Source organism: Streptomyces sp. NPDC001851, assembly GCF_040297165.1.
Taxonomy (GTDB): Bacteria; Actinomycetota; Actinomycetes; order Streptomycetales; family Streptomycetaceae; genus Streptomyces.
Window position 1 is genome coordinate 1 of record NZ_JBEOYR010000014.1, and the last position, 55202, is coordinate 55202.

General features: G+C 71.3%; 56 protein-coding genes and 2 pseudogenes (1 of these 58 running past the window's edge). 32 read left to right on the forward strand and 26 right to left on the reverse strand.

Features of this window, described 5'->3' with window-relative positions:
• Positions 1-106 precede the first annotated feature (106 nt).
• From ABT171_RS21300 to ABT171_RS21340, 9 genes are all read left to right on the forward strand, one after another.
• A complete protein-coding gene (locus ABT171_RS21300; protein ID WP_351246027.1) occupies positions 107-751 on the forward strand; it encodes an HAD family hydrolase in 645 nt (214 codons plus the stop codon).
• A 92-nt stretch (positions 752-843) separates the two neighbouring features.
• Entirely contained in the window at positions 844-1572 is a 729-nt protein-coding gene (locus ABT171_RS21305) for a VC0807 family protein (RefSeq protein ID WP_351246029.1), read from the forward strand.
• 81 nt (positions 1573-1653) lie between these two features.
• A complete protein-coding gene (locus ABT171_RS21310; protein ID WP_351246031.1) occupies positions 1654-2883 on the forward strand; it encodes an MFS transporter in 1230 nt (409 codons plus the stop codon).
• Positions 2834-4006, forward strand: a complete 1173-nt coding sequence (locus ABT171_RS21315) for an acetoin utilization protein AcuC (RefSeq protein WP_351246033.1) — start codon at positions 2834-2836, stop codon at positions 4004-4006. The genes ABT171_RS21310 and ABT171_RS21315 overlap by 50 nt, the downstream gene beginning before the upstream one ends.
• Positions 4007-4138: 132 nt before the next feature.
• Positions 4139-4954: a phosphatase gene (locus ABT171_RS21320; protein WP_351246035.1), complete on the forward strand. Its 816-nt coding sequence runs from the start codon at positions 4139-4141 to the stop codon at positions 4952-4954.
• Between the two features lie 129 nt (positions 4955-5083).
• The gene (locus tag ABT171_RS21325; protein WP_121791081.1) at positions 5084-5296 is read left to right on the forward strand and encodes a helix-turn-helix domain-containing protein; all 213 of its coding nucleotides are present in this window, start codon (positions 5084-5086) and stop codon (positions 5294-5296) included.
• A gap of 113 nt (positions 5297-5409) precedes the next feature.
• Positions 5410-5508, forward strand: coding sequence for a 30S ribosomal protein bS22 (locus ABT171_RS21330; protein WP_003948845.1), 99 nt, complete (start codon positions 5410-5412; stop codon positions 5506-5508).
• 192 nt (positions 5509-5700) lie between these two features.
• The gene (locus ABT171_RS21335; protein WP_351246037.1) at positions 5701-6762 is read left to right on the forward strand and encodes an NAD-dependent epimerase/dehydratase family protein; all 1062 of its coding nucleotides are present in this window, start codon (positions 5701-5703) and stop codon (positions 6760-6762) included.
• A 12-nt stretch (positions 6763-6774) separates the two neighbouring features.
• Positions 6775-7845, forward strand: coding sequence for a lysophospholipid acyltransferase family protein (locus tag ABT171_RS21340; protein WP_351246039.1), 1071 nt, complete (start codon positions 6775-6777; stop codon positions 7843-7845).
• A gap of 104 nt (positions 7846-7949) precedes the next feature.
• Here the strand turns inward: ABT171_RS21340 and ABT171_RS21345 are convergent, their stop codons facing one another.
• The 3 genes from ABT171_RS21345 to ABT171_RS21355 all read right to left on the reverse strand — a co-directional run bounded on the left by ABT171_RS21345 (position 7950) and on the right by ABT171_RS21355 (position 11447).
• A complete protein-coding gene (locus ABT171_RS21345; RefSeq protein WP_351246041.1) occupies positions 7950-9170 on the reverse strand; it encodes a DUF5667 domain-containing protein in 1221 nt (406 codons plus the stop codon).
• A gap of 250 nt (positions 9171-9420) precedes the next feature.
• Complete coding sequence (locus ABT171_RS21350) at positions 9421-10206, reverse strand: ECF subfamily RNA polymerase sigma factor, BldN family (protein WP_351246043.1); 786 nt, start codon at positions 10204-10206, stop codon at positions 9421-9423.
• Positions 10207-10517: 311 nt separating this feature from the next.
• A complete protein-coding gene (locus ABT171_RS21355; protein ID WP_351246045.1) occupies positions 10518-11447 on the reverse strand; it encodes an HAD family hydrolase in 930 nt (309 codons plus the stop codon).
• 97 nt (positions 11448-11544) lie between these two features.
• Here ABT171_RS21355 and ABT171_RS21360 point away from each other — a divergent pair, with 97 nt between their 5' ends.
• From ABT171_RS21360 to ABT171_RS21380, 5 genes are all read left to right on the forward strand, one after another.
• On the forward strand, positions 11545-11826 hold the full coding sequence (locus ABT171_RS21360) for a glutaredoxin family protein (protein ID WP_351246047.1): 282 nt from the start codon (positions 11545-11547) through the stop codon (positions 11824-11826).
• Positions 11827-12107: 281 nt separating this feature from the next.
• Positions 12108-12884, forward strand: coding sequence for a redox-sensing transcriptional repressor Rex (locus tag ABT171_RS21365; protein ID WP_351246049.1), 777 nt, complete (start codon positions 12108-12110; stop codon positions 12882-12884).
• Complete coding sequence (locus ABT171_RS21370) at positions 12881-14572, forward strand: glutamyl-tRNA reductase (protein WP_351246051.1); 1692 nt, start codon at positions 12881-12883, stop codon at positions 14570-14572. The genes ABT171_RS21365 and ABT171_RS21370 overlap by 4 nt, the downstream gene beginning before the upstream one ends.
• Positions 14569-15528, forward strand: coding sequence for a hydroxymethylbilane synthase (gene hemC, locus ABT171_RS21375; RefSeq protein WP_351246053.1), 960 nt, complete (start codon positions 14569-14571; stop codon positions 15526-15528). The genes ABT171_RS21370 and hemC overlap by 4 nt, the downstream gene beginning before the upstream one ends.
• Complete coding sequence (locus ABT171_RS21380; protein WP_351246055.1) at positions 15525-17231, forward strand: bifunctional uroporphyrinogen-III C-methyltransferase/uroporphyrinogen-III synthase; 1707 nt, start codon at positions 15525-15527, stop codon at positions 17229-17231. Before hemC ends, ABT171_RS21380 begins: the two co-directional genes overlap by 4 nt.
• A gap of 36 nt (positions 17232-17267) precedes the next feature.
• Here the strand turns inward: ABT171_RS21380 and ABT171_RS21385 are convergent, their stop codons facing one another.
• On the reverse strand, positions 17268-17447 hold the full coding sequence (locus tag ABT171_RS21385; protein ID WP_351246057.1) for a DUF397 domain-containing protein: 180 nt from the start codon (positions 17445-17447) through the stop codon (positions 17268-17270).
• Positions 17444-18277 (reverse strand): helix-turn-helix domain-containing protein, encoded by an 834-nt coding sequence (locus ABT171_RS21390; RefSeq protein ID WP_351246460.1) that lies wholly within the window; start codon positions 18275-18277, stop codon positions 17444-17446. Before ABT171_RS21390 ends, ABT171_RS21385 begins: the two co-directional genes overlap by 4 nt.
• A 109-nt stretch (positions 18278-18386) precedes the next feature.
• On the opposite strand from ABT171_RS21390, the gene ABT171_RS21395 reads away from it, so the two are divergent.
• From ABT171_RS21395 to ABT171_RS21405, 3 genes are all read left to right on the forward strand, one after another.
• Complete coding sequence (locus tag ABT171_RS21395) at positions 18387-18863, forward strand: ATP-binding protein (RefSeq protein WP_351246059.1); 477 nt, start codon at positions 18387-18389, stop codon at positions 18861-18863.
• Positions 18864-19128: 265 nt separating this feature from the next.
• On the forward strand, positions 19129-20067 hold the full coding sequence (locus tag ABT171_RS21400) for a helix-turn-helix domain-containing protein (RefSeq protein ID WP_351246061.1): 939 nt from the start codon (positions 19129-19131) through the stop codon (positions 20065-20067).
• A 222-nt stretch (positions 20068-20289) separates the two neighbouring features.
• Positions 20290-20955, forward strand: coding sequence for a hypothetical protein (locus tag ABT171_RS21405; protein ID WP_351246063.1), 666 nt, complete (start codon positions 20290-20292; stop codon positions 20953-20955).
• A 19-nt stretch (positions 20956-20974) separates the two neighbouring features.
• On the opposite strand, the gene ABT171_RS21410 is transcribed toward ABT171_RS21405, so the two are convergent.
• Positions 20975-21967 carry a phospholipase D-like domain-containing protein gene (locus ABT171_RS21410; protein WP_351246065.1) on the reverse strand — a complete coding sequence of 331 codons (993 nt, stop codon included), beginning with the start codon at positions 21965-21967 and terminating at the stop codon, positions 20975-20977.
• A gap of 248 nt (positions 21968-22215) precedes the next feature.
• On the opposite strand from ABT171_RS21410, the gene hemB reads away from it, so the two are divergent.
• Positions 22216-23208: a porphobilinogen synthase gene (hemB, locus tag ABT171_RS21415; protein ID WP_351246067.1), complete on the forward strand. Its 993-nt coding sequence runs from the start codon at positions 22216-22218 to the stop codon at positions 23206-23208.
• Between the two features lie 59 nt (positions 23209-23267).
• On the opposite strand, the gene ABT171_RS21420 is transcribed toward hemB, so the two are convergent.
• Positions 23268-24086 carry a DUF4253 domain-containing protein gene (locus ABT171_RS21420; RefSeq protein WP_351246069.1) on the reverse strand — a complete coding sequence of 273 codons (819 nt, stop codon included), beginning with the start codon at positions 24084-24086 and terminating at the stop codon, positions 23268-23270.
• A gap of 154 nt (positions 24087-24240) precedes the next feature.
• Between ABT171_RS21420 and ABT171_RS21425 the strand changes: the two genes are divergently transcribed.
• Complete coding sequence (locus ABT171_RS21425; RefSeq protein WP_351246071.1) at positions 24241-25395, forward strand: hypothetical protein; 1155 nt, start codon at positions 24241-24243, stop codon at positions 25393-25395.
• Between the two features lie 16 nt (positions 25396-25411).
• On the opposite strand, the gene ABT171_RS21430 is transcribed toward ABT171_RS21425, so the two are convergent.
• On the reverse strand, positions 25412-25798 hold the full coding sequence (locus tag ABT171_RS21430) for a VOC family protein (RefSeq protein WP_351246073.1): 387 nt from the start codon (positions 25796-25798) through the stop codon (positions 25412-25414).
• 71 nt (positions 25799-25869) lie between these two features.
• Here ABT171_RS21430 and ABT171_RS21435 point away from each other — a divergent pair, with 71 nt between their 5' ends.
• Entirely contained in the window at positions 25870-26832 is a 963-nt protein-coding gene (locus ABT171_RS21435; RefSeq protein WP_351246075.1) for a helix-turn-helix transcriptional regulator, read from the forward strand.
• A 115-nt stretch (positions 26833-26947) separates the two neighbouring features.
• On the opposite strand, the gene argS is transcribed toward ABT171_RS21435, so the two are convergent.
• Positions 26948-28714: an arginine--tRNA ligase gene (gene argS / locus ABT171_RS21440; RefSeq protein ID WP_351246077.1), complete on the reverse strand. Its 1767-nt coding sequence runs from the start codon at positions 28712-28714 to the stop codon at positions 26948-26950.
• A gap of 149 nt (positions 28715-28863) precedes the next feature.
• On the opposite strand from argS, the gene lysS reads away from it, so the two are divergent.
• Entirely contained in the window at positions 28864-30603 is a 1740-nt protein-coding gene (gene lysS / locus ABT171_RS21445; RefSeq protein ID WP_351246079.1) for a lysine--tRNA ligase, read from the forward strand.
• A 53-nt stretch (positions 30604-30656) separates the two neighbouring features.
• Here the strand turns inward: lysS and ABT171_RS21450 are convergent, their stop codons facing one another.
• From ABT171_RS21450 to ABT171_RS21460, 3 genes are all read right to left on the reverse strand, one after another.
• Positions 30657-31910 (reverse strand): DUF2637 domain-containing protein, encoded by a 1254-nt coding sequence (locus tag ABT171_RS21450; RefSeq protein ID WP_351246081.1) that lies wholly within the window; start codon positions 31908-31910, stop codon positions 30657-30659.
• A 92-nt stretch (positions 31911-32002) separates the two neighbouring features.
• Positions 32003-32923: a DUF3558 family protein gene (locus ABT171_RS21455; protein ID WP_351246083.1), complete on the reverse strand. Its 921-nt coding sequence runs from the start codon at positions 32921-32923 to the stop codon at positions 32003-32005.
• A gap of 111 nt (positions 32924-33034) precedes the next feature.
• On the reverse strand, positions 33035-33922 hold the full coding sequence (locus tag ABT171_RS21460; RefSeq protein WP_351246085.1) for a DUF3558 domain-containing protein: 888 nt from the start codon (positions 33920-33922) through the stop codon (positions 33035-33037).
• 223 nt (positions 33923-34145) lie between these two features.
• Between ABT171_RS21460 and ABT171_RS21465 the strand changes: the two genes are divergently transcribed.
• On the forward strand, positions 34146-35339 hold the full coding sequence (locus ABT171_RS21465) for an RtcB family protein (RefSeq protein WP_351246087.1): 1194 nt from the start codon (positions 34146-34148) through the stop codon (positions 35337-35339).
• 84 nt (positions 35340-35423) lie between these two features.
• Here the strand turns inward: ABT171_RS21465 and ABT171_RS21470 are convergent, their stop codons facing one another.
• The 5 genes from ABT171_RS21470 to ABT171_RS21490 all read right to left on the reverse strand — a co-directional run bounded on the left by ABT171_RS21470 (position 35424) and on the right by ABT171_RS21490 (position 38468).
• The gene (locus tag ABT171_RS21470) at positions 35424-36560 is read right to left on the reverse strand and encodes an FAD-dependent oxidoreductase (protein ID WP_351246089.1); all 1137 of its coding nucleotides are present in this window, start codon (positions 36558-36560) and stop codon (positions 35424-35426) included.
• A 152-nt stretch (positions 36561-36712) separates the two neighbouring features.
• Positions 36713-36871, reverse strand: a complete 159-nt coding sequence (locus ABT171_RS21475; RefSeq protein WP_351246091.1) for a hypothetical protein — start codon at positions 36869-36871, stop codon at positions 36713-36715.
• A complete protein-coding gene (locus tag ABT171_RS21480; protein WP_351246093.1) occupies positions 36871-37632 on the reverse strand; it encodes an SDR family NAD(P)-dependent oxidoreductase in 762 nt (253 codons plus the stop codon). The genes ABT171_RS21475 and ABT171_RS21480 overlap by 1 nt, the downstream gene beginning before the upstream one ends.
• 59 nt (positions 37633-37691) lie before the next feature.
• Positions 37692-38030: a YnfA family protein gene (locus tag ABT171_RS21485; RefSeq protein ID WP_351246095.1), complete on the reverse strand. Its 339-nt coding sequence runs from the start codon at positions 38028-38030 to the stop codon at positions 37692-37694.
• Positions 38031-38063: 33 nt separating this feature from the next.
• Complete coding sequence (locus ABT171_RS21490) at positions 38064-38468, reverse strand: winged helix-turn-helix transcriptional regulator (protein ID WP_351246097.1); 405 nt, start codon at positions 38466-38468, stop codon at positions 38064-38066.
• Between the two features lie 135 nt (positions 38469-38603).
• Between ABT171_RS21490 and ABT171_RS21495 the strand changes: the two genes are divergently transcribed.
• The 5 genes from ABT171_RS21495 to ABT171_RS21515 all read left to right on the forward strand — a co-directional run bounded on the left by ABT171_RS21495 (position 38604) and on the right by ABT171_RS21515 (position 43510).
• Entirely contained in the window at positions 38604-39494 is an 891-nt protein-coding gene (locus ABT171_RS21495; protein ID WP_351246099.1) for an NADP-dependent oxidoreductase, read from the forward strand.
• Between the two features lie 85 nt (positions 39495-39579).
• Positions 39580-40665, forward strand: coding sequence for an LLM class flavin-dependent oxidoreductase (locus tag ABT171_RS21500; RefSeq protein WP_351246101.1), 1086 nt, complete (start codon positions 39580-39582; stop codon positions 40663-40665).
• Positions 40662-41282 (forward strand): CE1759 family FMN reductase, encoded by a 621-nt coding sequence (locus ABT171_RS21505; RefSeq protein ID WP_351246102.1) that lies wholly within the window; start codon positions 40662-40664, stop codon positions 41280-41282. The genes ABT171_RS21500 and ABT171_RS21505 overlap by 4 nt, the downstream gene beginning before the upstream one ends.
• Positions 41283-41374: 92 nt before the next feature.
• Positions 41375-42100, forward strand: a complete 726-nt coding sequence (locus tag ABT171_RS21510) for a response regulator transcription factor (RefSeq protein WP_351246462.1) — start codon at positions 41375-41377, stop codon at positions 42098-42100.
• Positions 42101-43510: a sensor histidine kinase gene (locus ABT171_RS21515; protein WP_351246104.1), complete on the forward strand. Its 1410-nt coding sequence runs from the start codon at positions 42101-42103 to the stop codon at positions 43508-43510. It begins immediately after the preceding gene.
• 95 nt (positions 43511-43605) lie between these two features.
• Here ABT171_RS21515 and ABT171_RS21520 read toward each other — a convergent pair whose 3' ends face one another.
• Together ABT171_RS21520 and ABT171_RS21525 are read right to left on the reverse strand one after the other, a co-directional pair.
• Positions 43606-45432: a phosphatidylglycerol lysyltransferase domain-containing protein gene (locus tag ABT171_RS21520; RefSeq protein WP_503075993.1), complete on the reverse strand. Its 1827-nt coding sequence runs from the start codon at positions 45430-45432 to the stop codon at positions 43606-43608.
• A 158-nt stretch (positions 45433-45590) separates the two neighbouring features.
• On the reverse strand, positions 45591-45866 hold the full coding sequence (locus tag ABT171_RS21525) for a hypothetical protein (RefSeq protein ID WP_351246106.1): 276 nt from the start codon (positions 45864-45866) through the stop codon (positions 45591-45593).
• Positions 45867-45955: 89 nt separating this feature from the next.
• Here ABT171_RS21525 and ABT171_RS21530 point away from each other — a divergent pair.
• A pseudogene (locus tag ABT171_RS21530) lies at positions 45956-46788 on the forward strand (M55 family metallopeptidase).
• On the opposite strand, the gene ABT171_RS21535 reads toward ABT171_RS21530, so the two are convergent.
• Positions 46785-47453, reverse strand: coding sequence for a CGNR zinc finger domain-containing protein (locus tag ABT171_RS21535; protein WP_503075996.1), 669 nt, complete (start codon positions 47451-47453; stop codon positions 46785-46787). The pseudogene ABT171_RS21530 and the gene ABT171_RS21535 overlap by 4 nt on opposite strands.
• A 94-nt stretch (positions 47454-47547) precedes the next feature.
• On the opposite strand from ABT171_RS21535, the gene ABT171_RS21540 reads away from it, so the two are divergent.
• Positions 47548-48312, forward strand: coding sequence for an MBL fold metallo-hydrolase (locus tag ABT171_RS21540; protein ID WP_351246110.1), 765 nt, complete (start codon positions 47548-47550; stop codon positions 48310-48312).
• A 65-nt stretch (positions 48313-48377) separates the two neighbouring features.
• Here the strand turns inward: ABT171_RS21540 and ABT171_RS21545 are convergent, their stop codons facing one another.
• Positions 48378-49277 carry a LysR family transcriptional regulator gene (locus tag ABT171_RS21545; RefSeq protein ID WP_351246112.1) on the reverse strand — a complete coding sequence of 300 codons (900 nt, stop codon included), beginning with the start codon at positions 49275-49277 and terminating at the stop codon, positions 48378-48380.
• Positions 49278-49355: 78 nt separating this feature from the next.
• Here ABT171_RS21545 and ABT171_RS21550 point away from each other — a divergent pair.
• Positions 49356-50371: pseudogene (locus ABT171_RS21550) on the forward strand (EamA family transporter).
• Positions 50259-50915, forward strand: a complete 657-nt coding sequence (locus ABT171_RS21555; RefSeq protein WP_351246114.1) for an NAD(P)-dependent oxidoreductase — start codon at positions 50259-50261, stop codon at positions 50913-50915. Before ABT171_RS21550 ends, ABT171_RS21555 begins: the two are co-directional and overlap by 113 nt.
• 219 nt (positions 50916-51134) lie before the next feature.
• Here the strand turns inward: ABT171_RS21555 and ABT171_RS21560 are convergent, their stop codons facing one another.
• The 5 genes from ABT171_RS21560 to ABT171_RS21580 all read right to left on the reverse strand — a co-directional run bounded on the left by ABT171_RS21560 (position 51135) and on the right by ABT171_RS21580 (position 54459).
• On the reverse strand, positions 51135-52340 hold the full coding sequence (locus ABT171_RS21560; protein WP_351246116.1) for an SPFH domain-containing protein: 1206 nt from the start codon (positions 52338-52340) through the stop codon (positions 51135-51137).
• A gap of 11 nt (positions 52341-52351) precedes the next feature.
• Positions 52352-52603: an NfeD C-terminal domain-containing protein gene (locus tag ABT171_RS21565; RefSeq protein WP_351246118.1), complete on the reverse strand. Its 252-nt coding sequence runs from the start codon at positions 52601-52603 to the stop codon at positions 52352-52354.
• A gap of 382 nt (positions 52604-52985) precedes the next feature.
• Positions 52986-53273 (reverse strand): SCO5918 family protein, encoded by a 288-nt coding sequence (locus ABT171_RS21570; protein WP_351246120.1) that lies wholly within the window; start codon positions 53271-53273, stop codon positions 52986-52988.
• Between the two features lie 415 nt (positions 53274-53688).
• Positions 53689-53892: a cold-shock protein gene (locus tag ABT171_RS21575; RefSeq protein WP_069779708.1), complete on the reverse strand. Its 204-nt coding sequence runs from the start codon at positions 53890-53892 to the stop codon at positions 53689-53691.
• A 228-nt stretch (positions 53893-54120) separates the two neighbouring features.
• Positions 54121-54459 (reverse strand): MerR family transcriptional regulator, encoded by a 339-nt coding sequence (locus ABT171_RS21580; RefSeq protein WP_351246122.1) that lies wholly within the window; start codon positions 54457-54459, stop codon positions 54121-54123.
• Between the two features lie 352 nt (positions 54460-54811).
• On the opposite strand from ABT171_RS21580, the gene ABT171_RS21585 reads away from it, so the two are divergent.
• Positions 54812-55202 carry the 5' portion of an NUDIX hydrolase gene (locus ABT171_RS21585; protein ID WP_351246124.1) on the forward strand. It continues 353 nt past the right edge of the window, so 391 of the gene's 744 nt are visible here — the first part of the coding sequence; it begins with the start codon at positions 54812-54814; its stop codon lies beyond the right edge, outside the window.

The following is a 55202-nucleotide window of genomic DNA, read 5'->3' on the forward strand; positions in this document are numbered from 1 at the left end:
ATGGTACTGCAGGGGGGACCCTGTGGGAGAGTAGGACGCCGCCGAACAATTCTTGGGAAAGGCCCACGCCGTATGGCGTGGGCCTTTCTGCATTTAGGATCGCTCCATGCGCTATGACCTTGTCATCTTCGACAACGACGGTGTCCTCGTCGACAGTGAGCCGATCTCCAATCGGCACCTGGCCGCCTATCTGACCGAGCTCGGGCACCCGACGACGTACGAGGACTCCATCCGGGACTACATGGGATCGGCCATGCACCGGATCCATGAACTGGTGCTGGAGCGGACCGGGCAGCGGCTGCCCGATGACTTCGACGACGTCTTCCATGGGCGGGTGTTCGCCGCGTTCGAGCGGGAGTTGGAGCCGGTGGCCGGCGTCGAGGGCGTACTGGAGAAGCTGGCCGCGGACGGGGTGCCGTACTGCGTGGCCTCCTCCGGGAGTCATGCGCGGATCCGCGTCGGGCATCGGACGACCGGGCTCGACCGGTGGTTCGCGGAGGAGCGCGTCTTCAGCTCCGAGGACGTGGGACGGGGCAAGCCGGCGCCCGATCTGTTCCTGTACGCGGCAGAGCGGATGGGCGCGGCTCCGGAACGGTGCCTGGTCATAGAGGACTCTCCGCTGGGCGTGCAGGCGGCCGTGGCGGCAGGGATGGATGTCTTCGGGTTCACCGCGATGACGCCGGCCGCGAAGCTGGCGGGTGCCGATCAACTTTTCTCGGCCATGGGTGAGTTGGCCGACCTGCTGGTATGACCTGAACCATCGGTCCAGTCTGACAATTGTCACGCGGACGTCCGGACGATCGTTTCTACTGGCGGACCCCCCGCTGCGGCGAAGCTGAGGGCATGACGAACAACACGGGGGCCCAGGGCCGGACCGAGCGGCAGAAGCAGAGCCCGAGCGTGCTGGACAACTTCATGCCGCTGATCCTGGATGTGGGGGTGCCGCTCGGCTCGTACTACCTCTTCAAGGACGCCTTCGGGATGAGCACGTTCACCGCGCTCGCCTGGAGCAGCGTGGTGCCGGCGGTGCGGACCGTGTGGGGCCTGGTGAAGGAGCGGAAGGCGAACGGACTCGCCGGGCTGATCCTGGCCGTCAACCTCGTCTCGCTGCTGCTGACCTTCGTCTCCGGTGACCCGCGGCTGATGCTCGCCAAGGACGGCGTGGTCAGCAGCACCGTCGGGATCGGGATCCTGCTCTCCGTGCGGCTGGGCAGGCCGATGATGACCGCGGGCCTGAAGCCCTTCCTGGTCAAGGGAGACGCGGCCAAGGAGGCCGCCTGGTCCCGGCTGACGTCGGGGGTGGCGGCCCGGTCCGCGGAGTTCCTGCGCAAGGAGCGGGCCTACTCCGTCGTCTGGGGCCTGGCGCTGCTGGCCGAGTGCGCCGCGCGGATCGTGGGCGCCTACACCATCCCGGTGGACACCATGGTCTGGCTCGGCACGGTCTTCGTGCTCGGCGCGATCGGGATCGGCATGGTCGTCGGCGGTGGACTGGCCATCGAGCCGATGGAGAAGATGCTCGCCGCCGAGGCGGAGCAGGCCGGGCAGCCCGCCGGGATGGCCGTCGTCGCCTGATCCGCGGGGTGGAGAAGCTGAAGGAAATTCATCTTTGGCTGGATCTACCCACAGGTAGTCCGGGGCCCTACGCTCGCCGCCATGACTGATGTGCTGCGGCGCGGCAGGGCCTCGCTGGCGTTCGGCTTCTTCGCCCAGGGCGCGACCTTCGCACTGCTGGTGACGCGCATTCCGGCCATCCAGCACCGGTACGGCATCTCCGACGCGCTGCTGCCGGCCTTCCTGGCCGCCGTACCGGTCCTCGCCGGTGTCGGCAGTGTGACCACCGAGCAGCTGGTGAAGCGGGTACGGCCCAGCCGGCTGCTGCGCTGGTCCCAGCCGCTGGTGCTGCTGGCGCTGCTCGGTGCGGGGGCGGGCGGGGGGATCGCGGAGCTGGCGGTGGCGCTCGGGGCGTTCGGGCTGGCGGTGGGGGCGTTGGACGCCTCCATGAACATGCTCGGGGTGAGCCTGCAGCGGTCGTACGGGCGCAGCATCATGCTCAGCTTCCATGCCGCGTACAGCCTGGGCGGGATCCTCGGTGCCTCGCTGGCGTGGGTCGGGGCGCACTGGCATCTCGCGCTGTGGGTGTCGTATCTGCCGGTGGTGGCCGTGCTGCTGCCGGCGACGTTCGTGGGGAGCCGGTGGTACGTCGACGGGGAGCCGGGGACCCTGGGGGAGGAACAGGGGCGGGGCGGCGGGGGTGTCGTCTTCAAGCTGCTGCTGCCGTTGTGTCTGGTGATGACCTTCGCCTACATCGGGGACTCGACGGTCTCCAACTGGAGCGCGAAGTACCTGAAGGATGTGCTGGGGAGTTCCGAGCAGCTGGCGACCGTGCCGTACAACGTGTACATGGTGACCACGCTGCTGGGGCGGGCCATCGGGGACTTCGGGGTGCGGCGGTTCGGGGCCGTGCCGGTCGTACGGCTGGGGACGCTGGTGGCGGCCGGTGGGTTCGCGGTGGTGGCCGCGGCGCCCGGGGCGTGGGCCGGGATGCTGGGGTTCACGCTGTTGGGTCTGGGGCTGTGCGTGCTGGTACCGCAGACGTTCGCGGCGGCGGGGCGGCTCGCTTTCGAACATCACGGTCCGGGGGCTTCGGACGCGGCCGTCGCGCGGCTGAACATTTTCAATTACGTGGGGTTCCTGGTCGGTTCGCCGTTGGTGGGGGCGCTGGGCGATGCGTGGAGCTATCGCGGGGCCATGCTCGTGCCGATGGTGTTGGTGCTGGTGACGCTGGTGTACGCCAGGTCGTTCGCTGCTCAACCGGACCGATACGGTGGCGGGCATGAGCGGCCGCGCACAGCTGATGTGGGACGAGGCAGTAACGGGCTATGACTTCGGCCCGGACCATCCGATGGATCCGGTCCGGCTGGCACTGACCCGGAAACTGGTGGGTGCCTTCGGGCTCGACCGGGAGGTGGAGGTCGTCGCGGCCAGGCCCGCCGGGGAGTCGACGTTGCGGCTGGTCCACCGGGAGGACTACATCGAGGCGGTGAAGGCCGCGTCGGCCGATCCGGCGGGGGCCGACGGGTCGTACGGGCTCGGGACCCTGGATGATCCCGCGTTCGCGGGGATGCACGAGGTGTCGGCGTTGATCGCCGGGCAGTCGGTCGGGGCGGCGGAGGCGGTGTGGCGGGGGGACGCGGAGCACGCGGTGAACTTCGCGGGCGGGCTGCACCACGCGATGCCCGGGGGCGCCTCGGGGTTCTGTGTGTACAACGACGCGTCGCTGGCCATCGCCCGGCTGCTGGAGCTGGGGGCCGAGCGGGTGGCGTACGTGGACGTCGACGTGCATCACGGGGACGGGGTGCAGGCGGCGTTCTGGGAGGATCCGCGGGTGCTGACGATCTCGCTGCACGAGCATCCCCGCATGTTGTTCCCGGGGACAGGGTGGCCGGAGGAGACCGGGGCCGGGGCGGGGGAGGGGGCCGCGGTGAACGTGGCGCTGCCGGCGGGGACCGGGGACGCGGGCTGGGTGCGGGCGTTTCACGCGGTGGTGCCGGAGCTGCTGGCGGAGTTCCGGCCGCAGGTGCTGGTGTCGCAGCACGGGGCCGATACGCACTTCGAGGATCCGCTGGCGCATCTCGCCGTGTCGCTGGACGCGCAGCGGGCTGTGCAGATGGCGTGCCATGAGCTGGCGCACGAGTACGCCGGGGGCAAGTGGGTCGCGCTCGGCGGGGGCGGGTACGCGGTGGTGGATGTCGTGCCGCGTTCGTGGACGCACCTGGTCGCGATCGCTGCGGGGAGGCCCCTGGCGCCGGAGACGGTGATTCCCGAGGACTGGCGGCAGGACGTGTACGCCCTGACCCGGCAGTTGGGGCCGCAGCGCATGACCGATGGGCGGTGGCCGGTGAGTTGGGCGTCGTGGGAGTCGGGGTACGACCCCGCCGATCGCCTGGACCAGGCCGTACGGGCCACGCGTCGGGCGGTGTTTCCGTTGCGGGGGCTTCTTGCCTGAACCGGCCACGGCTCCCGGTGGGGCCGAGCGTGGCACGGCGCCCGGTGGGCCGGCCGTGGCCCGTTAGGCCAACCGTGCGCACTTCCGCCGTTCCGGCCCTCGGCCCCTCGCGCGTGCGTCACCATCGCATCCGTGGTGACCGGCGGAGCTCTGCGTGCGCATCTGCTGGCTGTCCGGCTTGCCGGGGAGGTCGGCACCTCTCGGGAGGACAGTCTGCGGAGTTACCGGCTGTTCGCTGCCCGGGATCCGCGGGTGCTGATCGGGATCGATCCCGAGGGTGCCTGGGGGCAGCGGGACGTGCTGGAACTCATGGCGGAGAAGTGCGGGGTCTCGGCCGATCCTCGGCACACGTCCGGTCCGGATGTGATCGATCCTGAGCGGACGCTGGCCGCGCTGGACGCCTTCGCGGGGCGGATCGGGGAGGCGGCCAGGCGGGGTGCGCCCGTGCTGTTCGGGACCGGGCATCCGCAGCGGCTGCTCGGGTTCTACGCCGGTTTGGCGGACGCGCTCTCGGCGGCGGGGTGTGACGTGCTCACCCCCGCGCAGGGTCGCTGTGTCGACATATTGACCCGGTTCGGTCTACGTACGCGTGCGGTCGACTACGCACGGGGTGTCGGGTTGGTGCGGGAAAGCGTCGGCGGGCGCCCCGGTTGTGAGCCGGGCGTGCACTGCCATTCGCCGCTGCCGGTTCGGGTCGCGCTGGAGGCCGCGGCGGAAGGCGGAGGGCCGCTGCCCGAGTTGGTCGTAGGGGATCACGGGTGGGTTTGCGGTGCAGGTCAGCTGGGGTTCGAGGCCATCGGTCTGGCCGACACCGACGATCCGGCGCTGTTCGTGGGGGAGGCGGAGGGGCGCGTGTCCGTCGTCGTTCCGGTTGATGACGCGGTGCCGTCTGATCACTACCGGCCGCTCACCCGCTACGTACTCAAACGAGCGTGTCTGTCACAGTAGGCCTGCGATGGGTGCACCTCTTCCCCACTTGCATCACCCGCCCCTACATTGGGGAGTGAGCACGCAACGACGAAGAGTCACCGGAAGGGGAAGCCGGTGGCCGTCGAGTGCGGAAGGTTCAGGTGTGTCATGGCTGCAGCTGGCGAGAGGCCTCTGAACGAGGTTCAGTTCCTTACCGTGGCGGAGGTCGCCTCGGTGATGCGAGTGTCGAAGATGACCGTGTACCGGCTGGTGCACAGCGGTCATCTGCCCGCGATCCGGGTCGGGCGGTCCTTCCGCGTCCCGGAACAAGCGGTACACGAGTACCTCCGTGACAGCTATGTGGGGGTGGAGACAGCCTGACGGTCCCCCTCGATTACGACCTTGGCGCTCGGTTGGGTAGGCTAGCCCCTCGTAGGTCGTGTGGGCCCATGGCGCCCAAACAACCGAGTGATGAGAAGTGAGCGAGGGTAGTCGTGGGCTCTGTTATCAAGAAGCGGCGCAAGCGGATGGCCAAGAAGAAGCACCGCAAGCTGCTCAAGCGCACGCGCGTTCAGCGTCGCAACAAGAAGTAAGCGACGCGCGAGAGCGTGTCAGCGTGTATCTGTGGCCTCCCATCAGCACTGGTGGGAGGCCACAGATATTTCCTGGCCCCCGGAAGTGCCGATGAGTGAATTTCCGTCACTTGGTGCATCGGGCGGTCATCACAGCGCAACGTCAACCCGCTAGGTTGACCGTACGCATCAGTACGAAGGAAGGCGCTGATCTTGGGGAAGGTCGTGCTCGTCACTGGAGTGGCCCGGCAACTGGGCGGCCGCTTCGTACGGCGGATCCAGCGGGATCCCGAGGTCGACCGGGTGATCGCCGTGGACGCGGTGCCGCCGGCGCACCATCTGGGCGGGGCGGACTTCATCCAGGCCGACATCCGGCAGCCGACGATCGCCCGGGTGCTCGCGGAGACGGGCGCCGACACGGTCGTCCACATGGATGTGACGGGCACGGCGCTGGGCAGCGGCAGCCGGGCCACGGTCAAGGAGACCAACGTCATCGGCACCATGCAGCTGCTCGGCGCCTGCCAGAAGTCACCGGCCGTGAAGCGGCTGGTGATCAAGTCCAGCACGAACGTGTACGGGTCGGCGCCGCGTGATCCGGCCGTGTTCACCGAGACGACCCCGCCGAAGTCGCTGCCCAGCGGCGGCTTCGCGAAGGACACGGTCGAGGTCGAGGGGTATGTGCGCGGGTTCGCCCGGCGGCGGCCGGACGTCGCCGTGTGCGTGCTGCGGTTCGCCAACATCCTCGGGCCGGCCGCGGACACCCCGCTCGCCTCCTACTTCTCGCTGCCCGTCCTGCCGACCGTGTTCGGCTACGACCCGCGGCTGCAGTTCGTGCACGAGGACGACGTCATCGAGGTGCTGCGGATCGCCTCGCACGAGCCGCGCCGGGGCACCCTCAACAGCGGCACCTTCAACATCGCCGGGGACGGCGTGCTGCTGCTGTCGCAGTGCTCCCGGCGGCTCGGGCGGCCGACCGTGCCGCTGCTGCTGCCCGCGGTCACCTGGGCGGGTTCGCTGGTGCGTACGCTCGGTATGACGGACTTCTCGCCGGAGCAGATCCGGCTGCTCACCCACGGGCGGGTGGTGGACACGGTCCAGATGCGCGAGACGCTGGGCTTCACGCCCAGGTACACGACGGCGGAGACCTTCGCGGACTTCGCACGCGGCCAGGGGCCCGGGCTGGTCCCGCCGGAGGCCCTCGCGGGGGCCGTCGACCGGATCGCCGCGCTGGCCGCGAGGGGCGGCGGCCGGCCCACTACGCACAGCGCCAACTGAGGAGCGGCAACGATGGCGGACGCCAAGGTCATTCCGTTCGACGACGACCGGTCCCGTGGGAGCGCCGTACAGCGCCCGGCGCGGCGCCGCGGCGCGGGCGGCCGGCGCGGCCCCCTCGGCGAGGCCGGGGCCGGGGAGATGGGCGAGGTCCAGCCCCTGCCGGGCCGGGCCCGGGCGCGGGAAGAGGGGCCTGTGAGCCGTGCGGAGGAGCCGCCGGCGCCCTCGGGTGCCGGAGGGCGGGACGGCGGCCTGGAACGGCGCGTGGCGGCCGGGCTGGCCTTTCTGCGGCGCCGGCTGACCGGGGACTACGACGTCGACGACTTCGGTTACGACGAGGAGCTGACCGACCAGGTCCTGATGTCGCTGCTGCGTCCGGTGTACGAGAAGTACTTCCGGGTCGAGGTGAAGGGCATCGAGAACATCCCGGCGAAGGGCGGGGCCCTGATCGTCGCCAACCACTCCGGGACACTGCCGCTGGACGGGCTGATGATGCAGGTCGCGGTGCACGACCACCATCCGGCCGACCGTCATCTACGGCTGCTGGCGGCCGACTTGGTCTTCGTGCTGCCGGTGGTCAACGAGCTGGCCCGCAAGCTGGGGCACACCCTGGCGTGCGCGGAGGACGCGGAGCGGCTGCTGGCGCAGGGTGAGCTGGTCGGGGTGATGCCGGAGGGCTTCAAGGGCATCGGGAAACCTTTCAGCGAGCGGTACAAGCTCCAGCGGTTCGGCCGCGGCGGTTTCGTGTCGACCGCGCTGCGCCAGGGCGCGCCGATCATCCCCTGCTCGATCGTCGGGGCGGAGGAGATCTACCCGATGATCGGTAACGCCAAGACGCTGGCGCGGCTGCTGGGCTTCCCCTACTTCCCGCTGACTCCGACGTTCCCCTGGCTCGGCCCGCTCGGCGCGGTCCCGTTGCCGACGAAGTGGACCATCCAGTTCGGCGAGCCGATCCCGACGGACGGTTATCCGCCGGAGGCGGCCGAGGACCCGATGCTGATGTTCAACCTGACGGACCAGGTACGGGAGCAGATCCAGCACACGCTGTACAAGCTGTTGGTGCAGCGGCGGTCGGTGTTCTTCTGACGGGGTTCCGAGGTCCCGGGGGTTCCGGGGTTCCGGGGTTCCGGTACGACGATGGGGGCGCCCTGCTCGGAGAGGGCGCCCCCATCGTCGTAGCCGTACGGGGACTAGTGCGTTTCCTCGCCCTCGATTCCCAGGCCGGGCAGGAGGCCCGGGAGGAGCGGGGGGAGGGTGACGTCCGGTGCGGTCGTCGGGGGTTTGCTGGTGGACGGTGCGCTGCTGCCGGGGCCGAGCCTCGGTGGTTCCAGCAGGCCGCCCGTGTTGCCGCCGATGAGACCCTCGCCGCCGTTCCCGGTGGCCGAGCCGCTCGGGGCGTTGGTGCTCCCGTGCTTGCCCGCGGACGGGGTGTGGCCGGAGGAGCTGGGCGGGGTCGACCGGTGACTGCCGGAGGCACCGCCGGTGGTCGCCGAGCCGGAGCCCTGCCGCGTGCCGTCGCTGCCGGGGGCGGGCGGCTGCGGGAGCAGGGACTGCAGCGGGGCGACCTCTTGGTCTATGGCGTCGAACACCGACGACACCTGCTCTTTGACGTCACCGAGCTGCACGGGCAGCTTGTCGCTGAGCGCGCTCCAGGCCTCGCGGTGCGAGCGGGAGAACGCGGACAGGGCCTGCATCGGACCGAGCGAGCCGGGATCGGCCTCGTAGGCCTCGTGGAGCAGGCGATGGCCCTCCGTCACGTCGTGCTGCATGCCGGAGAGCGTGCGGCGGATCTCACCGATGGACTCGTGGTCGAGCCGGCCGCCGCGGCCGCGCTCCATCAGCCGGCGGGCCTCGCTGAGCCGGGTGGAGGCCTGGTCGAGGTAGGTCTGGCCACGCTGGTCGTCACCCGTGGTCATGTAGTTGAGCTTGAAGTCCTCGATGCCGCGTTTGAGGCCGTACAGCGAGTCGCCGGGCAGGGCGTCGGAGCTCGCGGCGGCGACTCCGCCGAAGGCCCCGGCGGCCACGCCGACGCTGAGCCCGCCCGCGGCGAGCCCCTTGGTCAGCCGGGAACGCGGGCGGAGTTTGCCCAGGGGGCTCGCCCGGTGCGCGCCTTTCTGTCTGGGTACCGACGTGTCCGCCGCCCCGGTGCCCTCCTGGAGCATGGCCTCCATCGCGGCCACCAGCTGGGCGCGCTGCACGACCTTGACCTCGGGGTCGAGCTGCGGCCTGGGCAGCGCGCCGAGGTCCGCCGCGAGGGCCAGCAACTCGCCCTGCTCGCTCTGTTCCTCGGCGGTCGGCGGGCATCCCGCCGGGGTTACGGACTGCTCGGCCGCCGTGTCCCGGTCGGACTGCTCCTCCAGGGCCTGGGCGAAGGCGCTCGCCCGCCGGTGGGCCGATACGTTCGCGATCACTGGCGGCACCTCCTCTCGTCATGACGGTCGACTCCCCAGGGGGTCCTGAGGGTTGCACGTCGCGACCACTTCCACACGATCGAGTGATCAGGGTCGGCCAAGACGTGACCACAGGGAGCCTGTATCCCGCACAACGACTGGCGCGGCACTTGGGTTACGGACGGCGGATGACCGGATCGGAAAGACAACCGGCTTTCACGGAAAGTCAGTTGGGCGTCGCGGTGGGTGTCGGGGTGCGGGGGGCTGCGGCTCAGCGCGCGTCGTCCGGCAGAAGCCGGGCCAGGGTGCGTACGGCGCGGTACTGGAGGGTCTTGATGGCGCCCTCGTTCTTGCCCATGACGCGGGCGGTCTCGGCGACGGAGAGGCCCTGCAGGAAGCGGAGCGTCACGCACTCCTGCTGCTGCGGGTTGAGCCGGCGTACGGCGTCGAGCAGCGCGGCGTTCGACAGGGACTCCAGGACGGAGTCCTCCGGGGAGCGCTCGACCTCGTTGGCGTCGAGCATCTCGCCGGTGGTGACCTCCAGCCGGAAGCGGCTGGACTTGAAGTGGTCGGCGACGAGGTTCCGGGCGATCGTCACCAGCCAGGCGCCGAAGTCCCGGCCCTGCCAGGTGAAGGTGCCGATCCTCCTGAGGGCCCGCAGAAAGGTCTCGCTGGTGAGGTCCTCGGCGGTGGCCCGGCCGCCGACGCGGTAGTAGATGTACCGGTACACCGTGTCGCTGTACTGGTCGTACAGCCGGCCGAAGGCCTCGGCCTCGCCCGCCTGTGCGCGCTCGACCAGGTCCATCATCCGGGCGCTGTCGCTGTCGGCGGCCGGGCGGCGGGCGGTGGTGCTGGCGGCGCCGGCGGAGCGCCCTCGTCTGCCGACCGCGGCGCTGCCGTCGGCCAGTGCGTAGCACGGGCCGACGGGCGCGGCGGCGGCGAAGGCGGGGACGGCGTACGCGGTGGGGACGAGGCCGCGCAGCGTCTCTTTGACCGTTGCGACTGTTGCGCGCAGCGTAGCCAGGCCCGAGGCGTCAACCCCGACGTGTGGGTACACGGGACTCCCAGAGGCAGAGCTTCCATCACGTGCAGTGCGGGACCGTTCACCCGTCGTAGCGACGGAGGGGTACCGGTTTGCGTCTGAGGAGAATAACGCTTCGTGCAGGCACTGCTACACCGAGTTGCTCAAATCATCGATTGCGTCGCTTCTGTTATCGATTGACGCCCTATCAAGTGCCGCAGTTTGACCGCTTGTTGATCGAAAAGCGGCCGGTTTCGGTAAGGTACGGGGCGTGTTGAAATGGCCGCGGCATAATCCGTGCGCGTGAAGCGCCCCGCGGGGGTGTGGCGGAGCCGCCCCCGGCGGAGCTATCGGCGCCGGCGGCTCAGAGCGATCGCCGCCGCGGTGCCGCCGGCGACCGCGCCGACCCCGGCCGCCGCCGGGATGCCCACCTTCGCCGCCTTCCGCCCCGTGCGGTAGTCGCGCAGGCGCCAGTCCTTCTCGCGGGCGTGCCTGCGCAGCTTGGCGTCGGGGTTGATGGCGTAGGGGTGGCCGACCAGGGACAGCATCGGGATGTCGTTGTGGCTGTCGCTGTAGGCCGCGCAGCGGGAGAGGTCCAGGCCCTCCGCCGCGGCCAGGGCGCGGACCGCCTCGGCCTTCGCGGGGCCGTGCAGGGGTTCGCCGACCAGCTTGCCGGTGTAGACGCCGTCCACCGACTCGGCCACCGTGCCGAGGGCGCCCGTGAGTCCCAGGCGGCGGGCGATCACCGTCGCGATCTCCACCGGGGCCGCCGTGACCAGCCACACCTTCTGCCCGGCGTCCAGGTGGGCCTGGGCCAGGGCGCGGGTGCCGGGCCAGATGCGGTCGGCCATGTACTCGTCGTAGATCTCCTCGCCGATCGACGCGAGTTCGGCGACGCGGTGGCCCTTGACGATCGACAGCGCCGAGTCCCGGGCGTCCTGCATGTGCTCGGGGTCCTCCACGCCGGCCAGCCGGAACCACGCCTGCTGCCAGGCGAACCTGGCCAGGTCACGGGTCTCGAAGAACTTCCGCTTGTACAGGCCCCGGCCGAAGTGGAACAGCGCGGCGCCCTGCATGACGGTGTTGTCGAGGTCGAAGAAGGCGGCCGCCTTGTCGTCGCCGATCACCGGGAAGCCGGGTTCCTCCTCGGCGGCCTGCGGAGCTTCCTGCGCTTCCTGGGAGGACTTGCGGGCAGCCTCCGCCGAGGCCTCGCCTGCCAACACGCTGCGCGCCGTGGCGGAGCGCCTACGAGGGGTGAGCCATCCGAGAGCGGCCATGACGTGAGCATAGCCAGTTTGTTCGGTGCGTCCGCCAGGCGAGAGGTTGGAAGCGTGTGAACTCTCCGCGACCGGGCCGTTAAGCAGCCGCGGGAGAATGGCCGGTATGAGTCCCCTTTTCCGGCGCAAGGCCGGCCCCCGCGAGCGGCTCGTCACGCTGATCCGCAAGCCCGGCTGTCATCTGTGCGACGACGCGGAACTCGTCGTCGCCAAGGTCTGCGGCGAACTCGGCGTGTCCTGGGAGCAGAAGGACATCACCGAGGACCGCGCGCTGCACGACCGGTACTGGGAGCAGATCCCGGTCGTACTGGTCGACGGTGAACAGCACACCTTCTGGCGTGTGAACGAGGAGCGGCTGCGCCGCGCACTGACCGACTAGTACAAACCGGCCCGGAAAGTCGCTTAGGATCGACGGTGGTTCGATCTCGGGGGCGGGATTCGTGAGGAGAGTGTGCGGTTTTGCCCCCAGTAACGAAGGAACGTCGGTGCGTATGTGCCGGTTCCCGACGAGGGCGCCCCGGTTGCGTGACCCCGGTCACTTCTGCCGGGCAAATCGGACACCATCTTTGTGCACGCGTTCACAAAGACATAGCCTGCTGTCGACGGGGCGGTCTGGGGACGTATGACCGCCCGCAGCCCCGCTCTACCCGCAGGAGCACCGTGGCAACTGGCCGAACACACCGACCGGCGACCCGTAGCCGAGGGATCCCCGAGGCCACCGTCGCCAGGCTTCCGCTGTACCTCCGAGCCCTGACCGCGCTGTCGGAGCGCTCGGTACCCACGGTCTCCTCCGAGGAACTGGCCGCGGCGGCGGGGGTCAACTCCGCCAAGCTGCGCAAGGACTTCTCGTACCTGGGCTCCTACGGAACGCGCGGTGTCGGCTACGACGTGGAGTATCTCGTCTACCAGATCTCCCGTGAACTCGGCCTGACCCAGGACTGGCCGGTTGTCATCGTCGGTATCGGCAACCTCGGCGCCGCCCTGGCCAACTACGGCGGGTTCGCCTCCCGTGGTTTCCGGGTCGCGGCCCTCATCGACGCCGACCCCGCAATGGCCGGAAAGCCGGTCGCCGGCATCCCCGTCCAGCACACGGACGACCTAGAGAAGATCATCAAGGACAACGGCGTCTCGATCGGCGTGATCGCGACCCCCGCCGGTGCCGCCCAGCAGGTCTGCGACCGGCTCGTGGCCGCCGGGGTCACCTCCATCCTGAACTTCGCGCCGACTGTGCTGTCCGTCCCGGACGGCGTCGACGTGCGCAAGGTCGACCTCTCGATCGAACTCCAGATCCTCGCCTTCCACGAGCAGCGCAAGGCCGGCGAGGAGACCGCCGCGGGCGACGGCGCGCTGCCCGCCACCGCTCCCCGCGGCGTGACCTCCGACGCTTCCGCCGACCAGGGGCCCGACGGGGACGTACCCGCCGTGATGCCGGCATGAGCCTCCTCGTCGTCGGGCTGAGCCACCGCAGCGCGCCGGTCAGCGTGCTGGAGCGGGCCGCGCTGAGCGCGGACGCCCAGACCAAGCTGCTGCAGGACACGGTCGCCGCCGAGCCGGCCACCGAGGCCGCGGTGCTCGCCACCTGCAACCGCATCGAGCTGTACGCCGACGTGGACAAGTTCCACGCCGGTGTCGCCGAGCTGTCCACGCTGCTCGCCCAGCACAGCGGTGTCGGCCTGGAGGAACTGACCCCCTATCTCTACGTCCACTACGAGGACCGGGCCGTCCACCACCTGTTCTCGGTGGCCTGCGGCCTGGACTCGATGGTCGTCGGCGAGGGCCAGATCCTCGGGCAGATCAAGGACGCGCTGGCCAGGGCGCAGGAGCTGCACACCGCCGGACGCCTGCTGAACGACCTGTTCCAGCAGGCCCTGCGGGTGGGCAAGCGCGCCCACTCCGAGACCGGTATCGACCGCGCCGGCCAGTCCCTGGTCACCTTCGGCCTGGAGCAGCTGGCCGTCGCCGCCCCGGTGCCCGCGTGGGCCGACGGCAAGAGGGCACTGGTCATCGGCGCCGGGTCGATGTCCTCGCTGGCCGCGGCCACGCTCGCGCGGGCCGGGGTCGCCGAGGTCGTCGTCGCCAACCGCACCTTCGAGCGCGCCGAGCGGCTCGCGCAGATCCTGACCGAGGCCGACGACAACGCGGTGACGGCCCGCGCGGTGCCGATGGACGCCATACCGGGCGAGCTGACACGTGCCGACGTCATCGTCTCCTGCACCGGGGCGACGGGCCTGGTGCTCACGGCGGAGGCGGTCGCCCAGGCGGTCGAGGCCCGCACCGGCGCCCCCGTCGCCGGTTTCACGGCCGCGAAGCCCGAGAGGGCCGTCAGGTCGGCCGCCCCGCTGCCGCCCGCCGGCGTCGGCACCGACGAGAACTGCCCGCTGGACCTGGCCGCCGTACAGCCCGGCTTCTCCGTCATGGGTGAGGCCGCCGTCGCGGGCATGGACGCGGCCACCCTGGAGCAGCACGCGGCCTGGGTGGCGGGCGGCACGGTGGACCGCCGGGACCGCCGTACACCCGAGACGGACGCCGAGCTGATCACCGCGCTCGCCGCGACCGTCGCGACGATGGGCCGGGTCCCCGAGCGGCGCAAGCCCGAGCCGGTCGCCGAGCGTCCGGCGCCCTCCCTCTTCCTGCTCGACCTGGCCATGCCCCGCGACATCGACGCGGCCGTGCACCGGCTGGCCGGGGTACGGCTGGTCGACATCGAGTCGCTGGCGGAAGCGTCCGCCGACGCGCCGATGGCGGCCGATGTGGACCTGGTCCGGCGTATCGTCTCCGACGAGGTCGCGGCCTTCGGCGCGGCACAGCGGGCGGCGCACATCACGCCGACCGTGGTCGCGCTGCGCACCATGGCCGCCGACGTCGTCGCCAGTGAGATCGCGCGCCTCGACGGCCGCCTGCCCGACCTGGACGAACGCCAGCGCGGCGAGATCCGCCAAGCGGTGCACCGGGTCGTCGACAAGCTGCTGCACGCGCCGACCGTACGGGTCAAGCAGCTCGCGGCCGAGCCCGGCGGCGCCGGGTACGCGGACGCGCTGCGCACCCTCTTCGACCTCGACCCCGAGACGGTCGCCTCCGTCTCCCGGGCCGGGGACAGCACGGACAAGAAGGACCGACCGGCATGAGTGACAAGGCTTTGAGACTGGGGACGAGGCGGAGCAAGCTCGCCATGGCCCAGTCCGGGCAGGTGGCGGAGGCCGTCCGCCAGGTGACCGGACGGCCCGTCGAGCTGGTCGAGATCACCACGTACGGCGATGTCTCGCGCGAGCACCTGGCGCAGATCGGCGGCACCGGCGTGTTCGTCACGGCGCTGCGCGACGCGCTGCTCAAGGGCGAGGTCGACTTCGCGGTTCATTCGCTCAAGGACCTGCCCACCGGGCAGCCCGAGGAGCTGGTCCTGGCCGCCATCCCGGTGCGCGAGGACCCGCGGGACGTGATCGTCGCGCGGGACGCGCTGAAGTTCACCGACCTTCCCCGGGGCGCCCGCATCGGCACCGGCTCGCCGCGCCGCATGGCGCAGCTGAACGCGTACGCCCGCGCCCACGGACTGGACATAGAGACGGTCCCGATACGCGGCAACGTCGACACCCGCATCCGGTACGTCCGCGACGGCGAACTCGACGCGGTCGTGCTGGCCGCCGCCGGACTGAACCGGATCGGCCGGATCGACGAGGTGACCGACTTCCTGTCGGTCGACACGGTTTTGCCCGCCCCCGGCCAGGGGGCCCTGGCGATCGAGTGTGCCGCGGACCACGCGGACCTGATCGCGGCGCTCGGCGAGCTCGACGACCCGTTCACACGGGCCGCCGTGACCGCCGAACGGTCACTGCTCGCCGCCCTGGAGGCCGGCTGCAGCGCCCCTGTGGGCGCGCTGGCCGACCTGCTGGCCGACGGGCAGATTGTCAAGGAAATGCGCCTGCGCGGCGTCGTCGGCACGACCGACGGCACCCGCATGGTGCAGCTGTCCACCACCGGTCCCGTGCCCGAGACGCACGACCAAGCGCTGGCGCTCGGTCGCGAACTCGCCACCGAGATGCTTGCCCAGGGCGCGGCCGGTCTGATGGGGGAGCGAGCACATTGAGCCCCACCGCCCTTCCTGCCGCCGGTCCTGAACACGGGCACGTCACCTTCCTCGGTGCCGGACCCGGAGATCCGGGACTGCTGACTCTGCGCGCCGTGGAGGCGCTGTCGAACGCGGACGTCCTGGTCGCCGAGCACGAGGTGCTCGACGTCATCCGGACGCACGCCCGACAGGGCGTCTCCGTCGTGCAGACGGACGCAGACCCTTCTCCGGTCTCGCCGCCGGGCACGCCCCAGCTGACGGTCGTTGACGGCACGTCAACAACCGCCGCTGTCCCGGCTGCTGCCCGGGATGCCGCTCATCTTGTCATGGAGGCTGCGCGGGGCGGCAGGCGGGTCGTCCGTGCGGTGTCCGGGGACCCGGGACTTGATACGTACGCGGCCGAGGAAATGCTCGCCTGCGCCGCCGCCGGGGTGCCCTTCGAGGTCGTGCCCGGCGTGGCGGCGGCGGTCGGTGTGCCCGCGTACGCCGGTGTGCCGCTGCGCGACGCCGACGGCGCGGACGTCCGGTTCGTGGACGCCCGTACGGCCTCGGACCGGTGCTGGACGGAGGTCGGCGCCTCGGACGGCACGGTCGTCGTCTCCACGACCCTGGACTCGGTCGCCGCCGCGGCGGGCGAGCTGGTGACGGCGGGCCGCAAGCCGGACACCCCGCTGACGGTGACGATCGCCGGTACGACGACCCGCCAGCGCACCTGGACCGCGACGCTCGGCACCATCGCGCAGACCCTGAAGCAGGCGAAGGTGCTGCCGTCCCCCGACGGCGGCCGGCCGGTCATAGCCGTGGTCGGCGAGCGCAGCGCCGTCGCCCGGCGCGACGAGCTGTCGTGGTTCGAGTCCAAGCCGCTGTTCGGCTGGAAGGTGCTCGTGCCGCGCACGAAGGAGCAGGCGGCGTCGCTCTCCGACCAGTTGCGCTCCTACGGCGCGGTGCCGCACGAGGTCCCGACGATCGCGGTCGAACCGCCTCGCACTCCCCAGCAGATGGAACGTGCCGTCAAGGGCCTGGTCACCGGCCGCTACGAGTGGATCGCCTTCACGTCGGTCAACGCGGTGAAGGCGGTACGGGAGAAGTTCGAGGAGTACGGCCTCGACGCGCGTGCCTTCGCGGGCATCAAGGTGGCCGCGGTCGGCGAGCAGACGGCCAAGGCGCTGGTCGCCTTCGGCGTGAAGCCGGACCTGGTGCCGAGCGGGGAGCAGTCGGCGGCCGGCCTGCTGGAGGACTGGCCGCCGTACGACCCGGTGTTCGACCCGATCGACCGTGTCTTCCTGCCCCGGGCGGACATCGCCACGGAGACCCTGGTGGCCGGTCTGATCGAGCTGGGCTGGGAGGTCGACGACGTCACGGCCTACCGGACCGTGCGGGCCTCGCCGCCGCCGGCGGAGACACGTGAGGCGATCAAGGGCGGCGGCTTCGACGCGGTGCTCTTCACGTCGTCGTCCACGGTCCGCAACCTGGTCGGCATCGCGGGCAAGCCGCACAACGTGACGGTGATCGCCTGCATCGGCCCGGCCACGGCGAAGACCGCCGAGGAGCACGGGCTGCGGGTGGACGTCATGGCGCCCGAGCCGTCCGTGCACAAGCTGGCGGAGGCGCTGGCCGACTTCGGCCTGAAGCGTCGCGCCGCCGCGCTGGAGGCGGGGGACCCGGTGACGCGGCCCAGTGAGCGGCGGCCGGGGGCGCGTAGGCGGCGGTCTACGACGTGAGGTGTGGCGGGTGCCCTGTCCGGGGCACCCGCACGCTCAGTGGTCAGCGGCGTACGGCAGGAAGGTCGCCCACGCGGTGGGGGTGAGGGCGAGGCGGGGGCCGGTGGGGTTCTTGGAGTCGCGGACGAGGACGTGGGTCTCGTCGGGGGTGGCCACCTCTACGCAGTCGGGGCCCTCGTCCGTGCTGTAGCTGCTCTTTATCCACTCCAGCTTCATGTCTCTCCCAGCACTTTCTCGATGAGGGCCGTCGACTCCCGTGGGTCGAGAGCCTGTGCCCGGATGATCCCATAACGCATATCGAGGAGCTGCACCTCTTTCGGGTCGACGATCACTCGGCTGATGTGCTGCACCTCTACGTGCCCGACGGTGGTGCCGTCCTTCAGCCTGAGCAACCTGAACGACCCGGCAAGGCCTGAGTTCTGCTCACGCCCGAGCGGCAGTACCTGGAGGTCGACGTTGCGGAACTCGGCGAGAGCCAACAGGCGTTCCATCTGCGCTCGCATGACCGTCCTGCCGCCGATGGGCCGACGCAGTGTCGACTCGCACTGGACGAAGCTGAAGACGGGACGGGCCACGGTCCCGTTGACGATCTCCTGACGTGCGACTCGGGCCGCCAATCGCTGGTCCAGCTCTTCTGCGGTGAAGGGTGGCCGACGAGCGCTGAAGACTGCCTGCGCGTACTCCTTCGTCTGCAACAACCCATGGACGACGGAGTTGTTGTACGCGCACAGCTCGACCGCATCCGCCTCCAGTTTCTTCAGATCCCGCACCTTCTTCGGGTACCGAACCTCTGCCACATCCTGCTTGAACGCGGCGATCTTCCCGCCTGCGTCCAACGCCTCGTCCGCCGCATCCAGGTACTCCGGCCGCGGAATCCGCCGCCCCCGCTCCACCGAGGAAACCAGCTCCTCCCCGTACCCGATGGCCGTCCCGAACTCCGCCTGGGTGAGGTTGGCCGCCTCCCGCCACAACTTCAGCTGCCGTGAGACCGTCCGCATCACCGCCCCGGCCTCGTCGTCCTCCAGCCCCGCATCCCAGTCGCTCACGTAAGCCGTCCTCCCGTCACCACTCACCCCGTACGGCCCGGACGCAACCGGACACCGCACGGACAGCCCCCGTCCGCACGGGCCGCCCTTCTTCACAGGCTAAGCACGCGTGGACACGCTGAGTGACGTGAACGAGCAAATCTCCACCCTCCGCACCCCGGCGCGCCAGTTCTGCGTGCCGCTTTCCTCGACCCGGCGCGGCGCCCGCCTCGGCCGCCTGCTCGCAACCGAGCAATTGCGCTCCTGGGGGATGCCGTTGGACCCCGCCCGGCTGATCGTCGCCGAGTTGACGGCGAACGCCGCGCTGCACGGCAGGGTGCTCGGGCGGAGCTTCCGGCTGACTCTCGCAGTGACGGCCGAGGGGGTTCTGCGTATCGAGGTCACCGATACGCGTGGTGAAGCGCTGCCCGTTCCGCGGACCGTCGCCCCGGGGTCGGCCGAGTCCGGCTACGGACTGCTGCTGATCGAGGAGTTGGCGGACCGCTGGGGTGTGCGGCAGGGGCCGGTGCCGTGCAAGACGGTGTGGGCCGAAATCGATACGGCCGGGCCATCGGCGGACCTCGCACCGGAGCCGGGGAATGCGTGACGCGGTGGCTCCGCGGCCGGGGCTGCGGGCCGTAAAAGACCTAAGAACCCCGGGAAAAAACCAACCAACCAAACCAAACCCCGCGTAGGTCACCCGGGCGGGTGAATGCGGTTGATCTGGCTGGCGCGTCGGCGCCTCGGGCGTGCAGTCTCACCCCGAGGCATATGCGCCTCACCACGCCACAAGTCCCCACATGCATCGGCCCCCGCCGGGACGGCAATCCCAGTGCGAGGGCCTGACCAACGAGGAAGAAGAGACCTTCCCCATGGCTGAGAAGAAGCCTAACCCTGCCCCGCGCCTGATTCATGGTGTTCGGCGATCCACCACCCACTCCGGTGTCACCCACGTACGCACGTACCAGTCCGGACACTACGTGGTCGTCGGCAACCACCTCGCCCAGCACCGCGAGCTGTCCCTGACCGCCATCGGACTCGCGACCCACATCCTGTCGGTGCCCGAGGGCACCCCCGTCGACATCCGCAGTCTCGCGGACCGCTTCCCCGAGGGGCGAGACCGGATCGCGTCCGCGCTGCGCGAGCTGGAGGCGCACGGCTATCTGGCGCGGGTCCGCGAGCACACGGAGTCGGGCCGCCTGGTGACGCGGACGTACGTCCACCACACCCCCGCCACAGGTTCCACCGCGCCCCTTCGTGTGGCCGGGCGCCCCGCGAAGACCCGTACCCGCGACCGTCGGCCCATGGCAGGTACGAACGTACTGGCAGCGCCCGAGGAGGACGACCGAGCCTCCGTCGTCTCAGGGGCGTCCGCAACGCCGAACCCGCCGAACCCGGCGAAGATGCAGAGCCCCGAGCCCGTCTGTGGCGGTCCGCATCACGACAAGGCCGTAACGCTCCTCGCAGGTTTACGCCGCACCGACAATCGGCTCCTCCTCTCCCGCCGCGACGTGGACCAGCTCGTACCGGCTGTCGCCGCCTGGTTCGACAGCGGGGCGACAGCGGCCGTGGTCCACCACGCGCTGACCGCTGGCCTCCCTGCCGAGGTGAAGAACCCGGCGAAGCTGATCGCCTACCGCCTCGATGAGCTGCTGCCCGTACCGCTCCCCGCGCGCCCCGCGGTCTCGCCGCCCATCGAGAGGATGGTCGGGGCCACCTGCCGGCCCGCCCCCCCTCCAGAACTGCGACGGCTGCGAGCGGGCCTTCCGTGCCCCACACCCCGGCGGCCGCTGCCGCGACTGCCGTACTGACCGGAGGGTGCCGAGCGGAGGCGTACGCGTCGCATGAGCCTGCCGCACCGGCCCGTGGGCCTTGCGCAAGCCACCTCTCACAGGGGAGCCGTTCCCCTTCTTCGTCATCGCGTGTCTGCGATGCTGACCGGCATGGGTGGGGGAGAACGACGACGTGCGGCCCGCTGGTTGCGACGGCGGGCTGCCGCGGTGGCGTTGACATGCTTCGGGTTTGCGGCCGCTGTGCTGCATGTCCTGGCACCTGGGCTGAAGATCGACGGTGTCACGGCCGCGCTGCTCGCGGTGGCGGCGATGCCGTGGCTCGGGGATCTGGTCCGCAGCATCGACGTGCCGGGCTTGGGGAGGATCGAGTTCCAGGACATGCAGCGCCAGCTGGAGGCGGCCCAGCGGACGGCGAACGCGGCTCTCGTCGGTGATGGACCGGGCGGCGGCGTGGACGGCACAGCCGCGTCTGACGCGGTCCGGGAACTGGCGGCCGACTACGTGAAGGTGCGCGACGAACTGCGCAGCGGTCCGGCGCGGACCCACCGGATGGATCAGATCTTCGCCCGCCTGGTACGGGCGACCCAGCGAGTGCGCGACTTCGACGCGGAGGCGATGCTGCGCTCGCAGGACGCCGGGCTGCGGCTCGCGGCCTACGCGCGCCTGTACGCGCTGCCCGAGCCGGAGCGACTGGGCACGCTGGTCGAGGTGGTGACCGCTGAACCGATCGCCTTCAACCAGTACTGGGGGCTGCGGGCGGTCGGCAGAGGGGTGGAGGAGACGGGAGCGGAGCATGTTCCGCTCGGCGTGGTCCGCCGTTTGGAGGAGTTCCGCTCCCGTATGCCGCGCGACAGCGACCGGGGCCGGCTCGCCGACCGTGTGCTCACGGAGTTCGGCGGAGGATGATCCGTCGGCCGCTGTTCGGTCAGGCCGCCGTACCGCCCGCGTAGTCGCTGCCGAACGTCGTCTCGATCGTCTGGGCCACCGGCTGGGCCACGCCCGTGCCGGTGAGGATGATGCCGAGTTCCCGGTTGTTGCTCAGGGAGTTGCTGCTGATGTTCATGGAGCCGGCCTCGACCTCCTGGGTGGACAGGCCGTAGTCGGCGACCATGGCCTTGGCGTGGATGTAGAAGCCGTTGGGGTCGGAGTAGCCGACGACCGTGCCGCCGGCGGCCTTGACGGCGGAGACCTGGGAGGAGTAGCTGGAAGGATTCTCCAGGACCACGCGGACCTTCACGCCGGCCTTGGCGCGGGCCACGATCGCGTTGACCACCGTGCTGTCGCTGAACTCCAGCTCCTCCACGTCCAGGCTCTTGGTCGCGGAGTTGATGAAGGACACCAGGCGGTTGCGGGAGTCGGTGGGGGACCACAGCAGGTGGTCGCCGTCGGTGGGGGTGACGGAGGTCGCCGTGTAGTCGGCGTTGAAGACCTTCTCGATGGCGGCGACGTCGCGCGTGTCGTCGGTGAAGACGCCGTAGTCGCGGCTGGTCGTGTAGTACTGGGAGGTCAGGTTGCCGGTCAGGACCAGGGACTTCGTGCCGTCGACGGTGATCGTCTTCTGATGGGTGTAGACGTAGGCGGAGGACGACCAGACCACGCCGATGCCCGCGTTCTTCAGGGCCGTGTACGCCGAGCCGTCGGCGCTCTGGTGCTGGCGGTCGAGGATGACGCGGACCGTGACGCCCTTGTTCTTCAGGGCTATGAGGTCGTTGACGGCCGTGGTGTCCTCCAGCTCGTACATGGTCATGTCGAGCGTGCTGGTGGCCGAGTTGATGAAGTCGTAGATCGTGGGCTGGCTGCCGGTCTGGGAGAAGGCGAACGCCGAGTAGCTCGCGGCGTTGGCGGGGACGGCCGTGGCGACGACGGCGGCTCCGGCGGTCAGGGCGATGGCCGCGCGGGTGAGGACCTTCCGCAGCATGCGTGACTCCTGGGTTCACGGGCGAGGAGGGGTGGCGCGTGCATGACACCAGGCGCGTAGAACGCTGGGGAGGCCGGAGGATCCAGGGATGCCCAGGGGAGCGCAAAGACTTCGTATGCGCCCGCCGCTATGCCCGTGAAGGGCGTGAACGGGCTGTCCGCGGGTCGCCTATGAGCCCTGCGGCCCCCCTTGTCGGACCGACAGGGCGTCGGCAAAGGCGGGGGCGCGGCGGGCGTAGCGTAGAAGGCATGACGAAGTACGGATCCTTTCCCGGTACCCGTCCCCGGCGGCTGCGGACCTCGCCCGTCATGCGCCGCATGGTCGCCGAGACGCGGCTGCACCCGGCCGACTTCATCCTTCCGGCGTTCGTCCGGGAGGGCGTGAGCGAGCCCGTGCCGATCGCCGCCATGCCCGGTGTCGTGCAGCACACCCGCGACAGCCTGAAGAAGGCGGCGGCGGAGGCCGTGGCGGCCGGGATCTCCGGGATCATGCTGTTCGGCGTGCCGGAGGAGGGGAAGAAGGACGCGCAGGGCACGGCCGGGACCGATCCGGACGGGATTCTGCAGGTCGCCCTCCGCGACGTCCGCGCCGAGGTCGGCGACGACCTGCTCGTCATGTCCGACCTGTGCCTGGACGAGACCACCGACCACGGACACTGCGGCGTGCTGGACGCCGAGGGCCGCGTCGACAACGACGCGACCCTGGAGCGGTACGCCGAGATGGCCCAGGTGCAGGCCGACGCCGGTGCGCATGTCGTCGGCCCCAGCGGGATGATGGACGGCCAGATCGGCGTCATCCGCGATGCGCTGGACCAGATCGGCCGCGAGGACGTGGCGATCCTCGCCTACACCGCCAAGTACTCCTCCGCCTTCTACGGCCCCTTCCGCGAGGCCGTCGCCTCCTCGCTCCAGGGCGACCGCAAGACCTACCAGCAGGACCCCGCCAACTGGCGCGAGTCCCTGCGGGAGCTGGAGCTGGACCTCGCCGAGGGCGCGGACATGGTGATGGTCAAGCCGGCCGGCCCCTACCTCGACATCCTGGCCCGGGTCGCCGACGCCGTGGACGTACCGGTCGCCGCCTACCAGATCTCCGGCGAGTACTCGATGATCGAGGCCGCCGCCGAGAAGGGCTGGGTCGACCGCGACCGGGCCATCCTGGAGACCCTGACCGGCATCAAGCGCGCCGGCGCGCGGAACATCCTCACCTACTGGGCGACCGAGGCGGCACAGAAGCTGCGGTAGTTCCGGGGCCTCACCGGGTCCGGGAAGGACTCAGGGGCTAAGGCCGGCCGCGCCCGGGGTCAGTCCCACCAGAACGTCCAGACGGGCTGTCCGACCAGGTCCTTCGCGTACGCGCGGAGGGTGTCCCGCTCGCCCTGGAGGACGTTGTCCGGGCAGAACGCGAAGTGCTCCGCCGCCACCGCCTCGGCCTCCTCCCGCGTGGCCGGCGGGGCGGCGACGGACACGACGAGGGTGTCCAGACCGAGGGCCACGACCCGTATGCCGAAGCGGTCCTCCCAGGAGCGCAGCACCGCGCACATCCGGGCCACGTCGGCCTCGTAGTTCACCGGGCCGGTCCAGCCGATCGCCGCCGGGATGTCGGCGGACCGGCGGGCCGGGACCAGGGCGAGATGCGCCTCCTCGACGCCCGACTCCCGGTCCCCGCCCAGCGCGTCGGCGATCTGCGCGGCGCGGGTGTCCGGGTCGGCGGAGAGGGCGGGGGCGGGGGCGAGACCGGGCCACTCGCTCCCGAACGGCTCGATCTCCTCGTCGATGTCACCGTCCTCGGTCTCCTCCTCCCAGTACTCCGCGAGGACGTCCTCGGCGTCGTGATCGCCCGGGTACGACGTCTCGCCGGGCAGCAGCACCCAGCCCTCCACGCCGTCCCCGGAGCCGCCGGCGTCCACGAGCACCGGCAGCAGACCGGCGCGGGCGGCCGACGCGCCCAGGGCCTTCCAGGTGCCCGGCGTGGCCGCCTTCTCCGCGTACCACAGCAGAGGTTCGTGCCAGAAGCCGTCGTAGGACATGTCGACGAGCCTGCCGGGCGGCAGTTGAAGCCCGAGGGAACGCCCGCTGGGGTCGGTGGCCAGTGTGGGCAGCGGATTGGGAAGAGTCGCCATGCCCGTGACTGTAAAGCCCGCCACTGACAACGCCGTTGACCGGCCTTACCGATGAACCGGCGCCCGCCGAAGTCTCTCTTACCAGGTGGTGCTGTGATGGGGCGGGTGACGGACCGAGGGGCTGACGGGCTGACAGGTGAGGGAAGGACGGAACGTGCGGATCGGGCGTTACCCGGTGCGATGGCACATCGTGCTGCTCACCCTGTGGACGGCCGTCTGGTTCCTCGTGGCCGAACGCCATGCCGCCGTGTCCTGGCACTACCTGACCGACGGCCAGCAACTCCTCTTCGGCCAGCGGTCGGGCGGCGGCCTCGCCCTCTACGCCAACCACCCCGAACTGCAGATCGGCCCCGTCAGCTTCGCGGTGGCCGGCCTCTTCGCACCCTTCCCCGCCGACGTCGGCGAGAAACTGGCCGACGCGTTCATGTCCGGCCTCGGCCTGTACATGCTGGTCCTGATCGGCCGGGCCGCCGCCGACCACAACCGGGGCACCGGCCTCAACCACAAACGCCTCCAGCAGCGCGTCCTGATCGCCGGCGCCGCCTTCATCCCCATGTGGGTCGAGGTCTCGGTCCGCTTCGCCCACCTCGACGACGTCCTGGCCCTGTTCTTCACCACCCTCGCGGTCCGCGCACTGGTGCGCGGCAACGCGACGGCGATGGGTGTGTTCCTGGCGCTGGCGGTCGACTCCAAACCCTGGGCGGTCGGTTTCCTGCCGCTGCTCCTGGCCCTGCCCCGCCCGCACCGCCTGCGCTCGGCGGCCTGGGCCGTCGCCCTGGTGGCGGTCGCCTGGCTCCCCTTCTACCTGACCCACCTGGACACCCTGCAGGCGGCCCGCTTCACCATCCCCAACCAACCGGCGTCCTCACTGCGCTGGTTCGGCGTGAACGCCCCCGTGACGCCGTGGTGGGACCGCCCCGCCCAGATGGCCCTGGGCATGGCGCTGGGCGCACTCGCGGTACGCCGGGACCGCTGGCCGGCGGTCGTGTTCCTGGCCGCCGACGCCCGCATCCTGCTCGATCCCAGCGTGTACACGTACTACAACGCCTCGGTCCTCCTCGGCACCCTCCTGTGGGACTCGATAGGCCAACGCCGCCTGGTGCCGTGGGTGAGCTGGATCGCGCTGATCTCCCTCTACGGCAGCGCCCTGCTGGTCCCGTCGGACGACGCCCAGGGGTTCATCCGCCTCGCCTTCGGGATCGGCTCGGCGGCGTACGTGCTGTTCTGGCCGCAACGGGCGCCACGCGGCGGCCGCCGGGGCCGGCGCTCACAGCGGGAGCAGGTCCGGGAACCCCTCATCAGCAGCTGACCGGGGCCGTCCGGCCTCACACCAGGGTCGTGATGCAGAACGGGTGCCCGGCGGGATCCAGCAGTACCCGCCATCGCTCCCCACCGGGCTGGAACCCGGGCTTGGCGGCGCCCAGTGCGAGCAGCCGCTTCTCGGCGACGTCGAGGTCGTCGACGCCCAGCTCGATGTGCGCCTGCTTCTCCTGTGCCGGGTCCGGCCAGGTGGGCGGGCGGTAGTCGGCGAGACGGTTGAAGCCGAGGCCGGTCGCTCCCTCCTTGCCGAGCAGGACGAAGTCATCGGTGGAGAAGAGGACCGACATGCCGAGCAACTCGCCGTAGAAGCGCGCCATTTCGGCGGGGTCGGCGCAGTCGAAGGTGACGGCGGCGTAGCGGAACGCGGGTGCGGAAGTGGTCTCCGAAGTCATGACAGGCACGCTAGGGCATGACCAGGACAGTTCCGGTCCTGGTCATGCCGGAGACATGCCAGACTTCGGCCGTGCTCGGCTCATCCGCCCGCCTGCTGCGGCTGCTCTCCCTGCTGTCCGCCCGCCCGTCCTGGACCTGCGCCGAACTGGCGGAGCGCATGGAGGTCACGGACCGTACGGTCCGCCGGGACGTGGCACGGCTGCGCGACCTCGGCTACTCCGTGGACTCCGGGGCCGGCCCCTGGGGCGGTTACCGCCTGCGCGCCGGATCCCGGGTGCCGCCGCTCATCCTCGACGACGAGGAAGCGCTGGCGGTGGCGGTCGGCCTGCGCGAGGCCGCCCTGAGCGACGCGCTCGGCGGCGACCAGGCGGCCCTCTCGGCCCTGCTGAAGCTGCGCCAGGTGCTGCCCCGGCGCATCGCGGACCGCCTCGGCGACCTGGACGACGCGTTCGTACGCCTCCCGGGGACGGCCGGGGCCGACGGCCCCCGGATCAGACCGGGCCTGCTGCTGGAACTGGCGGTCGCCTGCCGCCAAGGTGAACGTGCCCGGCTGTCCTACACGGACGGGGAGGGCAGGAGCACGGTCCGGGAGGTGGACCCCTACCGCCTCGTCCACACGGGCCGGCGCTGGTACTTCGTCGCTCGGGACGTGACCCGGGGCCAGTGGCGCACCTTCCGCGCCGACCGGGTCGACCGCCTCCGGCCCACCGGCCACCCGGCGGACCTCACCGACGCACCCGACCCGGCCCTCCTGGTCTCCCGCAACACCGCGAACGGCCCCTACCCCCTGTCCGCGACGATCCGCCTCCCCCTCCCCCTGGACCAGGCGCTACGCCTCGTCCCGCCCACGGTCGGCACCCACCGCCCCGACGGCGAGGACGCCACCCTGATCGACATCGGCGGCCCCGACCCGGACGGCCTCGCCCGCTACCTCCTCGGCCTGGGCACACCGCTGCGCGTGCTCACCCCGGACGCGGTACGCCAGGCCCTGGCTCGCCGCGCCCTGGAGCTCGCCGAGGAGAACGCGGGATGAACGCGCGCGCCAGGGCAGGCGGCGGTCGAGGGCCGGTGTCCGCCGGCCTCTCGCGGGCCGCGAGTCAGAGTCTGCGGAGACGGGACACGGCTCCGCAGACTCCGAAGGGTGTGCGTCAGAGCTTCTCAGGCGTCCGGATGCCCAGCAGGGCCATGCCCTGGTGCAGGGTGCGGGCCGTGATGTCGCAGAGGAACAGGCGGTTCTCCACCTGCGCCGGCGTCTCGGCCTTCAGGACCGGGCACTTGTCGTAGAAGGTCGTGTAGAAGGACGCCAGCTGGTAGAGGTACGCGGCCAGCTTGTGCGGGGCGTACTCCGCCGCCGCCTCCGCCACCGTCTGCGCGAAGGCGTCCACGTGCAGGCCCAGGGCGCGCTCGGCGTCGGCCAGTGCCAGCTCCGGGTGCGCGGCCGGGCGGGTCTCGCCGGCCTTGCGGAGGATGGACCGGATTCGGGCGTACGCGTACTGGAGGTAGACGGACGTGTCGCCGTTCAGCGAGACCATCTGGTCCAGGTCGAACTTGTAGTCGCGGTTCGCCGACGTCGACAGGTCCGCGTACTTCACCGCGCCGATGCCCACCTGGGCGCCCCGCTCGGCGATCTCCTCCTCGGAGAGGTCCTGGGCCTTCTCGCGTACGACGGCCGAGGCGCGGTCGATCGCCTCGTCGAGGAGGTCGACCAGGCGGACCGTCTCGCCCTCACGGGTCTTGAACGGCTTGCCGTCCTTGCCGAGGACCGTGCCGAAGGCCAGCTGCACCGCCGTGACGTCCTCGCCCAGCCAGCCGGCCCGCCGCGCCGTCTCGAAGACCATCCTGAAGTGCAGGGCCTGGCGGGCGTCCACCACGTACAGGAGCGTGTTCGCCTTGAGGTTGAAGACGCGGTCGCGGATCGCGGAGAGGTCGGTGGCCGCGTAGCCGAAGCCGCCGTCGGACTTCTGGACGATCAGCGGGACCGGGTTGCCGTCCGGGCCCTTGATGTCCTCGAAGAAGACGCAGAGGGCGCCCTCGCTGCGGACCGCCACGCCGGACTCCTCCAGGAGGCGGCAGGTCTCGGCCAGCATGTCGTTGTAACCGGACTCGCCGACGATGTCGGGGTCCCGGATCTCCATGTCCAGCTTCTCGAAGACGGAGAAGAAGTAGATCTTCGACTCGTCGACGAACTTCTGCCACATGGCGAGCGTGTGCGGGTCGCCGGCCTGGAGGTCGACCACCCGGCGGCGGGCGCGCGTCTTGAACTCGTCGTCGGAGTCGAATTTCTTCCGCGCGGCCTTGTAGAGACGGTCGAGGTTCGACATCGCCTCCTCGCCCGTCACCTGGGCTTCCTTGTGGTCCAGCTCGTGCGGGTGCTCGTCCAGGTACTGGATGAGCATGCCGAACTGGGTGCCCCAGTCGCCGATGTGGTGCCGGCGGACCACGTTCTCGCCGGTGAACTCAAGGAGCTGGACGACGGAGTCGCCGATCACGGCCGACCGCAGGTGACCGACGTGCATCTCCTTCGCCACGTTCGGCTGGGCGTAGTCGATCACCGTGGTGCCGGGGTGCTCGGCGTACGGCACACCGAGGCGGCCCGTCTCGTCCGCGTACCGCGCGGCCAGGTTCCCGGTGATCGCCCGGTCCGCGATCGTGATGTTCAGGAAGCCGGGGCCGGAGACCTCGACGTCCTTGATCAGCTCGTCACCCGTCACCACCTGGGAGACGACCTGCGCCGCCAGCTCCCGCGGGTTCGCCTTCGCCTTCTTGGCCAGCGCCAGGACGCCGTTGGCCTGGAAGTCGGCCCGGTCGCTTCGTCGCAGCAGCGGGTCCGCGCCGGCGGCCTCGGGCAGGGTGGCCGAGAGGGCGGACGCGAGGTGCTGCTGGACGGAGTCGCTGAGGGACGTGACCGAGGCCATAGGAAGGGGTGCCGTTCTCCTCGTGGGGATGGATAGACCCAGCCAGTATCCCACGGCGGGTAAAGCCGTTTTCGCGGGCGCGAGCCGGTCTGTGAGAATGGGGTGTCACCCCGATCAGACGGAGTGCCACCCCGTTCAGAAAGAAGGACGTGCCGATCGTGGCTCAGAGCACCGAGACCACCGACTGGGTCTCCCGTTTCGCGGATGAGGTCATCGAGGAATCGGAGCGCCGGGCCCCGGGCAAACCGGTCGTCGTCGCGTCCGGTCTCTCCCCCTCCGGCCCGATCCACCTGGGCAACCTCCGCGAGGTCATGACCCCGCACCTGGTCGCCGACGAGATCCGCCGCCGCGGGTACCAGGTCCGGCACCTGATCTCCTGGGACGACTACGACCGCTACCGGAAGGTGCCGGCGGGCGTCGCGGGGATCGACGAGTCCTGGGCCGAGCACATCGGCAAGCCGCTGACCTCGGTGCCGGCGCCGAAGGGGTCGTCGTACGCGAACTGGGCCGAGCACTTCAAGGCCGCGATGATCGCCTCGCTGGCCGAGCTGGGTGTCGAGTTCGACGGGATCAGCCAGACCGCGCAGTACACCTCCGGCGCCTACCGCGAGCAGATCCTGCACGCCATGAAGCACCGTGGGGACATCGATGCGATCCTCGCCCAGTACCGCACGAAGAAGGCCCCGAAGAAGCAGCAGCAGAAGGCCGTCGACGAGGCCGAGCTGGAGGCCGAGGAGGGCTCGGGCGCGGCGAGCGAGGACGACGGCTCGTCCGGCTCCGCCGGGTACTTCCCGTACAAGCCGTACTGCGGCAGCTGCGACAAGGACCTGACGACCGTCACCTCCTACGACGACGACAGCACCGAGCTGTCGTACACGTGCACCGCGTGCGGCTTCACCGAGACCGTCCGGCTGAGCGAGTTCAACCGCGGCAAGCTGGTCTGGAAGGTCGACTGGCCGATGCGCTGGGCGTACGAGGGCGTGATCTTCGAGCCGAGCGGTGTGGACCACTCGTCGCCGGGGTCGTCGTTCCAGGTCGGCGGGCAGATCGTCGGGATCTTCGGCGGCAGGCAGCCCATCGGGCCCATGTACGCCTTCGTGGGCATCTCCGGCATGGCGAAGATGTCCTCGTCGCGCGGCGGCGTGCCGACCCCCGGCGACGCGCTGAAGATCATGGAGCCGCAGATCCTGCGCTGGCTCTACGCCCGCCGCCGGCCCAACCAGTCCTTCAAGATCGCCTTCGACCAGGAGATCCAGCGGCTCTACGACGAGTGGGACAAGCTCGCCGGGAAGGTCGCCGACGGCTCCGCGCTGCCGGCCGACGTCGCCGCGTACACCCGCGCGGTCGGTACGGCCGCCGGTGAGCTGCCGAAGACGCCGCGCCCGCTGCCGTACCGCACGCTCGCGTCCGTCGCGGACATCACCGCCGGCCACGAGGACCAGGCGCTGCGGATCCTGTCCGAGCTGGACCCGGAGCAGCCGCTGGCCTCCCTGGACGAGGCACGGCCCCGGTACGACAGGGCGGAGGCCTGGATCAACACGCACGTGCCCGCCGACCAGCGGACCATCGTGCGCGACGAGCCCGACGCCGAGCTGCTGAAGTCCCTCGACGAGGCCTCCCAGCAGTCGGTACGGCTGCTGCTCGACGGGCTCGCCGAGCACTGGTCGCTCGACGGCCTGACCCACCTCGTGTACGGCGTGCCGAAGGTGCAGGCCGGGTTCTCGGCCGACGCCACGCCCAAGGAGCTGCCGCCGGAGATCAAGACGGCCCAGCGGTCGTTCTTCGCCCTGCTGTACCACCTGCTGGTCGGCCGGGACACGGGACCGCGACTGCCCACGCTGCTGCTGGCGGTGGGGCAGGACCGGGTGCGGCGCCTGCTCGGCGAGTAAGCGGTGACGAAAGGGGGCCCTCGGCGGAGGGCCCCCTTTTTCATGCGACTTCTCTATGCGATGTGGTTCTCTTCGAGTTCCGCGTTGAAGCGGTTGGTGAATCGTTTGACCATGCGGTCGGCGTCGCGTGCGGGGAGCTTGAGGCTGTACGTCGCCTCCACGGCCTCGCTGAACTGGTGCGGGGTGGGGAAGCTGCCGTCGATCGACTGGCGGAAGACCTGGTAGTAGGCCTCCTCGTCCGGCTCCGGGGAGCCGCCGCCCTCGCCCAGCTCGCGGGTGCGGTTGGGGCCCACCGGGATGGGGAAGCTCCCGGTCTCCTCCGGGGAGGGCTGCTGGAACTGCTCCGGGGGCTGCTCCTCGTACCACTCCCCGTACTGCTCCTCGGGGGCGTACTGGGGCTCCTGCATCATCGGGTCGTAGGTGGGGTCGTAGCCGCCGTGGTACTCGATCTGGCGCTGGGCCTGGAACCAGGGGCTCTCTTCGTCGACCGGGGCGTCTTCCGGCTGCCCGGGATTCTGGCCGGGCAACTGCGGGCGCTGCTCGCTGTGAGCCGCCGCCGCGCCCACCCGTGCCGCCCCAGCGGCACGACTGCCCGCGGCTGCCGGAACGAGGGCCGGCTCGATGCCCGCCGCCGCCAGGCCCGCGGGTGCCGTTTCCGCCAGGGGGACGCCGTAGCGGGCCAGGCGGAGGGGCATCAGGGACTCCACCGGGGCCTTCCTGCGCCAGGCCCGGCCGAAGCGGGAGCGGAGCCGGGCCTGGTAGACGAGGCGCTCCTGCTCCAGCTTGATCACCTGGTCGTAGGAGCGCAGCTCCCACAGCTTCATCCGGCGCCAGAGCAGGAACGTGGGGACCGGGGAGAGGAGCCAGCGGGTGAGGCGGACCCCCTCCATGTGCTTGTCGGCGGTGATGTCGGCTATGCGGCCGATCGCGTGCCGGGCCGCCTCCACCGCGACCACGAACAGCACCGGGATCACCGCGTGCATGCCGACACCCAGCGGGTCCGGCCAGGCGGCGGCGCCGTTGAACGCGATCGTCGCCGCCGTCAGCAGCCACGCCGTCTGGCGCAGCAGCGGGAAGGGGATGCGGATCCAGGTCAGCAGCAGGTCCAGGGACAGGAGGACACAGATGCCTGCGTCGATGCCGATCGGGAAGACATAGGAGAAGTTCCCGAAGCCCTTCTTGATGGCCAGCGCTCGGACGGCCGCGTAGGAACCGGCGAAGCCGATGCCGGCGATGATCAAGGCGCCGGTCACGACCACGCCGATGAGAACGCGGTGCATCCGAGTCAGCTGCAGTGGCGCGGCCACTCGTACTCCCCTCCCCTTGCCTGTTGTTGCGCGCAACAGGGTGGCACACGCGTACGGCGAACGTCGTACCGGTCGGGGCTTCGGGCCTTCGCTCAGTCCTTCTTCGCGGCCGACTTGGACGGAGAAGCGCTGGAAGAGGACGACTTGGACGGCGACGCGGAAGGGGACTTCGACGACGGCTGGGACGGGGAGGCCGACGACTTCGAGGACGAACCGTCCGAGGCGGAACCCTCGTTGGCGGACGACACCGAGCCGACCGCCTCCTTGATCGCCGCCTGCGCGGCCTTCGTCATCTCGTCCGCGTCCGGGGTCTTCTCGCCCGCGAGACCGGCGCCGTTGTAGTCGAGCGTGACGACCACGTTCTCGACCCGCGCGACCACCGTCTGCTGCTTGAAGAGACCCTCCTTCTTCTTCAGGTCGTAGCGCACGGCCGTCGCCTCCGCGCCCGTGCCGGACAGCGGGATCTCCTTGGTGTTCTTCGCGCCGTCCACGCCCTCGGCGTCCTTGACCTGCCGGCCGAAGTACGTGTGGGCCTGCGCGTCACCGGCGCCGCGCGCGGCGTCCGAGTCGAAGCGGAGCAGGGAGATGTTCAGCCAGCGGAACTGCGAGCCCTTCACGCCGTTGTTGTCCAGGCTGCTCCAGGAGCAGGAGGCACGCGACGACGGATCGTCCGAACTGCCCTTCTTGCCGGACGAGGCGCCCTTCGGCACCAGATCCGCGAGGGTCTTCTTCGACAGCACCGCGCACGCGTCGGGAAGCTTCTTGTACGCCGCCGCCTGCACGGTCGGGGAGGCGCTCGCCGACGGCGTCGCGCTGCCGCCCGCGGACTGCCGCGCACCGCTGCCGGCGCCCTTGTCCTTGGAGTCGCCCGAGCCCGACGAACAGGCGGCGGTGATCAGCACCGCGGGCACGGCTGCCGCGCAGAGAAGAACTCGGCGAAGGTGCTTGGCTCGCTGGTGACGCTGGGCACGGTCGTCTCGCTGGGCTGCTCGCTGCATGGTTCCTTCACTCATGACGCTCGGTGGTCGTGCGGGTTCCTGCGGGGCCACGGTACGCGGTGAAGGAGCTGCGCGGTTTGCGTCCGGGTGTTTCGCGGGCGGCGGGGCGAGCGGCGCCGGGGACCGTCATCCGCCCAGCGCGTCGGCCAGTTGAGAGGCCAGATTACGGGCCCTGTCCTGCATTTCCTTGCTGTCGGGGACCGTTCCGGTGGCCGTCGGCTGCTCCTCGTACTGGAGGGTGACGATGACGTTGGACGTGCGGAACACCACAGTCACCGTCCGCTGCTGGGCGGTCGAACCGGACGAGTCGAGCTGGTCGTCCAGATACGCCTCGTCACCGAGATCGGTCAGCACCCGCGGCTGCAGATCGGCCGCGGAGGCGGAGTCGGAGGGCGAGGAACCGGTGGCTGAGGAGCCGGAGGGGGAGCCGGAGGGAGAGACGGCACCGCTCGCCGAGGACGAGGACGAGGAGGAGGGTGCGGGGGAGGACGCGGGGGCGCCGCCGGACCTGGACGTGGACGGCGAGGTCGTGGGCGTCCCGCCCGCCGCCGGGGTGCTGCCCGGCTCGGGGAGGTCGGCGGCCGTCTCCTTGTCCTCGAACAGCTGCTGCGCCTGGTCGTCGTCGCTGACCGCGTTGTCGTACGACACCACGCGCTCGAAGTCGACCGAGAGGCGGTCGGTGGCGTTCGCGGACTCCACCTTCCAGTGGCAGCCGACCTTGCGGTCCGTGTCGTAGGTGAGCTCGGCCTCGCCCTGGTAGGCCTTGTCCCGCTGGACGGGGTCGGTGGTCTGCTTGATACCGGGCAGCAGTGAGTCCAGGGCGTCGTGGCCGACCGCGCCGCAGGGTTCGGGGAGCGTGCGGTACTTGCCGGGCTGGGCGGCCGTCGTGGCGGTGCCGGCGTCGCCCGGGTTGGCGTTGTCCGTGGGGCTGTCGCCGCCCGAGCCGCTCGTGCAGCCGGCCAGCAGCGCCACGAGGAGGGCGGCTGTGCCGGATACGTACGCCTTCCGCTGCACGGTCGGGCTCCTCTCGGGTGTGCGCTCGCTCGGTGCTCCAGTGTCCCCGCTGGTTATTCGCTTGCCGCAGCGGGGCGCCCCCTGGAGACAATGTGTATCGCACGCACTGCCGTGGCCGCCGGTCCCTTGTCCTTTTTCACCGACCTTGGCGCCTCTTTTGACTTTTGCTGCCTATAAGACTTGTGTAAGCCTTTGTTGTCGTTTTCGGGGGAATGAGGAACGTATGTCGTACGTGGAGATACCGGGCGCGAAGGTCCCGATCCGGATGTGGACGGACCCCGCGACGGTCGAGGACGTGGCTCTGCACCAGCTCCAGAACGTGGCGACCCTGCCGTGGATCAAGGGCCTGGCCGTGATGCCGGACGTGCACTACGGCAAGGGCGCGACGGTCGGCTCGGTCATCGCGATGCAGGGCGCGGTGTGTCCGGCGGCGGTCGGCGTGGACATCGGGTGCGGGATGTCGGCGGTGAAGACGTCGCTGACGGCCCATGACCTGCCGGGGGATCTGTCGCGGCTGCGGTCGAAGATCGAGCAGGCGATTCCGGTGGGGCGGGGGATGCACGAGGATCCCGTGGAGCCGGGGGACTTCCATGGGCTCGCCACGGCCGGGTGGGCGGACTTCTGGGGGCGGTTCGACGGGGTGGCGGAATCGGTCAGGTTCCGTTTCGAGCGCGCCTCGAAGCAGATGGGGACGCTGGGGAGCGGCAACCACTTCATCGAGGTCTGCACGGACACGACCGGTGCCGTCTGGCTGATGCTCCACTCCGGCTCCCGCAACATCGGCAAGGAACTCGCCGAGCACCACATCGGCGTGGCCCAGAAGCTCCCGCACAACCAGGGCCTGGTCGACCGTGACCTGGCGGTCTTCGTCTCGGACACCCCGCAGATGGCGGCCTACCGCAACGACCTGTTCTGGGCGCAGGAGTACGCCAAGTACAACCGCACGCTGATGATGGCGCTGCTGAAGGACGTGATCCGCAAGGAGTTCAAGAAGGTCAAGCCGGTCTTCGAGCCGGAGATCTCCTGCCACCACAACTACGTGGCGCAGGAGCGGTACGACGGCATGGACCTGCTCGTGACCCGTAAGGGCGCGATCCGGGCCGGCTCGGGCGAGTACGGGATCATCCCGGGCTCGATGGGCACGGGCTCGTACATCGTGAAGGGCCTCGGCAACGACAAGGCCTTCAACTCGGCCTCGCACGGCGCCGGCCGGCGGATGAGCCGTAACGCGGCGAAGAAGCGCTTCTCGACCAGGGACCTGGAGGAGCAGACCCGGGGCGTGGAGTGCCGCAAGGACTCCGGCGTGGTGGACGAGATCCCGGGCGCCTACAAGTCGATCGACCAGGTCATCGACCAGCAGCGCGACTTGGTGGAGGTCGTCGCGAAGCTGAAGCAGGTCGTCTGCGTCAAGGGCTGACGGTGCGGGGCCCCCGGTCGCGGGAGCTCCGCCCTTCGGGTCAGTGACCGGCGCAGGCGCCCGGGCGGCGGGAACGCGAGTGGCTCATCGGCCCTTCCCGTCTTCGTCGGACATGTCTTCCCTGAACATCGCGATCAGGCCTTGGGCTGTGTCGATCCGGAGGATTTCGGCACCGTCACGAGCGGCCTCGGTGCTGCGGGGGAACATGGCCTCCTCGTACTCGGTGAGCGCGGCCTCGGTGTCGCCGGGGTGCGCGGCGAGGGCCCTGCCGAGTTCGGCGCCGTCGAGCATGGCCAGGTTGGCGCCCTCGCCCTTGGTGACCGAGAGGTGGGCGGCGTCGCCGAGCAGGGTCACCCCCGGCACCCGGTCCCAGCGGTGCCCGGTCGGCAGGGCGTGGTAGGGGCGCGGGACGGGCACGGTGTCGCTGTCGGTGATCAGAGTGGTGAGCTCCGGTGCCCAGCCGTCGAACTCCCCTGCGATCAGCCTGAGCGAGGCGGCGGCATCGGTGAAATCGATGGCGGCGAACCAGTCCTGCGGCTTCTCCAGCGCCACGTAGGCGTGCAGGGTGTCGCCGCTTTCCCGGTGCGCGAAGATCTGCCTGCCCGGCGCGGGCGCGATCATCGCCCCGCCGCCGACCGCCTTCGCGGCGGCAGGGTGCCGCGTGTCGGCGTCGAACAGGTAGGTCTCGACGAACGACGTGCCGGTGTACTCGGGTACCGCGTCGGAGAGCAGCGGCCGGACCCGTGACCACGCGCCGTCCGCGCCGACCAGCAGGCCGGCGACGACGGTGCCGCCGTCGGCGAACGTCACCTCGTGGCGGCCCTCGCCGAGGGCACGGACGCTGCTGACCTTGTGTCCCCACCGGACGGTGCCGGCCGGGAGCGAGTCGAGCAGGATCCGTCGGAGCTCGCCGCGCCGCACCTCGGGGCGTCCGCCCGTGCCGTCGTCGGCCCGGTCGAGCAGGACGGTGCCGTCCGGGTCGATGACCCGCATCGCCTGGCGGCCCTCCAGGACGATGGCGTGGAACTCGTCCATCAGGTCGGCCGCCTTGAGGGCGAGCTGACCGTTGTAGTCGTGGATGTCGAGCAGCCCGCCCTGCGTGCGCGCCGTCGGGGAGGACTCGGCCTCGTAGACCGTGGCCTGGATGCCGTGGACGTGCAGGACACGGGCCAGCGTGAGTCCGCCGAGTCCGGCGCCGATGATCGTGACGCGGGTGTGCATGGTGACTCCTCGGGATCGGGGCCGCCCGGTGAGCTCCGGCCGGCCGTCTCTCCGAAGGTGTCAGCCCACGCCGACAAGCCGGCGACACCGGACCGATGGCCCCCCGACAGCTGACCGACACCGCCGCCGCGCCCCTCCCCGGACGGCCTCGGTCATCGGGCGTGCCGTACGGCGTAGATCATCACGAACGCCACGATGTGGATGCCGAAGAGGAAGTAGCCCAGGAAGTACCAGACCTTGCGTTCGTCCTTGGTCTCCTGGGCCAGACGAGCCCTCTCCAGGGAGTCGGGGCTCTCGGGGGATTCGGGCATCACAGTTCCCGGTGGACCTTGGTGTTGGACGCCTGGGCGCGGGGGCGGAGGACCAGGAGGTCGACGTTGACGTGGCTGGGGCGGGTGACCGCCCAGGTGATGGTCTCGGCCACGTCGTCCGCGGTGAGGGGCTCGGCGACGCCCTGGTAGACCTTCTCCGCCCGCTCCTTGTCGCCGGCGAAGCGGGTCAGGGCGAACTCCTCCGTCTTGACCATGCCGGGCGCGATCTCGATGACGCGGACCGGCTGGCCGACGATCTCCAGGCGGAGGGTCTCGGCGAGGACGTGCGCGCCGTGCTTGGCGGCGACATAGCCGGCGCCGCCCTCGTACGTGCTGAGCCCGGCGGTGGAGGACACGACGACGACCACGCCGTCGCCGCTCGCCACCAGCTTCGGCAGCAGGGCCTGGGTGAGGTTCAGGGTGCCGATGACGTTCGTCTCGTACATCGTGCGCCAGTCCGCCGGGTCGCCGGTGGCCACCGGGTCCGCGCCGAGGGCGCCGCCCGCGTTGTTGACCAGGACGCCGATCGTCTGGAACGCCGTGGCGAACTCGTCGACGGCCGCGCGGTCGGTGACGTCCAGCTGGTAGGCCACGGCCGAGTGGCCCGCCTTGGTCAGCTCCTCCGCCAGCGCCTCGATACGGTCCTTGCGGCGGGCGGTGAGGACGACGCGGTAGCCGGCCTCCGCGAGCTGCCGGGCCGTGGCGGCGCCGATACCGCTGCTCGCCCCGGTGACGACGGCGATGCGGGAGGCGGGGGTCATGGGCAGCTCCTGTGATCCGGTGGCGCGAACGGTACGGCTCAGCCCAGCGTAAGTGAGGCTCAACCGCCGTTCCTCGGCGCCCACATGATCACGGCCATGCCGGCGAGGCAGATCAGCGCGCCGGTGATGTCGTAGCGGTCGGGGCGGTAGCCGTCGGCGACGACGCCCCACAGGAGCGAGCCCGCCACGAAGATCCCGCCGTACGCCGCCAGGATGCGGCCGAAGTGGGCGTCCGGCTGGAAGGTGGCGACGAAGCCGTACGCGCCGAGTGCCAGGACGCCGCCGGTCATCCACAGCCAGCCACGGTGCTCGCGCACGCCCTGCCAGATCAGCCAGGCGCCGCCGATCTCGAAGAGGGCGGCGACGACGAAGAGGGCGGCGGAGCGGAGGATCGACATGCGCAGCAGCTTCGCATGCGGGGCTGCCGGGGCTCAGGCGGTGTCCTCGGCGTCGTAGCGTTCGCGGGCCGCTCGTACCTCCTCGAAGTGGGTCTCCGCCCAGTCCTTCACGGCTGTCAGCAGGCCGGCGAGGCTGGTGCCGAGCGGGGTGAGTTCGTAGTCGACGCGGACCGGGACGGACGGGGTGACCGCGCGGTCGATGATGCCGTCCCGTTCGAGGCTGCGCAGGGTCTGGGTGAGCATCTTGGGGCTGACGCCCGGGATCCTGCGGCCGAGGTCGCTGTAGCGAAGGGATCCGCTGGACAGGGCGGCGATGACCAGACCGACCCACTTGTCGCTGAGGCGGCCGAGCAGCTGGTGGCTCGGGCAGCTGCGGAGGAAGGCGTCGTACTCGATCCGTGCCTGTTCGCGGCGCTCGGCCGCGGTCATGGTCGCCATGGGCTCTCCTTCGGGTCACCAACGCACTCACAGGTAACTACTTACTGAGAGATAGTACCTCTCCTAGGGTTGGTGCTGCGGGCGGGGAAACCGCCGCGAAGGGCATCAAACACCTTGTGGATCAGGAGAGTTGACATGCGTGCTGTGGTGGTGCGGACGTTCGGCGGGCCGGAGGTCGTGGAGGTCGCGGACGTGGCGGTGCCCGAGCCGGGGGCGGGGCAGGTGCGGATCAAGGTCGCGGCCGGTGCGCTGAACCCGGTGGACGCGGCCGTGCGGGCCGGCTTCTTCGGCGGGCCCGACCGGACGCTGGGGCTCGGCTGGGACGTGGCCGGCACGGTGGACGCGGTGGGGGTGGCCGCCGCCTGGCAGGTCGGTGACCCGGTGGTGGCGCTGGTGCCGGGGGTGGCCGACCCGCTGGGGGCGCACGCCGAGTACGTCGTCGTGGACGCGGACGCCGTGGCCAAGGCGCCGGCCTCGGTGGACCCGGTGCACGCGGGCACCCTGCCGCTGAACGGGCTGACCGCGCTGCAGGCCCTGGACCTGCTGGAGCTCGCGCCGGGCGGGTCCCTGCTGGTGACCGGTGCGGCGGGCGCGGTCGGCGGGTTCGCCGTGCAGCTGGCCGCCCGTCGGGGGATCGAGGTCACCGGGCAGGCCCGTGCGGGCGACGAGGAACTGGTGCGCTCGCTGGGTGCCGCGCACTTCACGGTCGACGGGGTCGAGCCCGGCGGTGTGGACGCGGTGCTGGACGCGGCGGTGCTCGGTGAGCCGGCCCTGGAGTGGGTGCGGGACGGGGGTGTGTACGTCGGGGTCCGGCCGGGCGCCCACCCCGGTCCGGTGCGCGGGGTGCGCACCGACGCGGTGGGGGTCCGCCCGGACGGGGTGCAGCTGGCGGAGCTGGTCCGGCTGGTGGACGAGGGGGTGCTGACCCTGCGGGTGGCGGAGACCTATGCCTTGGACGACGCGGCCAAGGCGCATGCCCGGCTGGCCGGGGGCGGGGTGCGGGGCCGGTTGGTGCTGGTGCCCTGAGGGCTCCGGGCCGGTGGAATAACGCGCCCGGGGGGACTGTTCGACGAGCGTAGTTGAATAGTCAACAACCTGGAGGATGAAGACCATGCAGTTCGGGATCTTCACGGTCGGCGACGTCACGCCGGACCCCACCACGGGGCGTGCGCCGACCGAGGCGGAGCGCATCAAGGCCATGGTCGCCATCGCGCTGAAGGCCGAGGAGGTCGGCCTGGACGTCTTCGCCACCGGTGAGCACCACAACCCGCCGTTCGTGCCGTCGTCCCCGACCACGATGCTCGGCTACATCGCGGCGCGGACGGAGAGGCTGATCCTCTCCACCTCCACCACCCTGATCACCACCAACGACCCGGTGAAGATCGCGGAGGACTTCGCGATGCTCCAGCACCTGGCCGACGGGCGCGTGGACCTGATGACGGGCCGCGGCAACACCGGGCCGGTCTACCCCTGGTTCGGCCAGGACATCCGGCAGGGCATCAGCCTCGCCATCGAGAACTACGCGCTGCTGCGCCGGCTGTGGCGCGAGGACGTCGTGGACTGGGAGGGGAAGTTCCGCACGCCGCTGCAGGGCTTCACCTCCACCCCGCGCCCGCTGGACGGCGTACCGCCCTTCGTCTGGCACGGGTCGATCCGCTCCCCGGAGATCGCCGAGCAGGCGGCCTACTACGGCGACGGCTTCTTCCACAACAACATCTTCTGGCCGGCCGACCACACCAGGCGGATGGTCGAGCTGTACCGGACCCGGTACGCCCACTACGGGCACGGCACGCCCGAACAGGCGATCGTCGGACTGGGCGGCCAGGTGTTCATGCGGAGGAACTCGCAGGACGCCGTGCGCGAGTTCCGGCCGTACTTCGACAACGCGCCGGTCTACGGCCACGGGCCCTCGCTGGAGGAGTTCACCGAGCAGACCCCGCTGACCGTCGGCTCCCCGCAGCAGGTCATCGACAGGACGCTGTCCTTCCGCGAGTACGCCGGTGACTACCAGCGCCAGCTGTTCCTGATGGACCACGCGGGGCTGCCGCTGAAGACCGTGCTGGAGCAGCTCGACCTGCTCGGCGAGGAGGTCGTACCGGTGCTGCGCGAGGAGTTCGCGAACGGCCGTCCGGCGGACGTGCCCGAGGCGCCCACCCACGCTTCCCTGAAGGCGTCCCAGGAGGTGACCGCCGTATGAAGCTCGTCGTCGTGTCCGCGGGACTGGGCGTCCCGTCCTCCACCCGGCTGCTGGCCGACCGGCTGGCCGCCGCGGTGGACCGGCGGACGCCGGCCGGCATCCAGGTGGTCGAGCTGCGGGACCTCGCGGTGCAGATCGCGCACGCCTTCACCAACGGGTTCCCGGGCGGGGCGCTCGCCGCCGCGCAGGACGCGGTGGCGGGGGCCGACGGGCTGATCGTGGTCACCCCGGTGTTCTCCGCCTCGTACAGCGGGCTGTTCAAGTCGTTCTTCGACGTCCTCGACAAGGACGCGCTGGTGGGCAAGCCGGTGCTGATCGCCGCCACCGGCGGTACGGCCCGCCACTCGCTGGTGCTGGAGCACGCCCTGCGGCCGCTCTTCGCCCACCTGCGGGCCGTCGTCGTGCCGACCGGTGTCTACGCCGCGTCCGAGGACTGGGGCGAGCAGGGGCTCGCGGGGCGGATCGAGCGCGCGGCCGGGGAGCTGGCCGCCCTGCTGGCCGGGCCGTCGGCGACCGGGGCGGACACCCCCGGCCGGTTCGAGGTCGTGCCCTTCGAGGAGCAGCTCGCGGCACTCGGTGAGAAGACGGTAGAACCCGGGGCCGGGTTGCCCCTGTGACGGTGAGAGGCGGGTAAAAAGGGTGATCGTAGGTCCGCCCGCCCCGGCCGAACCGCCGGACCCCTTGGCAAACTGGGGGCGTGTCCCAGACTGTGCTGCTCGCTGAAGACGACCGTGCCATCCGCCACGCCCTGGAGCGTGCCCTGACCCTGGAAGGGTACGAGGTGACGGCGGTGGCCGACGGCGTCGAGGCGCTGGCACAGGCCCACAAGACCCCGCCGGACGTCCTCGTGCTCGACGTGATGATGCCGGGCATCGACGGGCTCCAGGTGTGCCGGGTGCTGCGCGCCGAGGGCAACCGCACGCCGATCCTCATGCTCACCGCCCTCGTCGAGACCGCCGACCGCATCGCGGGTCTGGACGCCGGCGCCGACGACTACGTGGTCAAGCCCTTCGACGTCGAGGAGGTCTTCGCCCGGCTGCGCGCCCTGCTGCGCCGGACCAGCCCGGTGCCCGCCGGCGGCAACGGCGGCGCGGGCGGCGCCGAGGCCGGCGGCCGGGACGCCCAGCTGCCCGACCGGCAGGTGGAGGCCGCCGGCATCCGCATGGACCTCCAGGCCCGCCGGGCCTGGCGCGGCAAGCGCGAGCTGGAGCTGACCCGCACCGAGTTCGAGCTGCTGGAACTGCTCGTGCGCAACGCCGGCATCGTCCTCGACCACTCGACGATCTACGACCGGATCTGGGGCTACGACTTCGGGCCCGGCTCCAAGAACCTCGCCGTCTACGTCGGCTATCTGCGCCGCAAGCTGGACGAGCCGGGCGCCCCGCAGCTGATCCACACCGTGCGGGGCGTGGGTTACGTGCTCCGGGAGGACTAGGTGGGCCGGCTGCGGCGGCTGCTGGCCCCGGGCCGGCCCAAGCTGGTGTCCCTGCGCACCACGTTCGCCGTCTCCTTCGCGGCGGTCACCGCCGCCGTCACCATCCTCGTCGGCATCCTGTCGTACGGCTCCGCCGCGCGGCTGGTCCGGGTCGACCAGCAGTCGGTGTTCAGCCAGGTCGTGCAGGACGTGCGGGACGAGGTGCGGCAGCACGAGATGGTCCCCGAGGACTTCTCCTCCTCCCGTCCCGGGCACGACCTGGTCCGGCCCGCCCGCACCGATGTGCAGGTGCTCGGCGCCCAGGGCCAGATCGTCGACCACGGCAACCCGAGCCTGCCCGTCACCTCCCGCGACAAGGCCATGGCGCTCGCGGTGACGGCCGGGAAGGTGGTCGAGCACAAGGACGTCCTCGTGGACACGGATCTGTTCCGCGTCGCCACGATCTCGCTCGGCGACGGGCGGGGCGCGGTGCAGGTCGCGCAGGAGTTCAGCGACACCGAGGACCTGCTGCGGGCGCTGCAGCAGCGCACGCTGATCCTGATGGCGGCGGTCGTGGTGGCGGCCGGCCTGTTCGGCTGGTGGCTGGCCCGCCGGATCACCCGGCGCCTGGTGGTCCTCACCTCCGCGGCGGAGGACGTGGCCCGCACCCGCCAGCTGGGCATCGAGGTGCCGGTGGCGGGCCTGGACGAGGTGGGCCGGCTGGGGCGTGCCTTCGACCGGATGCTGGGCCGGCTCGCCCAGTCCGAGGAGGACCAGCGGCGGCTGGTGCAGGACGCGGGCCACGAGCTGCGCACCCCGCTGACGTCGCTGCGTACGAACATCTCGCTGCTCCGCCGGATCGACGAGCTGCCCCCCGACACGCGGGAGGAGCTGGTCGCCGACCTCGGCCAGGAGGCGCGGGAACTGACCGACCTGGTCAACGAGCTGGTCGACCTGGCCGCCGGGCAGTCCGACACCGAGCCGCCGCAGCGGGTGGACATCGCCGACATCGCCGAGGACGTCGTGGGGCTGGCCAAGCGCCGTACCGGGCGGGAGATCGTGCTGCGCGCGAGCGGCGACACGACGACCGACGGGCGGCCCGGGATGCTGCAGCGGGCCATGTCCAACCTGGTGGAGAACGCGGCCAAGTTCGACCGCGCCGGGAAGGCGCCCATCGAGGTCGTCATCACCGGGCCGGGCCGGCCGGGGACCGTGCGGGTGGAGGTGCGGGACCGGGGACCCGGGATCGCCGAGGGCGACCTGATCCGGATCTTCGACCGCTTCTACCGCGCCGCCGACGCGAGGTCCCTGCCGGGGTCGGGGCTGGGGTTGTCCATCGTGCGGGAGGTCGCCATGGCGCATGGCGGAGCGCCGTTCGCCTTCCGGCGGGAGGGGGGCGGAGCGGTGATCGGGTTCACGGTGGGCGGCTGAGCCCCCTGGGGAGCCGCAGCCGCCGCACCACCGTCGCACCGTAGCCTGCCGCACGAGCTCTGGACGAGCTCGGCACGAGCCTGCCGCACGCCGTCCTACGGCCGGCGGCCGCCCAGACCCGGCAGCTCCAGGAAGCCCTCCGCCCGGGCGCTCGCCAGGCCGATCCTCGGGATGTCGCTGCTCTTGGCGAACAGCAGGAAGCGGGGTTCCCAGACGGGGCGGTACTTGGCGTTGGCCCGGTAGAGGGACTCGATCTGCCACCAGCGGGAGAAGAAGGTCAGGGTGGAGCGCCACAGGCGCAGGACGGGGCCCGCGCCGAGGCGGGCGCCGCGTTCGAAGACCGAGCGGAACATCGCGAAGTTCAGCGACACCCGCTTGATGCCCAGCTCCTTCGCCTGCAGCAGGAGTTCCACGACCATGTACTCCATCAGGCCGTTCTCGCAGTCGCGGTCGCGGCGCATCAGGTCCAGGGACAGGCCGTGCTCGCCCCACGGGACGAAGCTGAGCAGGGCACGCGGCTCGTCGTCCGCGTCGCGGCACTCCAGCATCACGCAGCGGCCGTCCGCCGGGTCGCCGAGGCGGCCGAGGGCCATGGAGAAGCCGCGCTCGGTGGCGCCGTCGCGCCAGCGGTCGGCGCGGTCGATGAGGAGGGCCAGCTCGTCGGCGGGGATGTCCTCGTGGCGGCGGATGCGGACCGTGTACCCGGCCCGCTTGACCCGGTTGTGGGCCTGGCGGACCACGCGCATGGCACGGCCGTCGAGGGTGAATTCGGAGATGTCCACGATCGCCTCGTCGCCGAGTTCGAGCGCGTCCAGGCCGTGCCGGGCGTAGATCGTGCCGGCCTCCTCGCTCGCGCCCATGACGGCCGGGGTCCAGGCGTGCCGGCGGGCCTCGCTGAGCCACGCGTCGATGGCGCCGGGCCACGCCTCGGGGTCGCCGATCGGATCCCCGGAGGCGAGGGAGACCGCGCCGACGACACGGTAGGTCACGGCGGCCTTGCCGGTGGGGGAGAAGATGGCGGCCTTGTCGCGGCGCAGCGCGAAATAGCCGAGGGAGTCACGGGCGCCGTGCTTGTCGAGCAGCGCGCGCAGCTTCTCCTCGTCGTCCGAGGTGAGGAGCCGGCGGCCGCGCGGGGAGCGGAAGCAGGCGTACAGGACCATGCAGAAGGCCGCGGCGAGCAGGATGTTGATGATGATGTCGGCCCAGCGGGGCGCGTGCACGGAGTCGACCCGGTCGGCGAGCGGGCCGACGCTGATGCCGCGCAGCAGGGTGTAGGCCAGCTCGTCGAACAGGGTGGCGCCGGTCAGCGTGTTGGTGGCGTGCACGAGCAGGGTGCCGAGTCCGCCGGTCACCAGGATTCCGCCGGCGCCGACGGCCAGTGCCAGCTTCGGGTTGGACGGGTCGCCGACGGCGTTGAACTCCCGGCGGCCGATCAGCAGCGCGGCCACGAAGAGGCCGGTGAGGGCGGTGGAGACCCAGTTGAAGACGTGGTCGCGGAACGGGTGCTGGGTGAGGGCGAGGACGTAGAGCGCGAACAGCGGGCCGGCGAGCAGTATGTTGACCACCCACCCGGCCCGCTTCCCGCGCCGCATCACCAGCGCCAGGAAGATCGCCGCCGCGGCCGAGGCGAGGCCGGCGGTGGCCAGGTACGGGGTGAAGAACTGGCCGGAGTGGTGGGCGTGCGCGTGCACATGGCGGGCGGTGAAGAGCTTGCCGTCGTTGTGTTCCTCCACCTCTTTGCGGAACGGCAGCGACATCACCGCGATGATGTTGAAGACGGCGATCAGCCGCAGGTACCACACGGTGGCCGAGGCGGCTCCCGCGCGCAGCCGGGGGCTGGGGACGGGCATCCGGAACTCGCGGCGTGTACCGCGCTGACCGGGGATCTTCGCGGCGGTCAGGGTCGACTGCTGAGCGGGCATGGTGACTGGTCACCTTGGGTGGGAAGGGACGGGACGGATGATCACCCTACAGCTCGTAGGGCGGTGTTCCTCTGTACCGGGAGGGTACCGGCATCGGCTCCTACCCGGCTCCCTGCCCTGCCCCGGCTCTTACCCAACCCCTTCCCGTGCCGCGTCTCTTACCCGGTCCTTTCCCTGTCGCGCCGGGTCGTCACCAGGTGCCAGGCCAGGTTGCCCACCGCCGCGCCGGCCGCGACCGCGGCGACGATCACCCCGCCGGTGGCGAGGCCGTCGCTGAACAGGTGCGGGCGCCGGTCGAGGCTGTGCAGGCCGAAGCCGCAGAGCTGGTACACGCCGACGGCGGCGACGAGGAGGCTGACGGCCAGCAGGGTCAGGGTCGGCGCGAGACCGTGTGCGCAGGCCGCGCCTCCGGCTTCCGTTTCCGTGTCCTGCAAGGGGTCCCCCGATGAACAGACAGGTGAACAGGCGCGGGGCCGCTCACGGTTGGGAACCTACAATACGTAGGGTCGCTGGGGTCGACGCCGTGCGCATATACCTCAGCGTGGACATGGAAGGCGTCACCGGGCTCGTGGACGCCGGCGACGTACAGCCGAGGTGGCCGGGACTGCGAGCGCGGCCGTTCCATGATGGCCGAGGACGTGAACGCGGCCGTGCGGGGCGCGCTGGCGGCGGGCGCCGAGGACATCGTCGTCAACGACGCCCACGGGCCGGTGCGCAACCTGCTGCCCGAGGCGCTGCACCCGGCCGTCCGGCTGATACGGGGCAAGCCCGAGCAGATGGGCATGCTGGAGGGCCTGACCGGGGAGTACGACGCCGCGCTGCGTGTCGGCCACCACTCCCGGGCCGGCGCCCCGGGCGTGCTCAGCCACAGCTTCATGGGGCACGAGATCGAGGACATGCGGCTGGACGGCCGGCCGGTCGGTGAGATTCGGGCTCGCCCATGCCACCGCGGCGGCCCTGGGGGTGCCCGTGGCGGCCCTCACGGGTGACGACGTGGCGTGCGCGGAGATGGCGGCGTGGGACGCGTCCGTCGTCACGGTGCCCGTGAAGTACGCCCACGGCCGGTTCGCCGCCGAGCTGCGGCCGGAGGCGGAGGCGCGCAGGGCCATCGAGGAGGGCGTGGCGGCGGCCCTGAGCGAGGCCCCGCGCCGCCCCGGGGCCGTTGCCGCCGAGGCCGTCCTCACCGTCCGCTGGCAGTCCGCCTCCGTCGCCGCCACCCTCCTCGGCATCCCGGGCGTGGCGGCCGACGACAGCCGCACGACCCGTGCGACCGGTCAACTCCCCTCGCTGTACTGCCAGTTCATGGTGTGGATTCGGGTGGCCGCCTCACTCACCGACCAGGCGCCCTACCGCTAGTGCCCCGGCAGTCCCCGCCCGGCCGCCAGGCCGCCCGGTCCTCCTCGGTCCTCCTCGGCCCGCCCCGTGCGGCGGGCGTAGGCGCGCGCCGCACGGGCGCGGTCGCCGCAGCGGGTGGAGCACCAGTGCCGGCGGCCGTGGCGGAGCAGATAGCGGTTGCAGGGGGCGGAGCCGCAGGCGGTGAGGCGGTCGGCGTCGGGGCCGGTGAGCAGGTCGGCGGCGTCGGCGGCGAGGGCGGCGAGGGCGTGTTCGAGGATCTGGGTGGTGGGGTGGGAGGTGGCGCGGTGCAGGCCGCGCAGGGAGTCCCAGCGCAGCAGGGGGGTGGCCGGGGCCTTGGTCATCGCCTCGTTGACGGCGGCCAGTGCTCCGGCCGGGGCCGGGTGGCCGTCGACCCGGGACGCGATCAGGGCGCGGACCTGCTCGCGCAGGGAGCGCAGCTGCGCCACGCACGTCTCCCGCAGCCCGGCGTCGGCGGGGGCGAGGCCGCGTTCGGCCAGCCAGCGGTTCGCGGCGGCGGGGGTTCCGAGCAGATCGAGCACATGGCCACCGGGCAGCGCGGGAGCGCTGTTGGCGAAGTCGAGGGCCAGGTGCTGCTCGGCGCCGGGCGCGGGCGCAACGGCCGGTTCCAGGGGCTCGGCGGGTGCGGTCTCCGTCATGGCTCTCATGGTACGGCTTGCGTCCATCCGTGAGACACGGCTACCGTCGTTCTCACGGATAGGCGCCACGCCATCCGTGACATCCCTTGTGAGGTGCTTTCCCATGTCGTCTTCCGAGCTCCCCGTGCAGGTGTACGGCGGCCCCACCGCGCTCATCGAGTACGGCGGCCTGCGCTTCCTCACCGATCCGACCTTCGACGAGCCCGGCGACTACCCGCTGGGCGGCGGCCGCTTCCTGACCAAGACCGCCGCGTCCCGCGCCACCCCGGCCGGTCTCGGCCGCATCGACGTGGTCCTGCTCTCCCACGACGAGCACCCCGACAACCTCGACCGCTCCGGCCGCGCCCTGCTCGCCGGCGTGCCGCTCACGCTCACCACGCCGGCCGGCGCCCAGCGGCTCGGAGCCAGGGCCACGGGCCTGGCGGACTGGGAGTCGGTCGAGCTGGACCGGCCGGGCGGCGGCACGGTGACGGTGACCGGCGTGCCCGCCGTGCACGGGCCGGGCGGCAAGGAGCAGGTGGAGCCGATCGCCGGCCAGGTCGTCGGCTTCGTCCTGACCGGCGAGGGCCTGCCCACGGTCTACGTCAGCGGTGACAACGCCTCCCTGGACGCGGTCCGCGAGATCGCCGACCGGTTCGGGCCGGTCGACACCGCGGTGCTGTTCGCGGGGGCGCCCCGCACGGTCCTCTTCGACGGCGCGCTGCTCGTCCTGGACGGCGCCGGCGCCGCCGAGGCCGCCCGCCTCCTCGGCGCCCGCCGGGTGGTCCCCGTCCACTGCGACAGCTGGACCCACTTCACCGAGGGCCGCGACGACGTGGTGACGGCGTTCGAGAAGGCGGGCCTCGCGGACCGGCTCCAGCCGGCCTGACCGCCCCGGAACAGGGGCACGCCCGAGGGTCCGCCGGTGTGACAGGACTGTCCGGGACCAGGGCGTCAGGACCGTACCGACGACGGTCTGACGCCGAGGACGTCGAGCATCGCCCGGGTCGCCGGGCTCGGGTTGAAGCGGCTCCACGCCAGGTACTCAAGGCGCCGTGGGCCGTCGGCGACCGGGACCAGGGCCAGGTGGGGATCGTCGGCGGCGCGCGGGCGGATGAACGCCGACGGCAGCAGCGCGACCCCGAGCCCGCGCCCGATCAGCCGGGTGATCAGCTCCACGACACCGGCCTCGTACGCGACGTCGCGAGCCAGCCCCGCCGCGGCGAACGCCCGGTCGGACTGGGCGCGGGCGGGGGTCCCGGCCACGAAGTCCACGAACGTCTCCCCGGCGGTCTCCGCCAGCGTCACCCGGGCGGCGCCCGCCAGCCGGTGTCCGGCCGGTACCACCAGGACATGCCGGTCGTGATCGAGCACGACGGTCTCCAGACCGGCCGGCCGCTCGCCCTCCGGCAGACCGAGGAAGGCGATGTTCAGCTCCCCGTCGCGGACCGCCGCCGCCAGCTCGTCGCTGCGTCCGGACCGCAGGACGACGCGGACGCCGGGATGCCGGGCGCGGTACCGCTGCAGCAGCTCGGGTACGTCGACGGCGGCCGTGGTCACGATCACGCCGACGGCGAGCCGCCCGCGCACCACGCCGGTCGCGGCGGCGGCGTCGGCCGCCGCACGGTCGGCGGCGGCCAGACACTCCCGCGCGCCGACGAGGAACGCCGCACCCGCGCCGGTCAGTTCGACCCGGCGGCTGGACCGGGCGAACAGCCGCACCCCCAGCTCCCGCTCCAGCGCGGCGATCCGATGGCTCAGTGAGGACTGCACCACCTGGCACCGCTCGGCGGCCCGGGTGAAGTTGAGGGTGTCGGCGACGGCGACGACATAGCGAAGCTGCTGGAGATCCACCCATCAATCGTCACCGTTCATGGCTGCCATGACAACCATGCTTTGGACGCATGGCCCCACCCGGCCGACACTTCCCCCATGCATCGGTACACGGCCCAGGCGGCGACCGTCCTGCTCACCGCGCTCGCCCCCGCGTCCTGGGGCACCACCTACGTGGTCGCCACCCGGCTGCTCCCGCCCGGGCATCCGCTCTTCGCGGGCCTGATGCGGGCCCTGCCCGCCGGCCTGGTCGCGCTCGCGCTCACCCGCGTGCCGCCGCGCGGGGAGTGGTGGTGGAAGGCCGCCGTGCTCGGCGTCCTCAACATCGGCCCCATGCCGCTGTTGTTCGTGGCCGCCGAACGGCTCCCCGGCGGTGTCGCCGCCACCCTCGGCGCCGCCCAGCCGCTGCTGGCCGCCGGGCTCGGCCTCGTCGTGCTCCACGACCGGCCCACGGCCTGGCGGCTGACCTGGGGGTGCTCGGCGTGCTCGGCGTCGGCCTGGTCGTGCTCGGACCGCGGGCCCGGCTGGACGCCGTGGGCGTGTGTGCCGGCCTCGGCCATACGGCGGTGATGGCCGCCGGGGTCGTCCTCACCAAACGCTGGGGCCGGCCGGCGGCCGTCGGCCCGCTCACCCTGGCGGGCTGGCAACTGACCGTCGGCGGCCTGCTGTTGCTGCCGCTCACCCTGGCGGCCGAGGGGGTCCCGCAGCGGATCGGCGCGGGCGCCGCCGGCGGCTACCTCTGGCTCGGCAGCATGGCCGGACTGGTCGCGTACACGCTGTGGTTCCGCGGGATCGGCAGCCTGCCGGTCGCCGCGTCCGCACCGCTGGTGCTGCTGTCCCCGCTGGTCGCGACCGTCATCGGGATCGCACAGGGCGAGTCGCTGAGCCTGCCGCAGACCCTGGGCTTCGCCCTGGCGCTGACCGCGCTGGTGGCCGCGCAACTGAGCCCCAGGGGCCGTAGGAAGACCACATCACAGGAGGAGTTTCTCGATGCCGACGGGTATGACGATCGCCGTGTTCGGGGCCACCGGAATGGTGGGCGGCCGGGTGGCCGGGGAGGCGAGGGCGCGCGGACACCGGGTGCTGGCGCTGTCCCGGAAACCGCCGCTGAGTGATGACCCTGACATGACGCCGGTCGCGGTGGACGCCGGCGACCCGGACGCCGTACGGGAGGCACTGACCGGCTCCGGGGCCGACGCCGTCGTACTGACCGTACGGACGTTCCCGGCCGACCGGGAGTTCCTGGTCGGCGCCACCCGTGCCGTACTGGACACCGCCGCACGGCTCGGCGTCCGCGTCCTCGTGGTCGGCGGCGCCGGCGCCCTGCGCAGCCCCGGCGACCGGGAGCTGCTGGTCGCCGAGAACCCCGCGTACGTGCCGGACGAGTACCGCGCCGTGGCGCGCGCCGGCGTGGCCCAACTGCACCTGTGCCAGGCCCACCCCGCCGCCGACTGGGTCTACCTGAGCCCGCCGGCCGTACTGGAACCGGGCACGAGGACGGGTCGCTACCGGCGCGGCACCGACACCCTGCTCATCGGCGCCGACGGCCGGTCCTGGATCAGCGCCGAGGACCTGGCGGTGGCGGTACTGGACGAGCTGGAGCGCCCGGGGCCGGACCGTCATGTCACGGTCGTGCGGGAGAACCCGCGGAGTGCCTAGTGCCCCAACAGGCAACGTTCGCCCCGTCGCGACGCCCGGCACGCTCCCCCGCTGCCTCAAGGGCGCGGGAGGTGCCCCCACTCGCCGCACCGGCCGAAAGCCCGAGTACGCCCAGTACGAGGACTTCCGGCCGGCACTCCCCCAGCCTCCGGCCGGGGGACCCCCCAGAGCACGCGCCGGACGCCGCTCCTCAGCAGGCAAACGTTGCCTGCCGGGGCACTAGTCCAGGCTGACGGGACCGTTGTCCTCCGACGGCCCCTCCTTGCCCGAGCGCAGCTGCAGCAGGCCGTTGAGGTCCGCCCTGTTGCCGGAGTTGTCCTTGGTGCGCTGGCCGTCGGTGTCCTGACCGCCGTTCAGGTTCTGCCGGACCGAGTCGAGGATCGTCAGCCCCTGGGACACCAGACCCGCGGCGATCTCGCCGAGCCCGTCCGCGCCGTTCAGGACGTTGACGTTGGCGCCGGCCAGGCCTCCCGCGGCCTCCTTCACGATCTGCGGGAGCTGGTCGATGAGCATCCGGTCGAGGGCGACCCGGTCGTAGGAGGCGGCGGCCTCGGCCTGGATCTTCATGCGCTGGGCCTCGGCGGCGGCGAGGATCCTGACCCGCTCGGCCTCGGCCTCGGCGGGCTTGACGACCTCGGCCACCAACTGCTGCTGGCGCAGCTTGGCCTGGCGTTCGGCCAGCTCGGTCTGGGCGGCGAGCACCTCCTGCTGGGCGTGGGCCTGCGCCAGCGGTCCGGCCTGGGCGGCCTGTGCCTGGGCGCGGTCCACCTCGGCCGAGTACTCGGCCTTGACGATGGCGGTCTGCCGGGCGTACTCGGCCTGCTTGCGGGCCGCCTCCTGCTCCTTCTCGACCGCGGCCTGGGTGGCCTGGGCCTGGGCGATCTGGGCCTGCCGCTGGATGGCCGCCTTGTGCGGGGCGGACATCGCGGCGATGTAGCCCGTGTCGCCGTCGTCGATCGACTGGATCTGCAGCGAGTCCACGATCAGGCCGATCTTGGCCATCTCCACCTTCGAGGTGTCCAGCACCTCGGCGGCGAGCTTCTGCCGCTCGGTGACGATCTCCTCGACCGTCATCGAGCCGATGATGGCCCGCAGGTGACCGGCGAAGATCCGGCCGGTGAGCACCGACATCTGCTCCTGGTCGGAGAGGAAGCGCTGACCGGCGTTGATGATGCTCTCGTGGTCGTTGCCGACCTTGAAGGCGATGACCGCGCGGACGTGCAGTGAGATGCCCTGCTTGGTCACACAGGTCTCGGTGACCTCGGCCTCGCACATGGAAAGGGTGAGGAACCGGACCTTGCGGAAGACCGGGAGCACGAACTTGCCGTGACCCGTCACCACCCGGAACGGCGCGCCCCCCAGACCCCGCCGGCCCCCAGAGATCAACATCGCCTCGTCGGGGGCAGGAACGCGGTATCCGAACATGCCAGTACTCCTCAGCCTGCGCCGGCGGCCTCTCCGCCGAGCGCGTCCAATGGGTCCACCCACTCGATGACGCCGACCTCGCGGCATCCCCGGGATTCGATCACGAGGACCGTGGCGCCCGCGGGCAGGGGATCCTCGGACCATGCCAGGAAGGTCTCGGAGCCGCCTCTGACCCGCACCAGGACCTCGCCGGGGCCCGCGGGCCCCCGCGTTCCGATGAGCACCGTGCCCATGCAGCCGATCACGGCCTCGTCCTGCGGCATCACCGGCCGTCCTCCTCGTCCTGCCTCGGAATTCAGACGATAGACCCAGCGAGGCCGGGACCCAATGGGAGGGAGGACCGCAGAGGAGAACGGCGCGAGGGAACGGCGCGGCCATCCACGTCCGTGAGAAGCCCCGCCACTGGTGTCAGGCGCGTGCGAGGTGCGACGACAGGGGAACCACACCGGTTGTCGTCGGGCAGCCCGGCGGCGACAACCGGGTGGCGCGGGCCCTGCCGGCGCCGTTGTCTCCCGGCTTCTTGCCGAACCGTCGGCGGCAACGGCGCGCGGTTCAGATGCCCGCTCGCCCGCCGGGTGCCACCTGCTGCGGCGCTCTACACCTGCCGGCCCCGCATTATCTGCCGTCGCCCGCCAAACCGGGGTGTCACCACCCCAGCAGGTCCTCACCGGCTCGTCCGTCCGGGGCCGAGGAGACCGGCGGTGCCTCGTGGCAGGTGAAGCCGAGCCGGGTCAGGGCCCGGCGCATCTCACCCGCCGTGAAGTCGCGGCGGTTCTGCCTGGTGATCACTTCCCCGACCTGCATCACGGGGTAGACGCGGCGGCCGATGGTGACGGCCACGCCCGTGACCGGCTCGGGTGTGATGCCGCTCATCGACTGCTCGACCTCGCTCTTGATCAGGTCGAAGGGGAAACGGGCGATGACACAGCGCATGACTGACTCCACAGGGTTGGACGGGAACACCGCGGGGGCCGACCGCGCCGCGGCGGTCAGCGGGGAGGGCGAGAACGCCGAGTGCGCAGTCGTGCTCGGCGGTCACGGGGGAGGCGTCCAGCGTGCGGGACCGCATGGCGTTACGGGCGGCCAAACCGGTGACGTCGAGAACTTCGTCGATGCGGCGTACCGAGGAATTTCGTCCGACGGTGATGATCGCATCGCACGAGTATGCGCAAGAACGAGCCGAAGAGAATACGAAGTGCCGCGCCGGTGCCTGGTCCTGAAGCGGGGAGGCGGCGGTCCGGGAGCCCGGAAAGCGGTGGAACCAATGAGGCTGGGGCCCGCGCCCCAAGAGCGCGGGCCCCAGCCTCACGATGTGCGAACCACTGGCTCGCGTGTGTTCGCGTCGGCGTCAGGCGGGAACGATGTTCTCGGCCTGCGGGCCCTTCTGGCCCTGCGTGACGTCGAAGGTAACCTTCTGGCCTTCCTGAAGCTCGCGGAAGCCCTGGGTGGCGATGTTCGAGTAGTGGGCGAACACGTCAGCGCCGCCGCCGTCCTGCTCGATGAAGCCGAAGCCCTTTTCCGCGTTGAACCACTTCACGGTGCCAGATGCCATATTGAATCTCCCTTGGGGGGCAGTGCCGGACTCCGCACTTTGCGGAGCCGAGTCGCCGCGATGATCACCCCTCCGGAAAGATCCGGAAAGCTTCGCAAAAAAACACGCCTCTGGTAACCAAAACTGCAACTGCTATCACGCTAACACAGGTCGGCCGGAAGCCCCATGCGTTTCCGGATTTCCGTGGATTCGTATCCCGCTGCCGTCTGGATTTCTGTAGTCGCGGGACTAGATATCCGTGTCCTGGCTGACGAGCTTCCCGCGCATTTCCCGGTTCAGGCGGAGGGCGTCGCCGAGCTGCTCCTCAAGGGAGATGATGCGGCACGCGGCCTCGACGGGAGTGCCCTGGTCGACCAGCTCCCGGGCACGGGCGGCGATGCGCAACTGGCGGCGGGAGTACCGGCGGTGGCCGCCTTCCGAACGCAGCGGAGTGATCAACTCGGCTTCCCCGACGGCCCGGAGGAAGGCGGGCGTCGTGCCGAGGGCGTCGGCGGCGCGCCCCATCGTGTAGGCGGGATAGTCGTCGTCGTCGAGATTGCCGGCGACAGGAGTGTTCTCAGCGGGCATGGCACCCTTCGTGTCGAGGACGCGGTCGAGGGATCCGGCCACCGTCTGCGTCGTGCGACAACCCTAACCCCGGCAGGCACGAAGAGGTGTGCTCGCCATGACAGGCTTTCGCCCGCCGCGGAGCCGGGGCCCCGCCGGGAACCGCCGAGCGGCTGGGCGGGGCGGTACGCCTGTCGGCTCCCGTTCGCACCGGCGGGTTCGTTCTCCCCGGCGTCGCCGTCGGCAGCGTCCTGCGGCCCCGCCCTCGAACCGGCCCACGGACCGACGCTTCAGAAGTGAACGTCCCCGCAGTCGAGGCTGGAGCGGTCGCCCTTCTTGTTAAAGTGACAGGAACCGAAGTACCGTAAGGACCATGCAAGCTGACGCGTGGTCACCCCCGCCTGTGCTGCTGACAGTCGACGTCGTGGTCCTGACGCTGCGTGAGGGACGGCTGTGCGTCCTGCTCGTGGAGCGCGGCGAAGATCCATTCCAGGGCATGCTGGCCCTGCCCGGCGGATTCCTCAGTCACGATGGTGAGGAGATCCTCGACGCCGCCCACCGTGAGTTGAGTGAGGAAACCGCTCTGGCTGCCGGGTGGGTGCATCTTGAACAGCTGGCCACCTACGGGGGCGCAGGCCGTGATCCACGGGGACGAGTCGTTTCCGTGGCCCACTTGGCGATCGCGCCGGGACTCCCCGAACCGGTCGCGGGAACGGATGCCGTCGATGCCGCGTGGGTGCCCGCGGAAGCCGTCCTGTCCGGCG

What these genes read in the sequence shown, in the direction of transcription:
- ABT171_RS21300 (WP_351246027.1), top strand. Translation starts at nt 107, where the DNA reads ATGCGCTATGACCTTGTCATCTTCGACAACGACGGTGTCCTCGTCGAC.
- ABT171_RS21305 (WP_351246029.1), top strand. Translation starts at nt 844, where the DNA reads ATGACGAACAACACGGGGGCCCAGGGCCGGACCGAGCGGCAGAAGCAG.
- ABT171_RS21310 (WP_351246031.1), top strand. Translation starts at nt 1,654, where the DNA reads ATGACTGATGTGCTGCGGCGCGGCAGGGCCTCGCTGGCGTTCGGCTTC.
- ABT171_RS21315 (WP_351246033.1), top strand. Translation starts at nt 2,834, where the DNA reads ATGAGCGGCCGCGCACAGCTGATGTGGGACGAGGCAGTAACGGGCTAT.
- ABT171_RS21325 (WP_121791081.1), top strand. Translation starts at nt 5,084, where the DNA reads ATGGCTGCAGCTGGCGAGAGGCCTCTGAACGAGGTTCAGTTCCTTACC.
- ABT171_RS21340 (WP_351246039.1), top strand. Translation starts at nt 6,775, where the DNA reads ATGGCGGACGCCAAGGTCATTCCGTTCGACGACGACCGGTCCCGTGGG.
- ABT171_RS21355 (WP_351246045.1), bottom strand. Translation starts at nt 11,447, where the DNA reads ATGGCCGCTCTCGGATGGCTCACCCCTCGTAGGCGCTCCGCCACGGCG.
- ABT171_RS21360 (WP_351246047.1), top strand. Translation starts at nt 11,545, where the DNA reads ATGGCCGGTATGAGTCCCCTTTTCCGGCGCAAGGCCGGCCCCCGCGAG.
- ABT171_RS21370 (WP_351246051.1), top strand. Translation starts at nt 12,881, where the DNA reads ATGAGCCTCCTCGTCGTCGGGCTGAGCCACCGCAGCGCGCCGGTCAGC.
- hemC (WP_351246053.1), top strand. Translation starts at nt 14,569, where the DNA reads ATGAGTGACAAGGCTTTGAGACTGGGGACGAGGCGGAGCAAGCTCGCC.
- ABT171_RS21385 (WP_351246057.1), bottom strand. Translation starts at nt 17,447, where the DNA reads ATGAAGCTGGAGTGGATAAAGAGCAGCTACAGCACGGACGAGGGCCCC.
- ABT171_RS21400 (WP_351246061.1), top strand. Translation starts at nt 19,129, where the DNA reads ATGGCTGAGAAGAAGCCTAACCCTGCCCCGCGCCTGATTCATGGTGTT.
- ABT171_RS21410 (WP_351246065.1), bottom strand. Translation starts at nt 21,967, where the DNA reads ATGCTGCGGAAGGTCCTCACCCGCGCGGCCATCGCCCTGACCGCCGGA.
- hemB (WP_351246067.1), top strand. Translation starts at nt 22,216, where the DNA reads ATGACGAAGTACGGATCCTTTCCCGGTACCCGTCCCCGGCGGCTGCGG.
- ABT171_RS21420 (WP_351246069.1), bottom strand. Translation starts at nt 24,086, where the DNA reads ATGGCGACTCTTCCCAATCCGCTGCCCACACTGGCCACCGACCCCAGC.
- ABT171_RS21430 (WP_351246073.1), bottom strand. Translation starts at nt 25,798, where the DNA reads ATGACTTCGGAGACCACTTCCGCACCCGCGTTCCGCTACGCCGCCGTC.
- argS (WP_351246077.1), bottom strand. Translation starts at nt 28,714, where the DNA reads ATGGCCTCGGTCACGTCCCTCAGCGACTCCGTCCAGCAGCACCTCGCG.
- ABT171_RS21455 (WP_351246083.1), bottom strand. Translation starts at nt 32,923, where the DNA reads ATGAGTGAAGGAACCATGCAGCGAGCAGCCCAGCGAGACGACCGTGCC.
- ABT171_RS21465 (WP_351246087.1), top strand. Translation starts at nt 34,146, where the DNA reads ATGTCGTACGTGGAGATACCGGGCGCGAAGGTCCCGATCCGGATGTGG.
- ABT171_RS21470 (WP_351246089.1), bottom strand. Translation starts at nt 36,560, where the DNA reads ATGCACACCCGCGTCACGATCATCGGCGCCGGACTCGGCGGACTCACG.
- ABT171_RS21475 (WP_351246091.1), bottom strand. Translation starts at nt 36,871, where the DNA reads ATGCCCGAATCCCCCGAGAGCCCCGACTCCCTGGAGAGGGCTCGTCTG.
- ABT171_RS21480 (WP_351246093.1), bottom strand. Translation starts at nt 37,632, where the DNA reads ATGACCCCCGCCTCCCGCATCGCCGTCGTCACCGGGGCGAGCAGCGGT.
- ABT171_RS21485 (WP_351246095.1), bottom strand. Translation starts at nt 38,030, where the DNA reads ATGTCGATCCTCCGCTCCGCCGCCCTCTTCGTCGTCGCCGCCCTCTTC.
- ABT171_RS21490 (WP_351246097.1), bottom strand. Translation starts at nt 38,468, where the DNA reads ATGGCGACCATGACCGCGGCCGAGCGCCGCGAACAGGCACGGATCGAG.
- ABT171_RS21495 (WP_351246099.1), top strand. Translation starts at nt 38,604, where the DNA reads ATGCGTGCTGTGGTGGTGCGGACGTTCGGCGGGCCGGAGGTCGTGGAG.
- ABT171_RS21500 (WP_351246101.1), top strand. Translation starts at nt 39,580, where the DNA reads ATGCAGTTCGGGATCTTCACGGTCGGCGACGTCACGCCGGACCCCACC.
- ABT171_RS21505 (WP_351246102.1), top strand. Translation starts at nt 40,662, where the DNA reads ATGAAGCTCGTCGTCGTGTCCGCGGGACTGGGCGTCCCGTCCTCCACC.
- ABT171_RS21520 (WP_503075993.1), bottom strand. Translation starts at nt 45,432, where the DNA reads ATGCCCGCTCAGCAGTCGACCCTGACCGCCGCGAAGATCCCCGGTCAG.
- ABT171_RS21535 (WP_503075996.1), bottom strand. Translation starts at nt 47,453, where the DNA reads ATGAGAGCCATGACGGAGACCGCACCCGCCGAGCCCCTGGAACCGGCC.
- ABT171_RS21540 (WP_351246110.1), top strand. Translation starts at nt 47,548, where the DNA reads ATGTCGTCTTCCGAGCTCCCCGTGCAGGTGTACGGCGGCCCCACCGCG.
- ABT171_RS21555 (WP_351246114.1), top strand. Translation starts at nt 50,259, where the DNA reads ATGACGATCGCCGTGTTCGGGGCCACCGGAATGGTGGGCGGCCGGGTG.
- ABT171_RS21560 (WP_351246116.1), bottom strand. Translation starts at nt 52,340, where the DNA reads ATGTTCGGATACCGCGTTCCTGCCCCCGACGAGGCGATGTTGATCTCT.
- ABT171_RS21565 (WP_351246118.1), bottom strand. Translation starts at nt 52,603, where the DNA reads ATGCCGCAGGACGAGGCCGTGATCGGCTGCATGGGCACGGTGCTCATC.
- ABT171_RS21570 (WP_351246120.1), bottom strand. Translation starts at nt 53,273, where the DNA reads ATGCGCTGTGTCATCGCCCGTTTCCCCTTCGACCTGATCAAGAGCGAG.
- ABT171_RS21575 (WP_069779708.1), bottom strand. Translation starts at nt 53,892, where the DNA reads ATGGCATCTGGCACCGTGAAGTGGTTCAACGCGGAAAAGGGCTTCGGC.
- ABT171_RS21580 (WP_351246122.1), bottom strand. Translation starts at nt 54,459, where the DNA reads ATGCCCGCTGAGAACACTCCTGTCGCCGGCAATCTCGACGACGACGAC.